Genomic DNA, 57,671 nt, shown 5'->3' with positions numbered 1-57,671 from the left:
CATGTTCGTATTATTGCTTGGTGCGTGTTCAGATGAAAAAGTAGCCGTAAGTGGAGATGTGAAAAAAGGGGAGAGGACGGTTGTAATTGGTGGACTTTATGATATCACAGGGGGAACTGGTGATGTAGGAACACCTTATGCAGAAGGGGAGCAAGCGTATTTTAAGTATTTAAAAAGTAAAGGCGGAGTAGAGGGACTAAACATTGAATTGACTGGAAAAGACTATGCGTATGAAATTCCTCAAGCGCAAAAAATTTATCAAGAACTTCGTGATAAGGAGAAGGTATCTGCTGTACTAGGTTGGGGGACTGGTGATACGGAAGCTTTGCGTCAACAAGTAGCTAGCGATAAACTTCCATACTTTTCTGCTTCTTATTCAGAAAACTTAAAAAGTCTAGAGGAAAGTCCATATAATTTCTTAGCGGCTGCATCTTACTCGGATCAAGGACGTTCCGTTTTGAAATGGATTAAAGATAATCATAAAGGATCTGATCCGACGGTAGCGTTATTATACAATGATACAGCATTTGGACGCTCACCTATTGAAGATATTAAAGCATATGGTGAGGAGATAGGCGTGAAAATTGTGGATGAGCAAATCGTAGACGTACAAGCTACTGAAGCACAATCTCAATTGTTAAATATGCAAAAGAAAAATCCTGACTATGCCATTATTCAAGAAACATGGGGAGCAACAGCGACTATTTTAAGAGATGCTAATACGCTTGGTATTAAGACTCAGTTTATCGGGTTGAACTGGGCATCTGGTGAAGGAGTAATTGATATAGTTGGTAATGACGTTGCAGAAGGTTATATAGGAATTCTTTCGCATGCGATGCCATCGGAAGATCTTCCAGGTATGGCTGATATAAAAGAGTATTTGGATGGAGAAGGAAAGACGTTAGATGACATAAATCAGAAATTCATTCAAGGATGGACTACTGCTAAAATTTTAGTAGCAGGAATTCAAGAAGCTGCTAAAAATCATCCAGATGGTGATCTAACTGGGACAGAAATCCGTTCTGGTTTGGAATCATTAAAGGATTTAGATCTAGGTGGTTTAGGAGCTCCTGTTAGCTTTAGCGCAGATAGCCACACTGGTACTGAAAAAACACGTCTTGGTATTGTAAAAGATGGTAAATGGGAGCCATTGACTGACTATTTCAGCCACAACGATTAAGGAATGGATATAAATAAATGATTTTGCTAGAGAGGAGAATACAATGCTCCATGTAAATAATATTGAAGCGGTCTATTCGAAAATCATTTTAGCCTTGAAAGGGATGTCACTCCATGTACCAGAAGGAAAGATTGTAGCACTTTTAGGTAGCAATGGAGCAGGAAAATCAACGACGTTGAAATCCATTTCTGGACTACTTACTGGTGACGGCGGGCACATTACAGATGGTTCCATCGAGTTTCAAGGGAAAAATTTAAACAATATGACACCTGATGTAATTGTGAAGAATGGTATATTCCTTTGCATGGAGGGCAGGCATGTATTTAGAGATTTAACCGTCGAAGAAAACTTAATGGCGGGGGCATATTGTCGTAAGGATCGTGCCAATATTAAAGAAGATATGGATAAGATATTCGTCTATTTTCCAAAACTAAAAGCTTTGCGGTCAAGAAAAGCCGGTTTCTTGTCAGGGGGAGAACAGCAAATGCTTGCAATAGGAAGGGGGATTATGGCAAAACCAAAGCTGCTATTATTGGATGAGCCATCTTTGGGAATTGCTCCGCTACTTGTAAAAGAGATTTTCCAAATCATTAAGCAAATTAACCAAGATGAGGGGACTTCCATGCTAGTAGTGGAGCAAAATGCCAATGTTGCGCTATCTATTGCTGACTATGGATATATTATGGAAAATGGTAGAGTCGTCATGCAAGGGAATGCAGACTTTCTATTGTCAAACGAAGAAGTTCGTGAACATTATTTAGGGATTGGAAAAGAAGAAAAGAACTACAAAGAGAATAAAGTATATAGACGCCGGCAACGGGTAGTGTGGTAATATCTTACATTCTGTAATACATGTAGTTACTCAATCAATGTTCGTGATTACAAATATTACAATTATATCAAGCAGATGAATTTTGTCATTTAATTGAAACCTCCTTCTCATAATTCTGCAATGGTACTGACATCTTAGAATGTTAAACTAAGTGGCGTTAGTGAAAAGGAGGAAATTCATTTTATGAAAAAACACATGGTTGCGCTAACGGTAATTACAGCATTATCAGTAGGAGCGGCGGGACAAGCATCCGCATCAAGCGTTCATACGGTAAAAACAGGAGACACACTTTGGTCTATTTCCCAAGAGAATAATGTAACAGTACAAGACTTGCAAACATGGAATGGGCTTGAATCAACTATTATCTACCCATCTCAAGAGTTAAAAATAGAAGATGTGTCGGAAACACATGTCGTTGTTTTGGGGGATACGCTTTTTGATATTGCCAAACTACATAATATTTCTGTGGATGAGTTGATGGAGCGTAATCAACTTACTAGTGATTTAATACAACCTGGAGATGAATTAATAATTGAAGGAACTAAAAAGGTTGAACGTAAAGTAAGTGCGGCTGCTTTACCAGTCGCAAATGTATCGAATGCGCCAGCTAAAACTTCGGCACCAGCTACTAAACCATCAGCTCCTGTAGCATCAACAGCGAAAGAATTGACTGTCACTTCAACTGCATATACAGCAAGTTGTGAAGGATGCTCAGGTATAACAGCGACTGGTATTGACTTAATTGCAAATCCACAACAAAAAGTTATCTCTGTAGATCCATCCGTAATTCCACTAGGTTCCAAAGTTTGGGTAGAAGGATACGGTGAAGCAATTGCCGGAGATACCGGTGGGTCGATTAAAGGAAATAAAATAGACATATTCATTCCATCAAAAGCGGAAGCAATTAATTGGGGAAAGAAAACTGTTAAAGTAAAAATTTTAGATTAAGAGATTATGTTAAAAGATGGGGGCCTTGCACTCATCTTTTTTGCGTTTGTGGGGATAATTAAAAATAAGGTATGTGGATATCTTTTCTTAAGAGAAAGACGGGTCGCTTTTTAGAGAAAATGTGTCGTAGCGACCGCTGTGATTTTCGCTGCAGGACGGACGCTTTCCGTGGGGTGAGTGATGAGCCTTCACCGCCGCGCCTACGCGCGTACGTTGTGAAGTCTCATCTTACTCACTTGATCCCTTCGGAGTCGCCGCCCTGCAGCGAAAATCAATGGTAAAAACTTACTTATCGTGGTCTCGTATTAACAATAAATGGTTGAAAGAGCCCATTTCCACAGTGTGCGTGACAATCACAACTCCCAACGTTACAATGCACACCCCAAAAGAGAAAACATGGCAGCTGAACCACGACAACCCCAGTCTATCCGATACTAGCTTGCGTGCTCAGATGGCTTTATTACGTATTGTTCCAATAATATATAGAAATTATAGTCGCCTCACCCTAAGTAAAGAGCTGATTTAAGAATTTAGTTGCTTTCATCGCTATTTGATTGCTTTCAGACTGGAATTGGTTGCTTTCCATGAATGGTTGGTTGCTCTAAGCCATTTACTGGATAAAATAGGCCCATAAAATGTAGGAAGATTTGTTATTAGCAAGCAAATATTGAATAAGCAAGTGATTTTCCTTGATTTTCGCTGCAAGCGTCGACTCCAGCCGGATAAGTGAGCAAAATGGGACATCCCAACGTACGCCTAAGCGGCGGGGATGGCTCATCGCTTACCCGGCGGAAAGCGTACGATTGCAGCGAAAATCCTAGCGGCCACTTAATAAGGCTTTACGGCGCACTTTCCCTATAATGAACAATATATCCTCAAGAGGCTGCTCTAGTAAACAAGCTACACGCATTGCCCCCTCCCACTTTCCTTGTGAGAACAATATTCTCGCTTCTCCATTCATTGAAGAAACGAGAGACAAACTATATAATAACTGGATAGGCTTTAACGGTAAGTATACGAATGATTGCGAAGGCGTGAAGTGAGATTATGGATGTTTCAATAAAAAAATCACGAATGACGTTATTGACCCAAATGACGTTACTAATAATAGTTGTTGTATTAATAAGCACATTGCTTGTAAGCATCCTTTTTTCTACGATGCTCGATGATATTGTGGAAAATAATATGGGAAAACAAGCGATGACTGTCGCAAAGTTAACTGCACAGAATCCTACTATTATTGAAGCATTTGAAGACGAAGATCCATCCAAGCGCATTCAACTAATCTCCGAAACAATACGTAAAACAACTGGAGCAGACTACGTCACAGTTGCGAATGATCAAGGTATACGTTATTCCCACCCCAATCCCGAGAATATTGGAAAGCCAACACTTACAAGTAATGAGGCACCGCTTCGTGAGCACAAATCACTCATTTACCGTGGCAATGGAATATCAGGACCGGCCATAAAAGCAAAAACGCCAATTTGGAACGATAACGGAGAAGTGATCGGTGTCTCCTCTGTTGGGTTTTTAGTAAATAGCATAGAACAACAAGTACTCAATTATAGAAAACATGTGATTCAACTAGCTATTATTCCGCTTCTAATAGGAATAAGTGGTGCAATATTAATAGCGAGAAGGTTAAAAAAACTGACGTATGGCCTAGAACCAGCGGAAATTTCATTTCTTTTTACAGAAAAAGAAGCAACTCTCGAATCCATTCGTGATGCAACGATTACCGTGAACATCGAAAAGAAAATTACATCGATGAATCGTCGAGCACGTGAATTGTTCCATGACGAGCAACTTATTGTAGGTTCGATTATTGCGGACAACCAACTAGAAAAGTATATTAACGAAGCCATTGCAACGAAAGGAAGCTATACGAGTAGGAAGTTATTGCTGAACGAACAACTTTATGTGCTAGATGCATCTCCAATATTAATTGAAGAAGAGATTTTAGGGGTTGTTTTAACGATACGAACTGTGTCGGAAATTGAACAATTGACCGAAGAATTCTCGAAAATAAAAACCTTTTCGGAAAATATGAGAGCCCAAAATCATGAGTTTTTGAACAAATTAAATACCATTTATGGATTACTTGTTTTGAAAGAATATGATCGTGCCATTAACATTGTCTCCTCTGAAGTGAGTGAACGACAAAATATTGTTTCTTTCCTTATGGAGTCAGTTAAAGATCCATTAATTGCGGCTTGTTTACTTGGTAAAATGAATCGTTCAAAGGAATTACAAGTCACTTTGGAAATTGATCCAGATAGCCGATTAGATAGCATTTTAGACAATGTAAAATCGAATCATTTTGTCCCGATAATCGGCAATATTATTGATAACGCAATGGAAGCAGCAAGGAAAAAAAATGAACATAAAGGTGTAGTCAAAGTCTCCTTTACCGATTTAGGTAAAGAAATTATTTTCGATATAGAAGATAGTGGACCCGGTGTACCTATAATGATGGAAGATATTATTTTCGAAGATGGATATACGACTAAAAGCGGAGAAAACCATGGGATTGGCTTGGCCATTGTAAAAAATTCCATTGGGTTATTGAATGGTCAGATTTATATGGATAAAAGTGAATTAGGAGGAGCTAGATTTACTATTATTATTCCACAAAATAGTAGGGATAAAAAGGATGTGTGAAGATGTCGAAAGAGATGATAAGTGTCGTTATTGTAGAAGACGATGAAGATGCCGTAAATATTTATAAACAGTTTACCAATCAACTCGAATATTATAATGTTATTGCAACAGCTAGTTCTGGGAGTCAAACATTACAATTATTAAAAGTTATTCAACCCCAGTTAATACTGCTCGATGTATATTTGCCGGATATGAATGGAATTGAGCTACTTCGGGAAATCCGGAAAGAATATCGTGGCATCGACGTTATTATGATTACCGCTGCAAATGATACCAATACTGTTAGCGAGGCGATACGAGGCGGAGCGTTTGGTTATCTCATAAAACCTATCATTATCGATAAGTTTATCGCCACATTAAAGCAGTATGATGTAGTAAGAGAACAGCTGCATCTAAACCCATTAGTTAATCAGGAAAATATAGATGATTTATTCCGTTCGAACAATAAAGTTAAGTCAGTAACTGGAATTAAACAAGTTACTTACCCAAAAGGGATCGATAAGCACACATTGAAATTAGTTCGAAGTAAAATTTTGCTTATGAATAATAGTTTAAGTGCAGATGAATTTAGTCAACTAGTTGGAATCAGTTATTCAACAATGCGCCGCTATTTGGAGTATCTAGTCTCATTAGATGAAATGGAAGTAGAAGTAGTGTATGGCAGTGTTGGAAGACCAGAAAGAAAATATAAAAGACTAATCCAATAAACCCCTGTTAATGAATCGTTTTAAGCGTTTCTTAACAGGGGTTTTTCATATAAAAGCTGTGAAAAATATGAAAACAATAATAACAATAAAAAAAATACCCATTATTATTTTATTGTATTTTAAATATTTTAAAGCTGATAAGATTATAAAAATTAAGAAAAGGTGAAGAAAGCGCTATCATTTAGTTCGGACGATGGGGATATGAAATGACAGCGAGCACGTTTTCAAAGTAATGGGGGGTAAAGTATATGTTATCACTATTAGGTTTTTCAATGGTCGCAGTATTTATGTATTTAATCATGTCTAAGCGACTTTCAGCTTTAGTAGCTATTATGATTGTACCGATTATCTTTGGTATTATCGGTGGATTCCTAACAGATTTAGGACCAATGATGGCAGCAGGTGTAGAAAAAGTGGCCATGACGGCTATTATGATTTTATTTGCTATTTTATATTTTGGAATCATGATTGATACGGGCTTATTTGATCCTTTAATCGCTAAAATATTGCAGTTAGTAAAAGGAGATCCTTTAAAAATAGTTATAGGAACTGCTGTACTTTCTATGATGGTAGCATTAGACGGAGATGGGACAACTACTTACATCATCACCGTATCTTCCTTGTTGCCTCTGTATAAACGACTTGGTATGAATCGTTTAGTGTTAGCGACAGTAGCGATGTTATCCATGGGAGTTATGAATATGACGCCATGGGGTGGAGCATCCGCGATGGCGATGGCGTCATTAGGACTAGATTCTTCTGAATTATTCATCCCAATGATCCCAGTAATGGGAATTGGACTTGTTTGGGTCGTTGTAGCAGCTTTTATGTTAGGAAAAATGGAACGAAAAAGAGTTGGCGTTATTGAACTTGAGCCAATTCAAAAATCGGAGGCCAATCAGTTTGGTACGAATCCTGAGCTAGCGGCAACAGCTGAAGTTCCAGATTATAAACGACCAAAACTTGTTTGGTTCAACTTAGGATTAACAATTTTACTGATGGTTTGCCTAATCTTGGACTTTATGTCATTAGCTATTTTGTTTATGATTGCATTCGGAATTGCATTATTAGTAAACTATCCAGAATTGAAATTGCAACAAGAGCGTATTGCGGTGCATTCTAAAAATGCGTTAGCGGTTGTATCTATTGTTATTGCAGCAGGTATTTTCACTGGTATTATGAGTGGTACTGAAATGATCGATGCTATGGCAAATACGTTAGTTGCGATTATTCCTGATGCACTAGGACCGTATTTGACGGTGATTGTTGCATTCTTGAGTGCTCCATTTACTTTCTTCATGTCGAATAATGCATTTTACTTTGGCGTGTTACCAATCATTTCACAAGCAGCTGAAGCTTATGGAGTGAGTGCAGTAGAAATAGGACGTGCATCACTACTTGGTCAACCAATTCACGTACTGAGTCCTTTAGTTGCAGCAGCACATTTATTAATCGGCTTAGTTGAAACGGAATTCGGTGATTTACAAAGATTTGCATTGAAATGGGCTTTTGGAACGGTTGTTGTGATGACAGTAGCGGCATTGGTAATAGGTGTTATTACAATAGGATAATAAAAAGTGAAACTTCAATCAGTGGGAGTCTCACTGCCCGATAATGCGGGATAAAAAATGACGATGAATCGAAAAGGTTCGTCGTCATTTTTTTTAGGTGGATTTTAATAAAATGGTAGATGTCGTTTTTGCGAGTTTCATTACTGTATCTAGTCTTGTACTATTTAATGAGTTTACTGGATAATCAGGATCTAAATAATTTACAATTCCTTTTAGATGATAGTTACCTACTGCTGGCAATAGGTTATGGATAGCATCTCCTGGCGTGAGTGGGCCATCTTTTAAAATAATGGACCCAATTTGGTGACCATCCCCTAAACAGGCATCTACACTGAAAATAATAGGATTGTGGAATTGATGATGAATTTTTTCGAGTATGACTTTCAAGTTTAATGCATGAACAGGTTCCGCGATTGTTCCAAAAATAGGGAAAGGGAAATGTTGTTCTTTTAACATCGTTCCAACAAAAGGACCATAAGAATCCCCAGTCGAGCGATCTGATCCAATACATAAAAAGACGATATCATTACTAGATGCCTTACATAATGTTCTTAGAAGTAGAGACATCTCATACATATCTTCTTCCGTCGATGATTCTGCTGAATAACGGAAATACAATGTATTATTTTGTATGTTGATTCTTTTTCTATTTTTAAAAGGAAACAACCCGTCACGCTCCTCTCATCTGAAAGTTCGTTTAAGCATGTTCTACCAGTGTAATTGTACATATTAGTTGTAGTATAAGTCTGAATTGTTAGAATTTCAAGTGTCGTTTCCTTGCTTCGTGGGAGGGGTATTATGTTTTTAATATAAGGCGCATAGAGTATGAGTAGGAACAATATGAAAGGAGCAATTTGATGTATTTTTCGAATGTACCACATCCTCCAATGAGAGTCATAACAGTGACAGGGAATGGAAGAGTTGATGCACAGCCGAACTATGTACAACTCCAGCTAGAAGTGAGTACTGAGGGAGAGGACTTAAGTAGGGCACAACAAGAAAATGCGAACAAAATGAACCAAGTCATTCAATCTATTTTAGCATTAGGCATTCCTAGAGAAGATATTCAAACCTCTGCTTATAACATAACTCCAAATTATGATTTTGTAGACGGAAGACAGGTCTTTCGGGGATATGAAGTGAGGAATGCGATTACTGTAAAAGTAACAGACACAGCTCAAGTTGGCACCGTTATTGATACAGCTGTACAAAACGGTGCTAATCGTGTTTCATCTGTACAGTTTAAAATCGATGATATATCTCCATATTACCAACAAGCATTACGCCTAGCTCTCCAAGATGCACAAACAAAAGCGAAAACAATAGCCGAAACGATGCAGTTGCCTTTACATCCACATCCGATAGAGATTGTGGAAGAGAGCCATAGTCAACCTGTGGCATTTAAATCGGTTGCCATGGCGGACCAAAGTTTTTCAACTCCAATTGAAGAAGGGCAAATCACGATTAACGCGACTGTAAGAGTTAAGTTTCAATACTGATTAGTAAACAAAATAGTATAACAAATAGAAATCTAGCAGAAGTTAATCCTGCTAGATTTCTATTTGTCTAATTTTATTGCTTGTCAAAGTGGATTTCATAAACTTTTTTTGGACGTCCTCGTAGTTTTTTCTGCAGCTGAGTAGATACAGTGGCCGCGCCGTGCTCCTCTAATTTCTTTAATATTCGGTTTGCCGCTCGTGTTGTTATACCTAAATGGATGCTTAAATCTTCTGATGCTAAAGTATTAGATTGTAGTTTATCCATTACGGCGATAATTTTTTGAATTTGTAAAGGAGAAGTGTTCAGTTTTACACTTAATTTCTCAATTTCCAAATCATATTGGGTATCTACTTTTATCCAGTCTTTGTCACCTAATGGTCCGATTAATGTCTCTTCTTTGGATAAAATATAGGCCTGTGTTTCTAAGGCTGCACACATTTGTGCGGCTTTTTCTGCATTCAGTTGGGCTTCCTGAATGGAGTGCCCAACCCCCCATCCTATATGCACAGGGAATTGTAACTCCTGTGTTAGAAAGGATGCCAATTGACAGTTTTTCATTTCATTTGTGATCAATTTGAAGTCACTATAATTTGTAATGATTTCATAATAGAAAGCATTTCGATGAATGATAAAAGACATTTGATTGTTTTTACTAAAGTCGAGAATAGCCTTATGCAATGACATTTGTCGATACTCTAAATCCGCTACGTTATCTCGATTAATAGCCATCTCTAAATGAGCAATAACGACTTGATTTTCAATCAATTGAATGAGCTGTATTTCTTTTAATAATGACTCTATTATATTAATCATACTTTGTTCAGAAGGAACAACTAATACAGGCTTAATACCATACGGCTCTAACATTTCTTGCAAATTACCTAGTCGTGTCATACTCACATCTACTTTGTTTTGTTTCCACATCTCTACGTGAAAATCACGCATTTTATTATATACATCCATATCTGCGTATGCTTGCATGCTAAGATCAAATATATACGGGGCATCATCTTTTTCAACCCAGTCATATATGCCTAAGTAATTGTTTTCTTCATATAAAAAATCGACTAAGCATCTATTCATTTGAAAGTCTTTATGCTTATAAATATATTCAGATAAAGTTCTATAAAAATCTTCTTGGGTAACGTCAAAATGTAGCATCGGAATATGTATATCCGAAAAATGTTGCTGAATATAAAAGTAGGGAATCTGTCCACTGAACAATATACCATCGACTTGGTGAATATTTTCTATAAATATTTCTTTTAAATGTGCTAGTGAATCATAAATAGTAAATTCAAAATTACATGGTTCAATGCTTAATAACTCTACTTTCTTAATCCATTTTAATGAATTCTTTGTAGAGAAAATACGTATCCTTGGCATTTTTTAACTTTTCTCCTTTTTCTAAAAAAATATTGATATTTTATTTGTGTTAGTTTACTCTGTTATTTAAAGACATTGCACAAAGGGGTCTTTTAATCAAAAAAGGGGTGGTTTTTATTGCAACAGGTATTTACTAAAGTTGAAAAGAAAGATGAAAATAAATTTTCAAAATTCTTGTCTATCATTGAAAAAGTAGGAAACAAGCTACCTCATCCGTTTATCTTGTTTTTCTATCTTACAGTTGTTCTCGTTATTCTATCATGGATATTAAGTTTATTTAAAGCGGCCGTTATTCATCCTAATACACAGGAAATAGTAGCGGTTAAAAGCATTTTATCAAGTGAAGGTATACAGTTTATATTATCTGATACGCTTAAGAACTTCACAGGTTTTGCTCCTTTAGGTTTAGTACTAACTATTATGCTAGGTATTGGTTTAGCTGAAAAAGTCGGATTATTAGAAATGCTCATGAAAAGGGCCATTTTAAGTACACCAAAAAAGATTATCACGTTTGCAGTATTCTTCATTGGGATTTTAGGAAATGTTGCATCTGATGCCGCTTTCGTAGTCATACCACCTTTAGCAGCGCTAGTTTTCTTATCTGTTGGTCGTCACCCAATAGCTGGTTTAGCTGTCGGTTTAGCAAGTACAGGGATCGGATTCTCAGCAAATGTATTGATTGCAGGTACAGATGCACTTTTGTCAGGTATTTCTACTGAAATTTCGCAAGGGATTAATCCAGATGTTATGGTCACGCCACTGGATAACTGGTTTTTCATGAGTGTTTCCACATTTGTTCTAGCTGCACTAGGTACTTTGATCACTGAGAAATATGTCGAACCACGTTTAGGAGTTTACAAAGGTGAACAACAAACGATTTCCAAAGATATCAGTGTGGAAGAAAGAAAAGGATTGCGTAATGCATTAATATCTGCAATCGCTTTCATTGCAGTCATTGCTGTAGGCATGCTAGTTCCTAATTCTCCGCTTTTGAATGAGGATGGTACTATATTACGTTCCCCATTTTTATCTGGTATTGTGCCAGTTCTGTTTTTGTTCTTTTTAGTTGTTGGTATTGCTTATGGTGTTGGTGCGAAAAAAATTCAATCTTCAGCTGATATTCCGAAACTGATGACTGAAGCGATCGGAAGCTTATCTGGTTATATTGTATTAATCTTTATGATTGCTCAATTTGTTGCTTATTTTAACTGGAGTAATATTGCTATTTGGTTTGCTGTTCATAGTGCAGATTTATTGACTACTCTCAATATGACAAATGTATTTGTTATTGTGTTGTTTGTTTTATTAACAGCATTTTTAAGCTTATTCATCATTAGTGGTTCCGCATTATGGTCATTAGTTGGTCCGGTGTTTATCCCACTATTTATGGTTCTTGGCTATCATCCAGCATTTATTCAATTGGCGTATCGTATTGGTGAGTCATCTACTAACATGGTAACTCCTTTAAATCCTTACTTTGCAATTATTCTATCATTCATGCATGTGTATGATAAAAAAGCAGGTATAGGTACGCTTATGTCACTTATGATTCCATATACTATAGCGTTTCTAATTGTCTGGATTATTTTGATGTTAATTTTTGCATTGTTTGGAATTCCGATTGGACCAGGTGTTTCATTGCATCTGTAATATACTCAATCTAAGGAGTGGTAAGGGTGACCGTTTTTACAATGAATTCTAATTTGACCGATCAAATGCTTACATGGAGAAGAGATTTTCATCAACATCCCGAAGTAGGTTGGACAGAATTTCGCACTGCTTCCATTATCGCACATGAATTAAGTCAATTAGGTTTTCAAGTTCAGGTAGGAAAAGAAGTAGTTTCAAAAAGTAGGATGGGTGTACCTTCAGAGGAGTACTTAGGATTATATTATGAGAAAGCTAAGGAAAATGGCGGCCACTTGAAGTATATGGAAAAAATGGTCGGTGGATATACAGGAGTAGTAGGTACGATTAAAGGGAAGAAACCAGGACCTACTATCGCCTTCCGTTTTGATATGGATGCATTAGAAATAGAAGAATCTCCTGACTCTTCTCATGTTCCACAGCAATCTGGTTTCCGTTCGCAGTATGAAGGAAATATGCACGCTTGTGGTCATGATGCCCATTGCGCAATTGGTTTGGGCTTAGCGACTGTACTTGCACATAATACTGATCATATTGAGGGAACTATTAAGATTATTTTTCAGCCTGCAGAAGAAGGAGTTCGCGGTGCAAAATCGATGGTTGATGCTGGAGTAGTAGACGGTGTAGATTACTTTTTGGCTATGCATGTAGGAGCAGGTTCGCCGCTAGGTACAGTGATTGCAGGGACAAATGGATTTTTAGCAACAACAAAAATAAATGCAAAATTTCTCGGAAAAGCTGCACACGCAGGGGCAGAGCCCGAAAAGGGCAAAAATGCTTTACTTGCAGCAGCTTCGGCAATCTTAGGACTTCATGCAATCCCACATCATAGTGGTGGGGCATCACGTATAAATGTTGGTACTTGTATAGCAGGAGATGGACGTAATATAGTGCCAGCGCATGCTTCTTTACAGCTTGAAACGCGCGGAGAAAATAGCGACGTACATATGTATGTTCATGAACAAGCATTATCTGTCTTACAGGGAGCATCAAACATGTATGGGACAGAACTTTCCTATGAAATAGTGGGGGCAGCAAAAACCTGTTCGTCTTCTGAAAAACTAATAGAATTAGTTACCCATGCAGCAAGTACTGTTGACGGTTTAGAAGAAATAGTACCGAGCTCGAAGTTTGCTGCTGGATCAGAAGACGCAACCTATATGATGGATCAAGTCCAAAGACAAGGTGGACTTGCTACATATGCTGTCTTTGGGACAACTTTAGCAGCTGGACATCATCATGAGAAATTTGACATCGATGAAGCGGTACTATCTATTGCTTTACATACATGGTTAGCTACGATTGAACAAGTTTATCAAAATGAAAGTAGGTAATACAAAATGGTTGAAGTAATAGATTTAATCGATTCTTTAATAGAGGAAAAAAGTAAGGAAATCACAACGTTAAGTGATCAAATCTGGGAAACACCAGAAACGCGTTTTCAAGAATACCAATCTGCCAAAATATTAAGCGACTTTTTGGAGGAAAATGGTTTTTCTGTAGAACGTGGAGTCGGAGGAATTGCAACAGCCTTTACAGCAACATTCGGACAAGATAAACCAGTAATTGGAGTACTTGGCGAATTTGATGCACTTTCAGGTCTTAGCCAAAAGGAAGCTTCAGATGTAAGAGAGGCCATTGAGGAAAATGGAAATGGGCATGGATGCGGTCATAACTTATTAGGTACTGCAGGAATTGCCGCAGTTATTGCATTAAAACAATTGATAGCGGAAAAGAAAATCACTGGTTCTATTAAATACTTTGGATGTCCTGGAGAAGAAGGCGGATCAGGAAAAACTTATATGGTTCGTGAAGGTGTATTTAACGATATTGACGTTGCGCTGACATGGCATCCAAATTCATACTCTGGTGTGTTTTCATTTTCCTCTCTAGCAAATTATCAAGTATATTTTTCTTTTGAGGGAAAAGCATCTCATGCTGCGAATTCACCTCATCTTGGGCGAAGTGCCTTAGATGCCGTTGAGCTGATGAATGTTGGGGTAAATTACTTACGTGAACATATTATATCCGAAGCAAAAGTGCATTATGCTGTTACAAACACTGGTGGTTCTTCTCCAAACGTTGTGCAATCGGATGCGGAAGTACTATATTTAATACGTGCTCCACATATTAAAGAAGTAGAGGATATTTATCAACGTATTATTAAGATTGCAGAAGGAGCAGCTATGATGACCGAAACTAAGGTTACGGTACGTTTTGATAAGGCCTGCTCTAATTATATTCCTAATGATACATTAAATATTGTTTTACAAGATAAGTTGGAAGCTTTCGGATTGCCAAATTACGACGACAAAGAACTGACTTATGCACGCAAAATGGCTAGTACTATTACAACTGAGGAAGTAGATAGTGCTATTTTAGATGCGGAAAAACTATCGAATTATCAAATAACAGACAAATTTTATACACCAGATTATCCATTTTTCAATGAGGTCATTCCCTATGCTAAAACACGTGAAGTAATGCAAGGGTCCACTGATGTAGGAGATGTTAGTTGGATTGTACCGACAGCACAATTTTTTACGACTTGTTTTGTAGCAGGTACTCCACTTCATACATGGCAACTTGTTTCACAAGGGAAAACATCGTTGGCTCATAAAGGACTATTATATGCTGGAAAGGTTCTTGCTGCTAGCGCAGTAGAGATATTTGAAAATCCTGAGTTAATCGAGAAAGCGAAAAAAGAACTTGTTAGACAAACGAAAAATGCTTATCGAAATCCATTGCCAGAAGGCCTCCAACCAAGCATCAATTAGAATTTAACAAAGATAAAAGGTACCAGACAATTTTTATTGAATAGTCTGGTACCTTTATTGGTTTTCAATTTAGTCGTTATCGATATCTAACTCCAACACTTCACCGGTTGTCGCGTCGATTGTAATGTCTGCTTCCCCTTTATTTGTGCGAATTTCAATTTCATATTCAAATCTATTATCGTCTTCGTCTAATTCAATTTCAGTAACTTTTCCGTCCACTTGTTTTTTTGCGATCGCAATGGCTTCTTTTTCAGTAATAAGTGATTTTGTAGATGTTGCCTTAACATAATCCTTATCGTCATCGTCATCCAAATCTAGTTCCAGCACTTTACCGGTAGTAGCATCGATTGTAATGTCATAATATCCTTTGTCATCTCTAAGATCTAAGTCATATTCATATCTTCCATCGTCGGAATCTAGCTCAATTTTAATCACTTCGCCGTTTACTTGTTTTTTAGCGATAGCAATTGCTTCTTTTTCAGAGATAAACGTTTTTGTAACATCGTCTAGTGGTTTGCTTACTAATTTACCATCGTTTTCTTGTGCATAGGCATGAATTCCGACAGCACCGCTTATTAAAAGAGTAGTTGCTAATGAACCAATTATAAATTTTTTCATCATTTATTTCCTCCTAAGTTTGTTTTGTCTTACAGTTAATACTATAAACCGACAAAACTAAAGGACGGGGAAAGGAAGGTTAAAATTTGGAGAGAAAAATAATTCATTTTTTAAACTAAATAAACACCAGATTCGCTCCTAAATTAGGTCAACCTGGTGTTTATATGTTATCAGTCATCCCAATCCACTGATTTTACTTCCCCAGTGTAAGCATCCACTTGAACAACCGCCTCACGATCATCATCATCGTTCTCGATTTCCACTTCTACTAGGTAATAAGGAGTTTGACCAGGTATTTGGTGAAACTCTGTATCATCACTATTTGCTGTTCCTTTAAGATGATTGGCTGCTATCACTATTGCTTCTTGTTCTGTTATTAAGATGATTTCAGTAGGTTCTTGCGTTGGAACTTTCTCTTCTTTTTCTGGCTGTTCTGGTGCTTCTTGGACCGGGATATCTGCTTTTTCCGTTTGTTCTAAAGACTTTACATCACCGTTTTTTGCATCTATTTTAATGACGTATATACCAGTTTCGAGCTTCAATTCTATTTGATATTCGTTGTCGATCTTTGTTGTATTTATAATATCTCCAGGATACTTTTCAAGTACAACTGAATTCGCTTCTTCTTCTGTTAGGTCTTTTGCTGAGATAGAAGGGGCTAACCATAAGACAAAGCAAACAACAAGTAGAATAACTCCTGCAGGCCATATCCATTTCTTTTTCATTCTATAACACTCCCTGCAACTATTTGTTAGCCATAGTATATAACCTGAAAGTAAGAATATGGTGAGAAAGGCGATGATTTTTTAGTTTTTTAGTGTTTTGAAAAAAAGTGTAATAGTCGTCCCAAGGTTTTCCGAGCTTTCTATTTCAATTCGTATCCCGATTGCATCAGCTATTTGCTTTGCAATCGTAAGCCCTAAACCAGTCCCGCCTTGTTTTCTGCTTCTTGCTTGGTCGACACGGTAAAAACGATCAAATACATGAGGTAAATCTTGCTCAGGAATTCCCATTCCTTTATCTCTGATTTGGATATACGTTTCATCAGATGCTTGACCGATATGAATGGAAATTTGGTCCTCACTATATTTTCGAGCATTATCTAAAAAGATATAAAGTAATTGTTTCAGTTTTTGTGCATCTGTGTAACCGGTCGTTATTGGGTTACTTGTAACTAATATGGTTCGTTGATAGGTATTTTGAAACGTGTTTGCAGTTTCTTCTACAAATTCTGTTACGTTTATTTGTTCCAACTGTATATTCCATTGCTCCTGTTGCCTTGCTAGTTGTAATAGCTGCTCTGTCATTTCTCTCATCCGTACAGCTTCTGAATGAATGGCTTCAATCGATTCTTCAAATAGGTCAGGCCTTTCCAACCCCCTACGTTTTAACAGGTCAGCGTAATTTTCAATAATTGTTAGCGGAGTTCTTAACTCATGGGAAGCATTGGAGACGAATTGTTCTTGTTTTTCAAAGTTTGTTTGGAGTATATCAATCATATGATTAAATGTTTCTCCCATTTCCACTAGTTCACTTTCCGAAGTTTTTTCCAGCTCTAGTCTTTTAAATTGAGCACTTTTTTGAATATCTTTCATCGTATCAATCATAGATCTAATTGGTTGGATTATTAAGTTACTCAAAACTCTACTAGATAGAAAAACAGGAATCATAGCGGTAATTGTCACTACAATTAGCACGATTCGAAGTGTGTTGATCATGTTGTCAGTTGTCTGTATACTGCTTGTTACTTGTAGGTTTACTACACTACCATCATTCCAAACGAATGGGTAGGAGGTGAACACATAACGTTTTTTCTCAATAGTGATTACTTCACTTATTTCACCCGCTATAAAACGAGCAGGCTGTGATTTTAATGCTGCCTCTTCTTCGGAAGGGGGAGTAATTTTCTTGTTAATTGTTAATTTACTATTTAATACTCGAATCATTCCATCAACGGGAACATAGGCACGAAGAAGTTCATCGGGCGGAATGCGATCCATAGTGCTTCCGATATCCGTTATGATCTTTTCGACATTAGCTTCTGCTCGATTGAGTTCGTTGGTCATCATTAAGTGACTGAAAAGAATATAAATAGAAGCATTCATGACTATTAACAGAGCAATAAATAACACAGAAGTATATAAATTAATCTTATTTCGAAGTTTCATGTTGCATCCTTTATGACATATCCAACGCCTCTTACCGTATGGATGAGCGGTTGATCATAATTTGCATCTACTTTTTTTCGAAGATAACGGATATATACATCGACTATTTTTGTCTCTCCATCATAGTCATAGCCCCAAACCGCTTCGAGAATTTGATCGCGGTCTAAAACTTGCCGCTTATTTTTTAACAAATATAAAAGTAAGTCATATTCTTTTGGGGTTAAGTCAATGTCACTTTCTTGTCGAACAATTTCTCGCGTTTTTTCATTTACCTTTAAATCGCCGACGTGTAACCATTCATCATCTTCAAGTGTGATTGAATTTGTAGCCTGGCTCATTCGTAGAACAGCTCGAACTCTTGCAAGTAGTTCTTCCATCCGAAAAGGTTTAGTAATGTAATCATTGGCACCAAGATCAAGACCAGATACTTTGTCTTCAATGGAATCTTTTGCTGTTAATAAAATAACAGGGATTAAGGAATCTTTTAAACGAATGCGACGAAGTAACTCAATTCCACTCATCCCAGGTAGCATGACATCTAATAATATTAAGTCCCATTTTTTAGAAAGGTATGCTTCTAGCGCATCAATTCCATTTGTAGCCTTCCCTAATTCATATCCTTCAAATTCTAACTCGATTTCCAGAAGTCTTAAAATCTTCTCTTCATCTTCAACAATTAGTATGGATTCTTTGGACAAAAGTTTTTCCACTCCTTGTTCTAAATCAATGTCTATATTCTACATTATTCCAGCAAATAATAAAAAGAAGTTCATTTAAATTATGTAAATAGCTCAATTGGTTGACCACGGACCAATTGAGCTATGCTTACTGCTATATTTTAGACATAAATCTACATGGTGTGACGATAGGAGGTGGTAGTTTTTTGTGGCCAATTTACAGGGTTCAATTTAGTTAAAACTTATGCAACCTGCTATTTACATTCACCTCCGACTTATAACTTTTCTCTCCTGCCTGAGGAGATTATTATACTGTATTAAATCTATTCGTTAATGATTAGGTTCCTATCTTAAATAGAAAAAACTTTTTTGAACAATAAACTAAAGAAAGAGAATATGAGTAATAAAAAAGTGTGCTGACCATTAATTGAACGATTGGATAGTATGGAGATGAAAAGAAGTGTACTTAAGCTTCCTTGGTATGTAATACGTTTGAAAAAAGTCTATATTTTGGAAGGGATTTAGCGTTTTGTGTCGAAAGAAGTACCGGAGCGATAAATAAAGTTGGTTGCACTGGCATATTTTAAAAGAGAAAGAAATTTTCGAAGGGGGATTAAATTGAAAGAGGAAGAGATTGAAAGAATTAATCCGTTTTTTTCTATTTGGCTTTCTACAAGAGAAACGGTTCGTTATGTGCTGGATCATAAGGAGTTGAAATATTCTCTTGTGATAGCAGCTATTGCTGGCATACCTAGTGCAATAAGTGGTGCAGGTGAGCTACGGAAGAGTTTTGACATTCCATTATTGTTAGTTTTAATCGGTATTATTTTACTTGGTCCTTTACTTAATTTAGTTTGGGTGTATATTGGGGCGGCAGTTTATACATGGGTAGGAAAATGGTTTGGGGGTACAGGAAAGTACAAAGAGATGCTGCAGGCGATTGGAGTAGTAATGGTTACACAATTTTGGATGGCTCCGATTTGGATTTTATCAACGATTTTTATTTATAATGGATTCCTAGTATTTGATGTGGTTTCAGGAATTAATCCAGGTGCAATTATATGGTTTTTAGTCTTAAATTTAATTACGTTAACATTTTCAATTTGGGTGATTATTATTCAAAGTAAAGCTATTGGCGAAGTCCACCAGTTTTCTAGTTGGAAAGGATTTTGGACGCTAATCATTCCAAGCATTGTTATTGGGATTATTGTGTTCATTGTTACGTTTATCATTGTCTCTTCTATTATGACTGGATAATAATGGAGTTAGTTCGGGAGCAGAAAATATTTGCTAAATGAAGTTTAATTTTCTGAGGATTTGAACTAATCTTAGTTCAAGTCCTTCTTCATGTTATTATTAAAGAAAGCGTGACATAGGAGGATAAAGAAATGAGACAAATTATTGCAATGGGGGGCGGAGGCTTCTCGATGGAACCGGAAAATCCGTTACTGGATCGATATATTTTGGAGCAATCATCCCAAAAAAGACCGAAAATTTGTTTTATCGGAACTGCTAGCGGGGATGCAGATAGTTATATTGAGAAGTTTTATCATTTTTTTCAGCAAGAAGAATGTGAACCGACACATTTTTCTTTATTTAAACCTTCTACACGTGATATTAAGAAATTCATCATGGAGCAGGATATCATATATGTAGGTGGAGGCAACACTAAAAACTTAATGGTTCTTTGGAAAGAATGGGAACTAGACGTTGCTATTCGACAAGCTTATAACAATGGAACAATTTTAGCAGGTATTAGTGCAGGGTCGCTTTGCTGGTTTGAAGAAGGTGTGACGGATTCTTACGGTGACAAACTGGAGCCCATATCCTGTCTCGGTTTAATAAGTGGGAGCAATTGTCCGCATTATGATGGAGAAGAAGATAGACAACCTGTTTATCAAAAGCTTATCAAAGAAGGTATTATAGGGGCGGGATATGCGGCGGATGATGGAGTTGCCTTCCATTTTGTAAATGAAGAATTAAAAGATGTAGTAAGTTCTCGTCCACAAGCACAGGGATATTATGTGGATAAGAGCTTAGAAACAAAGTTATCCACAACGTATTTAGGTGCTAAAGATTAAAAGAAAGATGTTTTTAAACATACACTGAAATACTTAAAGAAAATTAAGCGTAATTTAGAGTTTTAATAAAGAGGCGACTTATAAAAATGGATTACATACAAAAAGGAACAAAAGATTTTAGAAAAACGAATTTGGCATTATTTGCTGCGGGCTTTATAACGTTTGCTAATTTGTACAGTACGCAGGCAGTGCTACCAGAATTTACGAAGGAATTTCACATTTCTCCGGCTTTAGCCAGTTTGTCTTTGTCCTTTGCAACTTTTGCTTTAGCCATTAGTCTTGTCATATTCGGATCTCTTTCGGAAGCCTGGGGACGTAAACAATTAATGACGCTTTCCATTGTTTCTGCATCTATTTTAACACTCGCTATTGCTTTTTCTCCGAGCTTTGAACTGTTACTTATTTTACGCGTTATTCAAGGGATTGCATTTGCGGGTCTTCCGGCTATTGCTATGGCATACTTGGGTGAAGAAGTGGATGCAAAGAGTCTCGGTGTCGCTATGGGGCTTTATATTAGTGGGAACTCGGTTGGTGGATTAGCTGGTCGCATTATTATGGGAACAATGACCGACTTGTTTAGCTGGAAAGTTGGCATGATTTTTCTTGGACTCCTTAGCATTGTGATTAGTGTTTATTTTATTGTAGCTTTGCCAAAATCCAAACATTTTGAACCCCGAAAATTACAGTTTAAATCACTAGTAAGTTCGCTATTAGCCCATTTAAAAAATCCAGGAATGTTATGTCTTTTTGGAATTGGTTTTACACTTATGGCGAGCTTTGTCTCTTTATATAATTACATTAGTTTTAAGTTACTTGATCCACCGTATTCATTGAGTACAACAATTGTTGGTTGGATTTTTATTATATATTTGGTTGGGACGTTCAGCTCTACGTGGTTCGGTAGCCTTGCCGATCGATATGGACGCCCGAGAGTCTTGATAGCAGGGATTATTATCATGTTTGCAGGTGGTCTTATTACACTTGATGTTCATTTGGTCCTAAAAATTGCTGGTATTACAATATTTACGTTTGGCTTTTTTGGCGCACATTCCATTGCAAGCGGTTGGGTTAGTCATCGAGCAACGCATGATAAGGCGCAAGCTTCTTCCCTTTATTTATTTTTTTATTATTTTGGTTCTAGTATCGGTGGAACAGCTGCTGGAGTTTTTTGGTCGAAGTTTGGCTGGGGTGGCGTGATCGGCTTAATCGCTTTTTTCCTTTTAGGTGCTATTGTTCTTTCGTACAGTCTTCGTCATTTTTTTGTGCGTGAATGAAAACGGCTTTACTAGCCATATTAAAAATGTACTACTAGAGAGGAAAGGGTGGTTTTAATATGTCTAGTGAAAATTATAAAAAAGCGAGTAAATACACGAATTCATTAAATCCGAATGCTAAAAACAAAAACGTCAAGGAAGAAACTTCAATTGAGCTAGCCGAATTTGACAGCTTGCTACCAAAGCAAGAACCGATGACACCGAACCAACGTAAAGAAGGTATAGCGGATAAAATGTACAAAGACAAGGGTTAATATAGGGTTTAAAAGAAAGGGGCTATCCACAAATCATTATTGACATGTGGATAGCCTTAATTCATTGTAGTTTTAGTTTAGTCCAAATTCGTTAATTAATGCAGCCAATCCGCCTTGGAAACCGCTACCGATTGCATTGAACTTCCATTCGTTGTTATGTCGGTAAATTTCTCCGACTACAAGTGCTGTTTCAATGGAGAAGTCCTCGCCTAAATCATAACGAACGATTTCTTCATTTGTATCTTCATTCACAATTCGAATAAAAGCGTTGGAAACTTGCCCAAAGTTTTGTTTACGCTCGTCTGCATCATGAATAGTAACTGTGAATACAACTTTTTGAACTACACTTGGTACAAGTGGTAACTTAACAAGTAATTGCTCATCATCTCCATCACCGTCACCAGTGCGGTTATCCCCAGTGTGGATAACTGAGCCTTCTTCACTTTGTAAATTATTATAGAAGATAAAGCTTTTTTCATTAAATGCCTTTCCGTTACCGTCTACGATGAAAGCAGATGCATCTAAGTCAAAATCATCTCCTCCACTGTATCTATTGGTATCCCAGCCTAATCCAACTAGAACATTTTTTAAACCTGGATTTGTTTTCGTTAAATCAATTTTTTGTCCTTTTGAAAGGTTAATAACTGACATTCTGTTTCCTCCTCATCCATTGTAATCGTTTCTTTTATTTTCGTTGACCGTCTTCGTATTTCTTTTGGAGCTCTTCTAGTCGAAGGCGACCTTGTTCTCTCATTTTGCGGTTTTCTTCTTCGATTGCTTTTGTTTCGTTCATCCCACGCATAATCGTATCCCATGTTTGTTCAATTGTTTCGATTTTAATGCTTGGTTGACCGGACATTCTAGCGATATCTACACTTTGTTTCGAAATGTCATTGGCATTTCGAAGGAGCATTTCATTTGTTCTACGATCCAATTCATTCATTGATTGTGCAACAAGATTTTGTCTTTTTGCAGAAATGGCATTGATAAGACCTGTTTTGAATATTGGAATAGTCGTTACAAAAGCAGAGTTGATCTTCCCAATCAGTTTTGTGTTACCGCGTTGGAGCATTCTAATTTGTGGTGCAGACTGATACGAAACTTGTTTAGCCATTTCTAAATCGTAAATTCGTTGGTCGAGTAGTTCAATTGCATTTTGTAGGCTATTTAACTCCATTAGGACTAGCTGATCGCCTGATTCTGCTTTTTGTTGTAAATTAGGAACGAGTTGTCTAAGCTGATTTACTTTTAGTTCACCAGCTACAATATACTTTTCTAATTCCATAAAGTAGTTAAAGTTTTTGTCGTAAAGTTCTTCGAGTGTAGCAGTGGAGTTTTTCATTTCTTTTTCGTATTTTGTTATTTCAACGTATACTTTATCGATTTCACTACCCATTGTTTGGTATTTATTGAATAGCTTTTCGATAATTTTTTCACCTTGTTTGAAAATCTTGCCTAAGAAAGAAGGTTTTTCAACAAAATCTTTCTTGTCGAATTTATCCATAATTTTACCCAGCTGTTTTAATAGTTCGCTTGATTCTTCCATGCTACTCGACTTAATCGTGCTTAAAATTTTGCCTGTAAATGTGGATATTTCATTTGCAGGTTCACGTCCAAACTCTAATAGTTCGATTTGGTTTTTAGGGTCAATTCTAGCTACAAGCTGTAATACTTGAGGGTCTCTTTTCAGTTGTGCTTTTAAATCGGTACTTTCCTCTAATAGCTGTTCTTGTTGGTCTATTTCTAACTTTTGTAGTTCCATTCTTTTTCCCCCTTATATTAGCGAAATTTTTTAAAGATTTTTTGTACAACGCTTGGATTTTTAAATGGTTCATTAAAACTTCGATCATCCATCCAGTGTAAGTCAAATGTGCCTTCTTGAACCCATTTTTCGATGTCCAGATGTCCTTTTGGATTAATGATGATAACGTCTAGTCCTAGTAAATGCATCATACATAATGCGTTAGCGTCCGCTCGGCTTAACTCGGGACCATTTTCCTCATTATAAAGAAAGATGGTAGGAACGAATTGTGGATAGTCAAAAGTTTGCAACAGACGGATAACAAAGTCTGGTAGGACCATCGATTGTGCAAATGCATATAACTGAAGATCCTCCATTGTTTCACTTCCTTGGCGAAGTAAAATTGGATCCTCTACATGTTTTGCAATTGCTTCTCCAATTACAGTTTGGGTTCCTATAGGCAATTTGCCATAAGTCCACCAATTAGCAGATTTCATTTTTTCGGGATTTAGCATTCCGTTTGCCCCTAATGCGTCTCGATAATGAAATAACTGATTTGTTTTTTGCTCGTTTGTAAATGGAAAATGTCGGATTACTTGTGTATCATCGCGTTCTGTTAAAGAGTGCACATTATTCCAAAAACGTTTGCGGTTTTTATCAATTCCCATCATTTTAGCAAAGACGACAGGGATGGTAACTTGCTTGTTGCTTACTTCAAAATAAGGACGAATCATCGCTCTTTCTTTTGCGATTAAAAATACTTCATCTTCCGTTGTTTTTAAACGGATAGAGTTTGTGGAAAAAGATTTAAATTGGAATGGCTTATATAATCCTGAGTTTTCATGATGTAATAGTTCATTGATCTCTTGCGTTGCTTTAAATGCAACAGTTCCTGCAATTTTTGGCATTTCATCTGGTAATGGTTTTAATTCGGTTTCAACTTTTGGAAAGCGATGGCTAAGTTCTGCGCTAATTCCTAGCATTTGTTTTGGCCAAGGATCATCAGAAGGATTAAAAAGAACAACATGAAAACCGAAACTAGCTAAATATGTAAGGAACCATTTTTCACTTGGAGTTGCAGAACCGTACCAAAGATATCCTGGAAGTCCTTTTTTAAAGTCTACTTTTTCGATAGCAGGCTCTACATGATTGAAAATCCATTTTATAAGATCGGTTGTAATACGCCGGTATTCATGGTGGAGGGTTCCTTCTGCATAAGTAGCTTGAAGTCTCTTTAAAATATCTATTAAAGTTGTTCTAATTCTTCTATTTAGACCAGCATCTTTTATGGTAGGTAATAATGCATATCCATCTAAAAAAGCAACCATCCGATTTGGGGATAATCCTTTTTCTTTTCGATGCATATCGAAGAGCTGATTGATAGAACGTAACCTTTCTGCAGTAATTTCCTTATTAAGTGCATCAGAAAGAATCGTTAACATACCAGAAGATTCGTTTACTTGTGTATGCAGGAAAGAGAAATATTCATCTTCATCTAAGGACATACCAACGTATTGGCACACTAATTGAGGGTAGGCCAGATGTTCCCCATCAATAGAAACTTGTGTTGGATCTCCTAAAGAATCTTTTAACCAATTTCCAATATTGGATGAATCCCACGAGTTCATCCTTTTTGGATTTAAATTCACCATGGGTTCTCCCCCTATTCATACCTATTATAACAAATATTCACACACTTTTTTTACAATTTCTTCACCTGCAAGTACTCCACTATTGTTTGTAACAAATATATGTGGGGGTAGTAATTCTCTTTGTTTAACTGCTTCACCATGAGAGGGGATATAGCCTTGATCTGCACTCATCACCATATCAAAATCAAGCATGGAATCTCCTGCAGCAATAACTGTTGTTGCCCCAATTCGTTCTTTCACAAATTGAAGTGCCGTTGATTTATTAATACAATTTGGCATAATATATAATTTTCTGCCTTGATGGGAAAGGGTAAAACCTTGTTCATGAAAAATTTGCGAAAGATTTTCGAGTTCTTCTACTGAGAACATTTTTTCATCTATAATCATATAGACAAACCACGATTCTGCATGTAAAACGCGAAGGACAAACTCTTTTTTAGCATATGCCTCTAATTGAGGCATTACGTGTTCGATCGATGTGGAATCTAACTGGAGTTGTTTTTTCACTTTGTCTGACCACTCGGTAAGAGGACGTCCATTTTCTAAAATAACAGCACCATTGGAAACGATGGCATAAGTTGGTTTTTCCGCTGTACCATACATTCCTGTAATACGATTGTATTGATCCGCAGTTCTAGTAGTGACAGGTACAAATTGAATTGTTGGTAATAGATTATGAAAATATTCTACTTCCTTCTTAGTCATAAAAGCAGTTGCTTTTTCATCAATCCATTCAACTTCAGTGAGATCCTGTTCGCGGACTTCGGTACCTCTAGATTTTTTGCTGTAAATAAGTGTTCGATCTAAATCACTTGCAAATAGGATGGTCATAACAAATCCTCCGATTCGATCAGTCCAATAGCAAGATAAAATAATTCTGGAATAACTTCTATGGGAATATTTTTTTCTTTGCTTAACTGTAGGATATGTCGAACTGATTCATGGTTAGTGTCTCGTATTAATATTTTATAAGGCTTTCTTCTTAACAGTACCCTTGTTGTTTCTCCGACACTTGGTTTTACTTTATTAATATTTACTGTTTTGTAGTACCGTTTTGCGATTGTTTCTACTTCCCGCATGCCTCTCCATGTTCTTTCATTGGTGATGGGGAAGTCAGCTGCTAATTTGTTAATAGTCTCTTCTTGGGAAGAAAATTGACTTGAAATATTGTCTATAAAATCATTGGAGACGTCTTCTGTTTCAAGTTCTGCATAATATTTGGCACCGTGAAAGTCACCGGGGTGTTGAAATTGTTCATTTAACACAGTGCGACTAACAAGACCAGATACGGTAGAGTTTAAACAAGCATTTGGAATAAGGAAATCTTCTCTTGTACCAAAAAGTGTTGCACATTCTCCAGGATCTGATAGTACAGCTAAATCATCATTTAACTGATATTGGTAAGTTTTATTTAATTGCTGCACCGATTTTGTCAGTTCTCTTTGAATAGCTCCTTTTCCTGTCCATCCGTCTACAAACTGTATATGGCTATTCGGATAAAGGGCTCTAATCGTTTTAACTGCCCCGACGTCGATTCCTTTTCCTCTTAGTATAGATATACTAAAATGAGACCAATTAAGTTTCAAAAACTTTTGAGCATATCTTTTCATTAATATGCCAATTGGGCTTCCTGCTCGTGCAAGGGAAACAAGAACAACGTCATCCGTGTCTGCGAATTTTCTCACTCGTCTTGTTAATATGCCAACTAGTTGTGCGACATACTCGGCAGAATCCTCTAATGCTTGATCATAAACTTTCGTGTATTCAGAAGTAGGGCGGTATTCAATAGGCAAAGATTCGGCATAATGAGCACCATTTTGAAAAGACCTTTCCCGCGTTTCAATAGAGGACTCGATTTGTACATTTGATAAATCCTTCAATAAAAATGTAATATCATCCGGAGAATAGCTTGTTTTTACTAACTCATTCGTCTGTAATTTCATGTTATTCTCCTCCTTCAAATGGCTTTGTTAGGGATATCCAAGTAACAGGCGCACAAGTTTCCAAATGCGTTAATAGTGGAAACCAGGTAATTTTGTCTTTCACGGATTCTGCTATTACAATGATTTGTTCGGCTTCTACATGCGCTAAGTTATATACATATTGATCGATTCCGTTTGCGTCCGGTAATGCAAACTTACATTTTTGTTTAATAGGATATGATTTTTCATTTTTGGCGAGAATAGGACTTCTTGTAGTTGTTTGCACTTTTGTCATTTCACCAAAAGCTAACGCGAATCTTAGCGGAATATATATGTTTTCCCCGACGCCGATTATAAGTGTAGATTTCTTTCTATCAATAGAAGGCAGCTTTTGTATTAGTTGTTGAATCCATTCTTCTATTTTCTCATGATGATTATCAGACACACCAAATCGACCTGTGAATTTGTTGTATGACGCGTGAGCACTATAGTAAGTAGATGTAGTTGGTGCCACTAGCTCTTCATCTATAAGTACGTCAAATTCTTTAGAGTCGTTTAGGTAAGTTAGTTCATTTTCTTCCATTGTTGCCTCATTACTCAATGTAAATTGCCCAGAAAGTATAGAAATAACTTCCGCAGAAATGTCACGAGCTTTCATGACGTGATTGAATTCACTTTTTTGATCGTCGTTACGCCAATCTAGAATAGACAATACTTTATACCGTTTTTTAGGAAATGAATTATTTAACGCAGCGATTAAATTGGATGCTGTAAGACCAGTCGTGATTTCATCATCTACTAGGACAATCGTTTCTGCATCCATTAGTATTTCTTCAGGCGCATAAACACGATGTGACGTGGCGTGTGAATGCTCTTCTTCAAAATAAAAAGAAGGCTTTAGGTTAAGTATCTCTTCTCTCGTTGTGTGTATATAGGTTGCATCGTGAAAGTGGTTGAAAACCGCATGTCCTAACCCGGTTGCTGTTTCTGCAAAACCAATAAAAACGGTTTTCGTCGGTAACTTTGCTTTGTATGCTAAAGATTTAGCGCTTAATGTTCGATCGGGAATTCCTGTATTCACCATTTTTACAATTTCACTTAACTGAGGATGAGGTTCTTCTCCTTCATTTTCCAAAAGCATGGACGCTAAAATAGAGCCGGTTCCAAGTGCGATAGCAGGATCTACTGCCAAATGCTTCCCAAGTAAACGACTGACAAATAAAAAACTCCTTTTTTTGTTTATTCTTACGCCCATTTCAAAAAGGGAGTCAGGTGAAAAATTATTTGGATTGTTGTTTACTTCAATTGTTAATTTCAAGTCTCCGTGTAGATTGTACGTTTTTAATGTGTTGGAGGAAGTCGAGTGATGTAACATTTTCTTTAAGCACCCCATATATTTCTGCTTGTATTAGTATTTTTAAAGCCCAATTATAATGTGGCTTTACTTCATTCATTTTATTTCTAGCCGAACTTCGTAAAACTCCGTTCGTTGCTTCTTTACTACCGACGATTAAGTATGCATCATCATATACTTCTTTTGGTACTATGTATGCTGCATTTACAATTTCAATTTGGGAAGGATGAATACAGGTTTTTCCTGTAAATCCGTTGTCGATATCTAGTTGTACTTCTTTCCACAAAATTTCTTCAAAATCAGTTAAGGTATGCGAAAATTCATAGTGATTCGGGGCATTAAAATAGTCGTAGACAGGACCAGAAATGATAAAATGATCTTCCTGTCGCAGAAACTTATTTAAAATGGCAGTTAAACAATCTGCAATGAGTTTTATATCATATACAGTCCGATTGCCTGGACGTCTTAAACTGAAAAGGCTTGTAAAATCGGTTGCACCAACACGAATCGTTAAGATAATGTCTTCAAATTGCTTGAAAAGCATATACAGATGGGCAAGTTCTTGTTCTCTAGTTTCTGCATAAATAATTTCTTTTGTTTCTAAAATGGGTAGGGCATATAAACTTGTCGAATAATGCAGATTAATCGTTTGTAAGCAGGATAAAAAACTTTCTGCATTAGAAGCGGTGCACTTTGGAAACACAATACCGGTAAATAGGCCAATGGTGTGTCCTAATTGTTCTACTAGTTTTTGAAGTTGCTCTACGTTTCTAATACGAAGGAATAGAAGGGGGAGGTCATGTTCCGCAATATCCCCTATTTTAAAGCCTTGGTCTATTAGTCGGAGCGTATGGATCACGTTATTTTCTGCCTCAATGAGTTCAAAATCGGCAATTGAATCTTCTAAGCAAATGATTGCATTTGTTAAATTTTTCAAGTGGAGATTCGTTAATTTGGTTGTAATATTGGGCATGGAACCTGGAATATACAAGGTAGCTCCTAGTGCGATGCCTAATTTTTCTCTGTCTATGTTTCTAGAGAATTCTCTAGGTGGTACATGAAAGAAATGGTGTAAATCTTCTTCATGCACTCCTCTAAAATGCTTCATAAATGTCACTCCTAAAAAATGAAGAAGGCGCTGTTAGGTCCACCCAGATTCCACTTTTAATTTACTTTTTGTAAAATAAAAAGCAAGGAAAAGTACCCTTGCTTTTTGTTCGTAATGTTTTAGTTTAGGCCAAAGTCGTTAACTAGAGCTCCTAAACCACCTTGGTATCCACTACCAATTGCGTTGAACTTCCATTCACCGTTATGACGATATAATTCACCTACAACAACTGCAGTTTCAATAGAGAAATCTTCCCCAAGGTCGTAGCGGATTAGTTCTTCTCCGGAATCTGCATTTAAAATACGTACATATGAATTATTTACTTGGCCGAAGTTTTGCCCACGTGCTTCCGCATCGTGAATTGTTATGCTGAATGCAATTTTTTCAATGGAAGCTGGGACAGTTGATAAGTTGATATTTACTTGCTCATCATCACCGTCACCGTCTCCAGTACGGTTATCGCCAGTATGAACAACGGCACCACCAGCACCTGTTGTATTATTATAAAATACGAAGTCGCTTTCAGAAGAACATTTGCCATTACTTCCAAGTAAGAATACAGAAGAATCTAAGTCGAAATCATTACCACCATCGTATTTATTAGTATCCCAACCTAATCCTACTGTTACATTCACCAAACCTGGGTTTGTTTTTGTTAAATCTACCTTTTGTCCTTTTGATAAGTTAATGCCCATTCATAAACAGCTCCTTATAAATATTTGTTTGCAATTGAACCAATGTCTAAATCGGATGTACCTTCACCGACAGCGGAGAATTTCCACTCAGATCCGTGGCGATATAACTCACCTGGGAATAGAGATGTTTTTCCAGCGTAGTTCTCGGATAGATTGTAATGTACTAATTCTTCTTTTGTACTATTATCTACTAGTCGGATGAAGGCATTTTGGATAAGACCGAAATCTTGTTTTCTTTGTTTTGCTTGATAAATATTTACGACGAATACCAACTTATGTACAGAAGGTGAAATCGCGTTTAAGTTTACATTGATTACCTCATCATCGCCATCACCGGCTCCAGTTAAGTTGTCTCCAGAGTGAACAACACTACCGTCTTGACTTGCTTTGTTGCCAAAATACACGAGATTTTTTTTAGCTTGCAGTTTACCATTCTCGTCTAATAATAGTACCGAAGCATCGCAATCTACTTCAGCTCCGCCACCACCGCCGCCTAGTAATCCTCCTAGAAAACCGCCGCTTTTTTTCTTTTCAACTGGATCCCAGCCTAAACCAACCATAACGCTTGATAAAGAAGATCTTCCTTTTGTTAAATCTATTTTTTGACCTTTTACCAAATTAATGCCCATTCATATCCCTCCATTTAAAAGTAGCCTTATAAATGATACGTTTTTACATTCAAAAAGTTTCAAAAAATAGAACTAATATTACATTCTGATTTTTGTTGAATTAGCTCAAGAAGGCATATCAGAATTTTTTACCTATTACTATTATTAACACAAAATCCGTTGAACTTCACTTAATATGAAGCTGTGCTGACATCGTTTTTGATTTTCCTTTTATAACACTTACTCCATAACCGATTATGGTACCGATGAGTGCTGGAACAATCCATCCTAAGCCAAGTGCAGCAAATGGCAAATGACTCATATAAGTATCAACGATTCCAAAGGTGAATCCAAATGCTTTAAACCCATCATACAACGCGACTACTCCCGTAAAAATCATTGCAACAATGTAAACGGATGATGAGCCACCAAATAACGGATGAAATAAAGAAATTACGATTAATACAATTGTTAAAGAGTAAGTGGCTACTAAAAATGGAACACTAACAGTTAAAATGGTATTTAGACCAAAGTTAGCTAATCCAAAGCTGATTAGTGTAAAAAATAGCGCAATTTTTTTGTAACTAACTTTTGGAATTAGGGAGTGGAAGTAGTTACCGCAAGCAGACACTAATCCTACACAAGTCGTGAAGCAAGCTAATACAAAAATTATACCAAGCAATAAATTACCCCATTGTCCGAAAAGCAATAAAGAAGCCGACGACAGTAGAACACTCCCGTTCTCAAATGTCCCTAATCCACCCATTTTCACGCCGATATAACCTAAAGAACAGTAAACAATAGTAAGTAATAACCCTGCTAGGAGACCCGCCTTTAGCATTTCCCTCCGCATCATTTTTCTTTCCGAAACGCCTTGTTGTTTCAGTGTAGTTAAAATGACAATCCCGAAGGCAAGAGCGGCAAGCGCGTCCATTGTGTTATAGCCTTCTAAAAATCCTTTTAGGAAAGGGGAATGTACATATTCGGGAGTTGTAGGTTCCAATGCTCCGTTTTTTAGTTGAATAAAGCCCATCGCAACTAATGCAAACATACTTAGTAATAACAGAGGTGTTATTATTTTTCCCATAAGATCTAACATCTTACTTTGGTTTAAGCTAACTAAAAAGACTAAAAAGAAAAACACTGCTACAAATCCAGCTAAAGCATAAGGCGAGTCATTAATAAAAGGTTTTAACCCCATTTCATATGCAAGAGAGGCATTACGTGGGATAGCTAAAAATGGTCCGAGCGACAAATAAACAATAAGTGTAAAAGCTATTCCAAAAATAGGATGGACTCTACTAGCTAGCGTACGAACCCCACCTTCTACAAAAGACAAAGCTGTTAGTACAAGTAGCGGAAGTCCAACTGCAGTCACGATGAAGCCAATAATAGCAAGGGAAAAGTTTGTCCCTGCATTGGCACCTAAAATTGGAGGGAAGATTAGATTTCCAGCTCCAAAAAACATTGAAAATAACATTAATCCAACAAAAAGCGTTTTAGATTTACTCATTTTAATCACTCCTCTAACAAAATAATCCATATTCAGCCGAAAAATAGGCACAAAAAAACTCGCCCCTATAAAAGGGACGAGATTACTCGCGATACCACCCTAATTCCAGAAATCTGTTTATCACAAAAACTCTGGCACTCAGTCAACGTACGAACATACGTGATCCCATGATAACGGGGGATAAACCGGCAAAATCTACTAATAGTTCAACTTTGCTTCTCCGAGACTACTTCCGAAATAGGCTTAAACATCGACTTTCAGCAAGCGTCGACTCTCTTTGGATTAAGTGGCCATTCGTACTTATTCTCTTCAACGAATTTGGATTTGAGTAATAGCTTATCAAGCGAATATTAAACTGTCAATAAAACATGGGAAGTTGTATTATTCTGATATTTTGTGTGGGCGGGATGAAATAATATAGGTTGCGTAATATACTTCTCTATTAGTAAGATGACGATAAAAGGTTTAGGAGGTGGCTTTAATGGATGAGCGATTAAAGGATTTTCATCTAAGGATACAGAAAATTGGTTCAGTTGAACGGGAAGTGAATCGTGGAATCGAATTTGTTTTAGTAATCGAAGGTAAACTTACGATTGAAACGAGTAATAGAATTTATCAAATGAAAGAAAAGGATTTACTTGTTATAAATCGAAATGAGCTTTTTGAAATGCATGGAAACAAAGAGAACAGTATTCTACGTTTTACTATCTCTGATACGTATATGGAACAATCCTATAAAGAGTATCGACATCAACGGTTTGAATGCTTCTCACAAGATGTTGATATCGGACGAGAAACATTAATAGACCAGCTCCGTACATTTTTTGGTGAAATGGTCATTACATACTTCCGTAAAGATGATATTTACACAATTGAAATGCAACGACTTGTAAGTGAAATACTTCTCATACTAATTCGTCGTTTCAAAGAGGAAGGAAATGCATTAGGACAGTTAGACACAGAAGATGATAGACTGATACAGCTCATCGACTATATGGAGAGGCATTATCAAGAACAAATTACGCTAGAACAGATGGCTCATAAGTTATATATGTCTCCTGGTTATTTATCGCGTTATTTCAAGAAGAAAATGGGTGTAGGATTTAGTCGTTTTTTAATGGATATTCGATTGAAGCATAGTGTAAAAGACTTGCTTTATACATCAGATTCTATTGCTTCTATTGCCATGAACAACGGTTTCCCAAACGCAAAGTCCTTTACGATCCTTTTTAAAGAAATTTACGAGGAAACACCGAAAGTATATCGAGACCGTCATATTAAAGAGAAAGTAAACATCCATCATACAACTAATATAAAAGGCGTTGAGACGCTTACTAATTCTTCCTCTATTTTTCTTCAGTTAGGTTCCATGCTCGCTGAAACAAATAAAACATATAGCAATACAGAAACTCGTTATGAGGAGTTGCATATTGATGCATCTGTTCCATCAAAAGACAAAATTACTTATCCAGATCATGTTTTAATTATTCGGGAATTAAAAGAGCTATTAAAAGAAGAGATACGTGAACAAGTATTAGTAGTGAAAGATGAATTACGACTTAGTTATATAGGTATTCAAAATTTAGTCAGCAGTGCTTCCTTTCTTCCCACTGTTGAAACAGATGAAGCAATCGCTACTTCCTCTCCTTATTTTAAAGCAGATATGGCGATTAACTTTTTGAAAAAGCATGATTTAGCCATATTTAGCCGCGTCAGCTACCAAGATATCTCGATGGATGAAGCATCGTATTTTAAGAAATTAGATGGTTTTCTACGCCATTGTCTCCAAGTGTATGGGGAATCTTATGTAAGTAAATGGCGTATTCTCTATTATGAATCGCAGTTTACCGCAGTTGATAGTAAAGAACTGCGTCGCATGTATACGAAATTATATAGTAGTATTAAAAAAATTGTACCCGGAATCCATATCGGTGCATATTTGCCCTATTCTTATAAAGAAGAAGACATAAGTGAACGTCATAGGTGGATATTAGAAGAAGACGAACGCATCGATTTTATCGGTTTCCATGCCAATCAAAATGAAGTGATCGATTTTGAAGATACGAGCAATGATCCATTCTTACTTGTTAAGGATTATATTAAAGAGAAAACGAATAAAGTGAAATATTTCTTAAAGCAGCACCATATCGACAAACCGCTTCATCTGCTGACATGGAATACGCTATCTGGAAATACACGTTATACAAACGGTACTTTTTTCCGAGGGGCATTAGTGTTGAAAAGTGCGTGGGATATTTCAAATGATGTCGAATCTCTTGCTTTTTGGATAAACACTGAATTGCATGAAGTGGATGATCAGCATCACCGTATTCAATTGGAAGGGATGGAATTGTTTCATTTTTTTAACGGGAAACGTCCAGCTTTTTATGCCATGTTGTTTGCAGAAAAACTATCGGGAAGTATCATTGCGCAAGGACCAGATTTCATTATGACGGAGTATGAAAGAGGCTACCAGTTAATATTGATGAATTGCATTAATGTTAACCCGTATTACTCTATCGAAGATGCATTTTTGAAAAAGTTGAATAAAGATATTCGTGTCATCATTTCAGGTTTGAAGCATGGCGAATATCAAATTCGTAAGTATACGTATGATAAAGATAATGGAGCCCTTTATACAAACTGGTGGAATTTAGGTAGCAAACATGGAGTAGATAGTGAGATTGCTGACTATATTAATCGACTAAGTCATCCATCTTTACAAATTTTTGATGAAACATTAGATGGAGACTGGTCTTTCTATTCATATTTAACGATTAACGCCATCCACTTTTTTGATATTCGTAAGTCTTATATGAAATAAAACATGTGTTGGTTATTCAAAAATATCTAGTGTATTAGTTGTTAAAAGTATGATAAAACACAAAGCACCTTATGTATAGGTTTTTTAGGATTACACTTAATATTATTAAAAGTTAATTTAACACCGGTGGATGCTAGTAAAGCTAGTGTTCACTGGTGTTTTTTATTGTCTAGGAAACTAAAAAAAATTTGGCATGTTGAAATTTATAGTTTTGAGCGTGGTATATGGAAAGTGCCTCGTAGCGTTCACTACGAGGCACTTTCCCTATTATGCGTTTCATTCCAATCAAAATTCAGATTTACTATATCGTAAAAGGAGCTCAAGCTCTTTTATTCTGGTAGGTAAAAAAATAACCGTCTTTTTTGTACCTCTAAATTCTCTTATCAAAATAATATCCAATTTTATAAAGGAACTAATCGAAAAAAGCATGATGGTAAAATAGTTTTTCTTTTAGAATATAGCTATAGGAAAGCTTACCTAATTAATTAATAAAAGGCCTTTAATTAAATTCTTATGTACTTTGCATGAAATTGCACTTTTAACAAATAATCAAATAAAATGAAGGAGTGAGTATTTTGGAAACAACCTATAAAGGTACAAATAAAATGATTACAGGTATTGTATTTGGAGTTTTAACATTTTGGTTATTTGCGCAAGCGATGGTTAACGTCGTTCCGGCTATACAACAAGATTTAGGAGTCTCGATGGGAACTCTAAACATAGCGATAAGCTTAACGGCATTATTCTCAGGTATTTTTATCGTAGCAGCAGGTGGTCTTGCTGATAAAATGGGACGTAAGAAAATCACTAATTTTGGATTGATTTTAAGTATTATCGGTTCACTTTGTATAGTATTAGCAAACGGTGCGACTTTACTTATTATTGGTCGTATTATTCAAGGGATTTCGGCAGCATGTATTATGCCTTCCACAATCGCGTTAATGAAAGCTTACTTTGAAGGAGCGGATCGTCAACGTGCACTAAGCTTTTGGTCAATTGGTTCTTGGGGCGGTTCTGGTTTTTGTTCATTATTTGGCGGTGCGATTGCAACTTATATGGGATGGAAATGGATTTTCATTTTCTCTATTATCTTCGCTATTCTTGCATTGTGGTTAATAAAAGATACACCAGAAAGTAAAGCAAAAGACACAGGTAATTCAAAATTTGATATTAAAGGATTAATTATTTTCATTATTACGATGTTGGCGTTAAATATTTTCATTACACAAGGTGCTGAAATTGGTTGGACAAACTGGATTACAATCGTTCTAGTAGTGGTGACAATTATTGGTGCAATTATCTTTGTAAAAGTTGAAAATGGTAGATCAAATGCTTTAATTGATTTTGGATTATTTAAAAATGCACCATATACAGGTGCAACAGTTTCCAACTTCTTGCTTAATGCGGTCGCAGGGACATTAGTTGTTGCAAATACGTATGTGCAAGAAGGAAGAGGATTCACATCTTTCCAATCGGGTATGTTATCAATAGGTTATCTCATTGCTGTTCTAGGTATGATTCGCGTAGGTGAAAAAATTCTTCAAAAAATTGGTGCAAAAAAACCAATGCTTTGGGGTGCGGTACTGACCCTAATTGGTGTTGGTGTAATGGGCTTAACATTCTTACCAGATGTAGCATATACAATCGTCGTGTTTATCGGTTTTGCATTGTTTGGTTTAGGTTTAGGGCTATATGCAACACCTTCTACAGATACAGCTGTATCTAATGCTCCAGATGATAAAATAGGAGCAGCTTCTGGTATTTATAAAATGGCTAGTTCACTTGGTTCAGCCTTTGGGGTTGCGATTTCTGCAACTGTCTATGCAATGATTGCAGACAAAAGCGGAGTGGATGCAGCAGCAACTGGCGGTATTATAGCAAATGTCATTTTCGCGATTATTGCATTGTTATCAATTCTCTTCATGGTTCCTAATAATGCTGGTAAAAGTGAAGTTAAATAAGGGAGAGTGCAAATGATGAAAGAAAAATTAATGAAAATGTTAGAAGAGCGAGAAGAAGAAATTATTCAAATACGTCGCTATTTACACGAAAATCCTGAACTGTCATTTAAAGAAGAAAAAACAGCTAAATATATTGAAGACTTTTATAAAGGAAAAGACGTGAAAGTTCAAACCAATGTTGGGAATGGATACGGGATTATTGTAACGATCAAAGGGGCTAAACCTGGTAAAACAATTGGGCTTCGTGCAGATTTCGATGCACTCCCAATTGTAGAGGAAACACCAGTCCCATTTAAATCAAAAGTCGAAGGTGTTATGCATGCGTGTGGTCATGATGGTCATACAGCTTATTTATTAGTATTAGCAGATTGTTTAATTCAATTGAAATCAGAGTTGTCTGGAACGATTAAAATTATCCATCAACATGCAGAAGAGGTTCCACCAGGTGGGGCAAAAAGTATTGTAGAATCTGGATTAATTGATGATTTGGATGAAGTGTATGGCATTCATTTGCTACCAATGGGTCCGGCAGGATTAGTCGGCTATCACGCAGGGTTCGCCTTCAATGGAAGAGCCTATATGAAATTAAAAATTCAAGGAAGAGGCGGGCATGGTTCCTCTCCACATTTAGCGAATGATGCAATTGTTGCAGGTGCTCATTTTGTTACAGCAGTTCAAACGATTATTAGTCGCAGATTAAGCCCTTTTGAAATTGGTGTTATTACAATTGGCTCTTTTGATGGGAAAGGCACATTCAATGTCATTAAAGACAGCGTAGAGCTAGAAGGTGACATTCGTTATATGACTGTTGAAACGAAAGGAAAAATAGAAAAAGAAGTAAAACGTCTCGTGAAAGGGTTAGAAGAAGAGTTTGGTGTTACTTGTGAATTAACGTATGAAATGGATTATCCACCCGTATACAATAATCCAGAGTTAACAGCGAAAGTAGCTGAGACGCTTAAAAATGCAAATGACCCACATATTAAAGAGGTAAGAGAATTCCCAGCGTTAGCACCATCGGAAGATTTTGCTTACTATGCAGAAAAGTTCCCAGCATGTTTCTTCTATATTGCTTGTACACCTGAAGGAGTGGAAGATCCATATTTTAATCACCATCCAAAATTCGACATAGACGAAGCATCCTTGTTAGTCGCTGCAAAAGCAGTAGGACAAGTAGTGTGCAGTTTGCAGGAATAAATTGAGCAAGGCTATCTCAAAGTCAAATTTGAGATAGCCTTATTTTTTTATCGCTTAGAAAATAATAAAGTAATTGGGGTACTGATAGTTTTTTCAATAAGAATAAAGTATGCGGTTTTTTTGTTAAGCGCAATTATAGGGATAATGCGTCTTAGCGACCGCTGTGATTTTCACTGCAGTCGTACGCTTTCCGCCGGGTGAGTGATGAGCCATCCCTGCCGCCTTTAGGCGTACGTTGGGATGTCTCATTAGCCACTCATCCGGCAGGAGTCGACGTCTGCAGCGAAAATCAATGGAAAATACTAACTTATCAATCTCTGGAATTAACAATAAATGGTTGGATGAGACAATATCGGCTGTGAATGCGACAATCTGGACGCTGAATACGACAAACTAGTCGAGCAGATGCGGCCAGGAGAAATCGACGTTTTTTTAGGCATATTATTCCTATAATACGTCGAAATCGAAATCGTCTCAATCCAAGTTAACTTGATATTGTAAGAATTAGTTGCTTTCATTGGCAATTTAGTTGCTCTCATGCTGATTTTAATTGCTTTCGTACTGAAATTAGTTGCTTTCAATAGTTTTTTGATTGCCCTTAGCCATTCTTTGGAATTTTGCACGACGGTGTGAGGCCCTGCAAGTGCGTTAGCGACGTAGGGTCTCGTCACTTGCCCAGTGGAAATACAGCGGTCACCCAATTGAGCTTGCTAAGACGCACAATCCCATACTATGTTGCATAACTCGGTGTATGCTTACATCGTAAACTTGGAAACTATATGTTGTAATTCTTCCGCAAGATTTGATAAAGAAACGGCAGCAGCAGTTACTTCTTCTTCCATAGAAGCTAATTGTTCTTCGGATGCAGCTGCTTTAGAATCAATCTATTTACAAGTTGGGCATTCTATTTTGGGACATAATAAAAGAGACTTTTTGCAAAGTCTCCAGTTTTACTGTTACTGTTCTTTTATAAATTCAACTAGATCCGCATGATTTTCCGGTGTTACGCCGTGCCCATCACCGTAAGTTTTAAACGTCACATTTGCCCCGATCGCTTCGAAATAATCTTTGCTTTCGGCACCCCACTGCGAGGGAATAACGTAATCATAATCCCCGTGCGAAATAAAGATGTTCAAATGATCGACTGTTCGCTTACTATATTCTTCTTTCACAAAACCTGGTATATAGCCGCTTAATGCAACAACTTTGTTAATAATATTGCCCATCGTTAATGCTAAAGTTTGTGAAAGAATTGCCCCTTGGCTAAAACCTAATAACGTAATATTGTTTGGATCAAGGTCGTATTCCTCTATTGCTTCGTTAATAAATGATTGGATAAATGTAACTACTTTATCAAACACATCCCGATCAGGTTTTCCTACCTCCGCAATTGTAAAAAAGGCATAACCTGGATTATAAACAATAGGACCACGTAAACTGAAAATATGGTGGGTTTCTTCAAAATCTTTGACTAGCTGTGGTAAATCTTCCTCATTGCTTCCCATACCATGCAGTAAGAAGAGGGCAGGCATTTTTCCGGATGTCAGTGTCACTTTTGGAGCTGAATATTTAAATGTAAAAGGAGATTTCATTTTTTTCTTCCCTTCAAGCTAAAGTATATCTATTTTAGCATAAGCGGCTGACTCTTTCGTATATATAAGGTAATAGAGTCGTAGAATAGAACAAGTAAAGGGGGGATATGGGTGCGGCAATACGTTAGGGAAGAACTGCAATTATTATTCCAAGTTTTGTTAGGATTGTTTTTAGTATTTGGTTTCAGTTATTTTTTGCGTGCAACTACCGATCAATTTCCTTGGCTATCTCTCATAGGGTCAGCGGTTGGCCTATCGATAATTATATTCTTTTTGTCGAGGAAAAAGTACAGCGCATTTTTAATTTCATTACTAGTTTTTTCGGTCATCATGAGCGTGATCTTTAATTGGTATTCTATTTTCAATGTTCATTAAAGATGAACTTTAATGAAAAATTAGCTTAAAATATTCTATATGGGACATAATGGGTAAAGGTATTATCATATCAGGAGATGAAAAATGTGAAAGAATTCAAAGTAACTTATTTTTTTGATGAAGAACATTATATACGTAGATTTATCCATATAGAATCTCAGGAAAAGGCAGTAGAGATGATTCAAAAGGAACGAGACAGTTATATTTCATTTACAGATAGTAGAGGAATTTACCATGAATTGAATACCAGCAATGTTCGAGTAGTACAAATATCCGAATATCATAGAATCGATAAAACGAAAAAAGTATTGGCCTCTAAATGAAGCCAAATACTTTTTTCATTTAATTTTAAATTTCCTTTTTAGATACTGATCTTCGTTTTCCCCCATACAAATGTACGACTAGCACGCCTAATATTGCGATGAATCCCCCAATAATAGAAAGAATAGCTGGAAGTTCACCTAACCATAACCAGGCGACTACTATTGCGATAACAGGTTCGGCATAGAGTAGGCTGGATATGGAACTAGCCTTACTTAGTGATAGGGCGATAGCCCAAGTTAAATAAGCGATCGTAGTGGGAAATATCCCGATATAAATTGCGGACAAATTTGCTTCTAGTGTTGCATGCCCGATGTCTTCTAAGAGACCAGGAGTGAATATAAGAAATGGGATAGTGCCAGCCCAAGTAAAATAAGCCGTTAATTCGATCGGATTATATTTTAACAATAAGGATTTTTGATAAACAAAAAATATTGACGTAGCGATAGCAGCAATGATAACTAAAAATACACCAGGAGAAATGTTGAATATCGAATCTCCAGTACCTATTCCGATTAATAAAATACCAACGAATCCAAATGCCAGACCAAGCCATCCAATTGTTCCGAGACGTTCCTTTAACACAAGCACAGCAATAATTGTCGTAAAAATAGGTGCTGAACCTATTAGCATTCCTGCCGTCCCTGCTGTAATCGTCAATTGCCCAAATGTTACACATATATGATAGATGCTAATTCCAATCCATCCAAGCACCGTTATTTTGAGTAAATCTTCTTTCTTTGGTAATTGAAAACTAATCCCAGGTAAAAAAGCAATTATAGCAAAGATAAAGGAAGCAATGATAAAACGGAATAATATCAAATGCCCCGCTGAATAACCCTCGTGTAAGCTAGCGCTAATAGATGCAAAACTAGATCCCCAGATGAAGACAGTAATCGCTGCTAAAACAAAAGCTTTCTTATTCAATTGATTCCACCAAACTTTCTACTAGTAAATAGAACAACAAACACTTACCGTTACTAGGGTTACATGTAAAAGTAAACAACTAATATTACAATAAAATCCATTATAAAACAACCTATCGAAGAGGAATATGGTATTATATTTGACCCCAAATGTTGATTAACTCAAAAGTATCCAATAACTTGATTGTTAAGAACGTGATTGAACACAAGGTACTGTATATATTGGTGCTTTTGTATTCCTTTAAACTGAACTAATTCTACACCATCATTGAAACTTCTTGATGTTCAGGAGAACTGTAAAAAATGGAATGCGGATAACTTTTAATAAAACATAAGGTGGAGATTTATAGTTTTGAGCGTGGAATAAAGAAAATGCATCGCAAGGAAACTCAATAAGGTGTCTGTTAAATTTCCGCAGGACGAGTGACGAGCCACTACGTCGCTAACGCTCTTGCATGGCTTACACCTTCAAGCGAAGTTCCAAAAAATATCTAAGGGCAACCAAAAATCTATTGAAGGCAATTAATTTCAGTACGAAAGCAACTAAAATCAGCATGAAAGCAACTAAATTGCTGATGAGAGCAACTAATTTATTACAATAGCAAGTTTACTTAGATTGAGACGACTATGATTTAGACATATTATAGGAATAATATGCCTAAAAGCCCATCGAACTCGACTATTTTGTCGAGTTCGCAGTCTACATTGTCTTAATCAACCATTTATTGTTAATTCCGGACACTGATAAGTTAGTATTTTCCATTGATTTTCGCTGCAGGGCGGCGACTCCGAAGGGAATAAGTGAGTAAGATGAGACTTCACAACGTACGCCTAAGCGGCGGTGAAGGCTCATCACTCCCCCCCCGGAAAGCGTCCGTCCTGCAGCGAAAATCACAGCGGTCACTACGACGCAATATCCCTATTATGCATTTCATTCTATTCAAAATTCCGATTTACCGTATTTGGGAAAGGGTTTCAAGATCTTTTGATAGAAATTTGTTAATCAACAGACGTGATATTTTACCTTTGCATGGGCAAACGTTGTGGCTAAATCGTGTTCCATACATATTTTAAAGAGACAAATGTGTATAAACGAATGGGTGGCTATTCCTATGAAAACAATTGTATTTATTGGGAGTTACAAATCAGGAACAAGTAAAGAAGCCTTAATGATAGCAAAAGAAATGGGCTATTATGTGGTTTTATGCACGGACAAGGCTAAGTATATGACAAGCCATCCTGATTTCTTGGAAGTTGATCAGTTTGTGTTTATTGAAGACTTACTAAACGAACAACAAATGGTGAAAGAAATAACCAAGCTTATGGAAAAAGGGAAACAAATTTGCGCATGCCTTAGTTTTATTGATCCATATGTTTCTTATGCAGCAAGGCTTTCTAAGCATTTCGAGATAGCCAAAATTTCTGTGGATTCCTTAGGAGTGATGGAAAACAAAATAGCGATCAGGGAAAAACTAAAAGATCTTCCGATGACCCCCTTCTATACAATTTTTCACCCAGATGATTCCATCAAAAAGTTTGGAAAAGAAAATAAATCCCTCTTTCCTTTTATCATTAAACCCCCAATTTCGAATGGTTCAAAGGATGTATTATTTGTTGAAACAATAGAAAAGCTTGTAAGTGCTTTAACATTTCTGCAAGAAAAACATCCAAATAATCCATTGTTAATAGAAGAATTTTTACATGGACCACAGTATCTAGTTGAAATATTAGTTTATAACAAGGAAATAAAATTCCTAGCTCTAGTAGAGCAAGAAGTACTATATAACGGAAGATTTATCGTCACTGGTTATAAATTTCCAGGAGAAGTGGGAGAGGATGAATATCGTAGTCTAAAGGGGTGTATTTCAAGCATTCTAGAACAAACAGGTCTTTCCAATGGCTCGTGTCATATGGAGATGAAGCTTGTCCAAGGGAAGTGGAAATTAATAGAAGTGAATCCGAGAATGGCTGGAGGAGCGATGAACAGAATTATAGAAGAAGGAACTGGGATAAATCTGTTAAAAGAAATATTAAAAGTACATTTAGGAGAAGAACCTATTTTACCAGAAAAGAAGAAAAACTATGTGTACGCCCGATATTTAACAATAAATTCTCGGGGGAAGCTACTCAAAATTACCGGGAAAGAACTTGCTTTAAAGCATGACGGAGTGAAGTACGTTCATATTAAACCGCATGCAGGAAGATTAATAACGGCCCCCTATTCAATGGGGAATCGATATGCATGCGTCATTGCCGTTTCGGAAGCAGCGGAACAAGCAAAAGCCATTGCATTAAAAGCTACGAAGGAAATAAAGTTTTATCTAGAACCTTTTTAAAAGCAACATTTCAATTTGGTGATTTTTACCCGTATAACCTTCTCAAACCACAATATTATAAGTATTAAGAGTAAGAAGGGAGTTGAAAAATCAATTGAGCACCGAAGTTAAAAGTAACCAATGTCTATGTGATGCGCTAATTGAATTGAAATTGCTTCAGGATCTAATAAATAATTCCCAAACAAAATTTTTTGGCAGCTTACTATCTAAAATAGTCGGTACCGATACGATTCCCTTCCTCTTGATAACTACAAAAGGGGATCCATTAAGTTTTTGGAGTACTGAAGAGTGTTTTGAAACAAGTTATTTTCGGATTGAGTCCATAGATATAGAAACATGCTGTATCAAAGTTTCGTTACTACGTCCGCTTGATATTGAAGGTAATTACTCTAACTCGTTTTGTGATTTGGTTAGATTAGAAAAAACGTCTATATGTAAGAACATTGATTTGTCATGTTTTTGTGCCATACAACTATTGGAGACCGAATTGTTGAAAAGGAAAATTATAATTGAGCCAAAATGGTAATGACACATCTTCACCCTACAAATCTTGGGGTGTTTTTTATTTTTACTAGAAGTTAAATAAAAATTGAACATTTGTCCGTATTCAATGCAAGGTGGATGAATTTAATACAAATATAATTACACGAATATAAAAGGAGAATATTAAATGATAACAATAGGGATGCTACATCATCGTAAAGATCCAAAAACCGTCTTGAAGTCTTATGCATATGCAGCAGTAGCTAAGGCAGAGGGGGTCAATTTCTTTTACTTTTCACCAGGTGCAGTGAATTTTGTCAATCGATCTATTCGAGGTCAAGTTTATGAAAATGGAAGCTGGAAAGAGAAAATCATGTCTTTTCCAGATGTGATTTATAACGCAGGGAGTCCTGAAAAGTTAGCTAAGTCAAAAGAAATTATAGATAAATTGAAGAAGGAAATTCCATTTACTACAAATTCTATAGGGAATAAATGGAATATAAATGAAAGGCTAATGGAAGCTAAAGAATTTTCAAGTTACTTAATTCCCTCAGAAGTTGTAAAAAATGCGGAAAACTTTTATAAATTCACTTCCTCTTTTCATAAAGTTGTCCTTAAACCGATTGATGGGAGAAAGGGAAAAGGAATCTTTTTTATCTCTGAAGTAGCAGAGGGTTATGAAGTGAGACAGAATACAGAAAATAAACTTTATACAAAAGAGCAGTTGACCGTATTTTTGAAGGATAAGTTATCATCAGGGACTTTTATAGTCCAACCGTATATCCAATCCGTCAATAAATCTGGTCAGGTGTATGATTTTAGGCTTCATGTACAAAAAAATGGGGAAGGAAAGTGGGTGATTACTACTATTTATCCACGAGTTGCTCCAAACGGATCTATCATTCCAAATATTAATAATGGTGGCTTCACCAATTATTTAGATCCATTTTTACAACAGGAATTTAAAGAAGAAGCATTTGATATTAGGCGGATGCTTGAACATTTTTCTTTGGCATTAGCTAATCATTTAGATCATATACAAATGGTGAAGTATGGAGAAGTTATTGATGAAATAGGAATCGATGTAGGACTAGACGAAAATTTAAAAATTTGGATTTATGAAGTAAACTGGCGTCCAGGCTGTCCTCCTGCTTTTTATTTGGAATTAGATGTAGTGATACATTCCATTCAATATGCAAAATTTTTAGCCGAAAATCAAACAAAAGTAAAAAATGAAATTAGCAAAATTAAGAGGAAAAAGATGGAGGAAAAAGGAGAAATACCGATTATCGCGATAACGGGAAGTGCCGGTAAAACAACTTCTAAGGCGTTCCTTGCCTCAATATTGGCTAAAAAATGGAATATTTTCGAGTCCAAAGATTACTGGAATACAACAGAGCATACAAAAAAACATGCAGCAGAAATTAATGACGCTCACGAGGCGGTTGTATTAGAGTACGGTATGGCATATCCAGGGGTCATTACAGAACATTGTAGCATTATTAAACCTAACATTAGCATAGTCACCAATATCGGACTTGCACATGTTGGAAACTTTGATAGTGATATTAAAGGAGTTGCTCATGCAAAATCTGAACTAATCCATGGAATGGATCAAGAGGGTATCCTCATTGTAAACAAAGATGATGAAAACTCTAAGTATTTGGAGACCCAACAATTCAAAGGGAAGATAATGACGGTTAGTACAAAATCACCAGCTAACTATAGAGCCTATAACATCCAATATAAAGAGAACGGAATGAGTTTCAAAATGAGACTACAGCGGCAAGAAATTGAACTATTTATCCCTATTTTAGGAGAGCATCATGTATATAATGCTTTAAATGCAATTGCTGTGGCTGATTATTTAGGATTCACTCCAATGGAGATAAAGGCGGGATTAATATTCAGAAAACCACCAAGAAGATTAACTATCTATAATTGTCGCGACAATATTACCGTAATTGATGATACGGTACACTCTCATCCACAAGGAGTACGAGCTGCACTGGATGTCCTAACGAATGTAGGTAAACATCGAAAAATAGCTATTATTGGACAAATGAGAGAGTTGGGTGAGTTAAGAGAAGAAGAGTATCGTAAAGTCGGCGATTATGTTCAAGAAAAGGGTATTGATATTTTAATCACCTATGGATTTAGAACGGAAGAAATTGGTGATCAAGCGAAAGTGAAAGGATTTCCCCCTACAAATGTATATCATTTTACAAAGAAGGAACTATTACATGAGCTATTGGAAAAGATTGTAGAAAAAGACGACACAATTTTAATCAAAGGAGCAAGTAAAACGAATATGTTTGATACAGTCAAGTTTTTAGATCAAACGTTTAAAGAATAATTTTAAAAAAGTACCTGGATAACGCACTCTTATTTAAGAGACGTTATTCAGGTTTTGCTATTCTTTAGTAATAAAAAAGAGCACCTACATAAGGTGTTCTTAGTGTCACTCCTCTTCTAAATGGAAAGTAATCTCTTTTGCTGCAGTATTCGCGAGGTTTTTGGCTTCTTCTAGACTACTACCAACAGCAATTACATAAGCATATCTATGCCCCATAGATAATGGTGGCATTAAAAGAGTTCCTTTTTTAGGCTTCACATAAACCTCTATAACTCCGGGTGATTTTTGAGCCCTCGCTTTCCCGGTTACTTTTTCTAATATACCTTTCTTTGTGGCAATAACATATTTGGTGAAAACATATTTCTTGTGCTTAGGTAATAGTGCGGGACTTTTCCCTAAATATAATTTAAGTGTCTCTTCTACTAAATTTATTCCGAATGCTGCTTGAATCATTTTGTTCATAGCACCTCCAGAAATCCTTGGATTAATCTCGATGAGTTTCCAACCAGTCTTAGCTAAACGAATTTCCAAATGTAAAGCTCCATTTTCAATCTTGAGTTCTTTAATAATGGACTGAAGCATCTTTTCGATCCCTGTTCTAATCGTTAAAGGAACGTTTGCAAGTACACCATAACCTGTAATGATAAATCGCTTGTTCTTTGTGATTTCCTGTTCGATTATACCTACAATACGTGCTTTAGCTTTATGAACGAGTACCTCAACCAAATATTGATCACCATCTATATATTCTTCTACCATAATTGTGTTATCCGGATTTTTATTCTGAAGATTTTCAAAATGTCGTTTTAGTTGTTCTTTCCCTTTGGCTAAAAGTACGTCTTTAGATCCTGTTGACTTGGGAGATTTAATAATAATTGGAAAATCAAACTGTTCGCATATTTTTTCTATAGGGATTTTTTCGCCTGGCTTTATTAAGAAAAACTTAGGGGTATAAGGTTGATCTTTTAAAGTTGACCTTGTTTCCTCCTTATTTTCCATTATTTCAATGGCTCTAGACAGTACATAGTTATGACAGAACTCATCGCAAAGTATGGATGCGGTATGAACAAATGGATCAACAAAACTGACGATGGTTTGTATATCGGCACCTGTTGCTTGTAACTTAAAAATTTCTTCTCTCATACTGTCTAGGTTGTACGTGTTTACATAAACCATTTTATGGACTTCTGCATACTCTTTTCTTTGCTGAATTTGCTTCTCATTGTTGGTGAAAAGAATGGTGAAGTACCCTAAACTCTCTGCAGCTTTAATCGCTTCCCTGCTTGATCCGGATTTGTTAGTACTTACAAAAATAATGGTTTTCAAACGGATCACCCCCTCCTATTAATTTCGATTAATACGGTTCTTTCTATATTTATGAAATGTTCTAGCTTTGGCATAGTTATGTATCACGCAATTAAGTCCCATTTATCCAGTCAACTTCAGTTTAAAAACATATTATATATATGAAAGGAGTGTGAAAAAAATAATGAAACCCCATACAGTCAGCAGTATAAGAACAATCATTTCTGGTGTGTTGGTCCAAGGGTCCGATGAAGTGTTAGTCCATTACGGAGCATATCGTTTAAAACAAATAAAAAATCAAAACACGATTCTTTTTACTAACATGAGAATTATTGACTGGAGAAGCCTAAAGAAATTTTTCCCATTAGTGCTTGCAACAGAGTGGAAATATAGTAAAGATGAAATTCCTGAGAATGTAACTGTCATCCAAGTAACTAATGCCGATGAAGCATATTGGAAATTTGTTCGCTACTACCGTAGCTTATTTCAAATCCCCGTAGTAGCCATTACAGGAACTTCCGGGAAAACAACAACAAAAGAAATGATCAAGCATATTCTTTCAGAAGATAGAATAGTGACAGCTACAAGCCTTACTAGTAACTCTAGAACGGCGAATTTGCAATATCTTTTGAGCATAGATGAGGAAACCGAAGCAGCTATCTTTGAAACGGCTGTTGGTTCACCAGGGGATGTATTAAAAGCAGGTGAATATTTCAAACCTACAATAGGAATCATTACAAACATCGGAGCACACCACCTCAATTATTGCAAAACGCTAGAAGGTTATATTGAGGCAAAAGGAGAAATGGCTAAAATTGTTAATTCATCAGGTATACTAATTATTAATTCGGAGGATAGCAATACAAGTAAGATTGATCTGAAAAACTTTCAAGGGAAAATCGTAAAAGTTGGAACTCATAGGACTTGCCATTTTCGAGCACAAAATATTCGTTACAGTCAAGATGGCATGGAATTTAGTATTAAACATAAGAAGAGAAATTATCAAATATTTGTACCAGGCTTAGGAGTTCATCAGGTCTATAATGCTCTTGCTGCTATAGCAGCTGTTTATGAAATGGGAGTGTCTATCCCGGAGGCTGCTTTTCGCTTGAAAAGATTTAGGAAGTTCAATAAGCAACTTCAATTGGTGGATGGTATAAACGATTCTATGATTATAGATGATACATGGAGTATTACAACAACTTCATTAGAAGCAGCATTAAAAGTATTAAATGAAATTGGAAAAGAGAAGAAAAAAGTAGCAATCATAGGCACAATTACTGATTTAGGTTCATGGGGCTATATTATTCATGAACAGGCAGGAGATTTAATTTACCAAAATGGAGTGGATGTACTCATTACGATAGGAGAGCATGCGAGCATAATAGCAGACCATGCGGTAAAAAGAGGTTTAACTTCACCGGTCTATACATTTAGGAATGAAGTCCTTGTTTTTAATCTATTAGAGAAAATTGTAGACTCCAATACCATTGTTCTGATCAAGGGAGATATGTATAGCAAACCTATAATCGAACTAGCATCAAAATTGCGGAAGAAAAAATAAGATAAATTATTTTAAAAAGATGGACAAACACTGTGCACAATCTATACCTAATCATCAAACAGTAGCGTTCATACTATAAAGAGGGGAGGAGTACTATTGAAACCTTTACGCGTGAAAGAAATTCGAAATTTACTACAAGGGGAACTAATAAGTGGCAACGAGCTTTGGAATGTAAATAATGCTATTTATTATAATCGGCATGATCTAACCAAAAGTAATACGCTAATGTTTGTGAGCAGAATTGATGCTATTAACTGGCATGAAATTAACAATAAGGGACCTTCTCTTGTGATTTCAGATAAGCCTTCCTCAGAATTGAAAAATGCACTCCCGAATACAACGGTCATTAAAGTAAAAAGTCTTGTACAATCCTATTGGAAATTCATGGATTACTACAGGAATCTTTTTCAAATACCAGTAGTTGCAATAACGGGAACATGTGGTAAAACTACTACAAAAGAAATGATCAAACATATTTTAAGTAAAGATTGGAATATCCAAGCATCCGTTAGTAGTAAAAATGAACCGCGCCAATCTTTACCTTATTTGATGGGCATTGATGAAAAAACTAAAGCCGCTGTATTTGAGCTTGGGCTAGGTAATATCGGAAATATAAAACACCAGTGCAATATTTATCAGCCTACAATAGGTATTATTACGAATATTGGTGTTCATCATTTAGACGGTTGTGGAAATCTGGAAGGATATATAAAAGCGAAGTCTGAAATAGTGGAGGGTATAAAGAAAGACGGCATATTAATATTAAATGCCGATGATTCTAATACTAAAAAAGTTCCTCTACATTCATTTAAAGGAAAGATCCTTTATTTTGGAGTAAGTGAGAAGTCACATTTTAGAGCTTCTAATATTAGATTTATAAATAGAGGAATGAAATTTCAAATTCATTTCTCAAACCAAACATACGATGCTTTTATACCAGGCTATGGAGAGCACCAAGTATATAATGCGCTTGCTGCAATAGCAGCTGTAAATGAAATGGGGATGGATGTAAAGGAAGCTATTTCGCGTATAGCGACCTATAAAAATATGACAAGACACCTAGAGTTTTCAAATGGAATAGGTGAAAGTACTATTATAGATGATACTTGGACAAATAATCCTACATCTGTCGAAGCTGCGTTAAAGGTGTTGGATTCCATTGGACAGGGAAAGAAAATTATCCTTGTACTCGGAGATATTAAGCGATTAGGGAATTTTGAAAAGAAATACCATCGAGAAATAGGAAGTTTGGTTGCAAAAAGAAATATTCATACACTGATCACAATAGGGAGCAAGGCAGAAGAAATCGCAAAACAAGCAATGGAAGAAGGAATAGAGGCTACAGTCCATGTGTTTCCAAATGTAACTGGAGTCATCGATGTTTTAAAACCCATACTTGATAGAAATACCATTTTATTGATAAAGGGTCCAATGTCGAGCCGATCAATGATAGATTTTGCAAATAGTTTAAAACAAAAATAATAAATAAAAAAGAAGCATTTACGCCTTATGCGTTGAATGCTTCTTTTTGCAAGGTCTTATATTAAAGAACTCGACGAGCTGTTTTGTAGTTTTTATTGGCCCAAGTAGAATTCAAACTTTCTTTCACAACACTACCGTTTGTTTTCAGACGAATATATTGATTGGCTCCAATATAAATTGCACTTTCCGTAATTTTGGAACCACCGTTAGTGAAGAAAATTAAATCCCCTTTTTGTAAATTACTCTTTTGAACTGCATTTCCTACTAAAGCTTGTTGACTAGCTATTTTACTTTTCAGATTAACTCCCTGTTTATTAAACACATAGTATGTAAATCCAGCGCTAGTAAATGATAAAGATTTTTCGTCGTACCCGTATCCAAACGTTGCCTTGCCCATTAAATTAGAGGCAAGACTGACAATCTTATCAGCTGGTGTGGAACTTGTTGTAGGCGGTACTGCTACCGATGGTGATGCACTTCCAGTAACTACACGTTTTGCGGTAATATAATGCTGTTCATAATAATCTACAAGTAGAACTCTCGTTAATACTCCATCAGAATTTGGAATAATGATTCGATGATCCCCTGCGTATATTGCTACCGTAGACGGTGTTTTAGATCCTTTCGTACTGTTAAAGAAAACTAAGTCCCCTTTTTTAAGATTAGCTTTGGAAACAGTTGTCCCTTTATTCATTAAATCTTTAATATTTGTCGTACCTAATTTGATATTATTTGTTTTATACACATAGTCGATGAATCCAGTAGCAGTAAAACGTAAGGATGACTCATTATTAACGCTACCCATTGTTACTTTATCTTTTAAACTATAAGCTTTTTCTACAATCTTATCGCCTGTAGTTGCTGGATTAGATGACATAATTGTTGGTAAAACTCTTCTTGCTGTTATATAGCTATCTTTATAATATGGCTTGCTATCTAAGTCTGTGATGACAATTTTTTGTGTTGGATCTGCCATTTGAATGATCTTATTGTCGCCAATGTACATAGCCACATGGTTAGGAACATTCCCGCCTCTACTATCAAAGAATAGTAAATCCCCTTTTTGCAGTTGGTTTCTAGCTACAGCAGTTCCTTGTTTCATCATATAATCTTCATTATAAGTTGCAAGATCTACGCCATTTTGCTCGAAAATGTACATAAGGAAGGTTGCACATGAAAATTTATAGGGATAAGTGGATTTGTACTCTGTATTGCTGTAAGTAGCTTTTCCAATTAAACTTTTTCCTGTTTGAATTAATTGATCTGCCTTTGCAGCTACTGCCTGTTGATTGTTTTGGGCGTTAGTTGTTGCAGCAGATACTTTTATAGGATGAATAGCGTCAGGGGCAACACCTAGGGCGCTTAAACCGATGACAACTGATAGAGTTGTTGAGATAAAACGTTTCTTCGTCATAAATACCTCCATAGTTTTTTTTGACTTGCTCCGATTTTAGCATGCAAAAGAATGGATACTTTAAGGGAATATATGCCACAAACTATGAGAGGACGTCTAAAACCCTTAATGCAAAAGGGTTTTCTGAAGAAGTTTACAGTTTGATTACAAATGTTTCAAACGTGTAAAAAAGCTAAAGAAAGGATGTATAAATGCTAGATGCGAAAGGGCATCATGAGTCATTTGAGGTTTTGAAAGTGATGAAGGGGTCGGGAGAAACAAAGGACAACCGGGAGCGGTAAAACTTGGATCATAGGCAGTCTATGAAGCAATTACTTGCTTTTTATATTAATACGCCACATCTCCCAATTTCTCTGCATATGATGTTGGGAAGGGGTGTATGATGAACGATTATATAAATATGTTTAAGCGATTTTTACCGCAAACTGCAACGGTTTTGGAATTGCAACAGTCTAATAAGAAGCCCGCAGTTATAGTGGCGGATATTGACGGTGACCATGTGGATGAGTTAATAGGTGCATTTCGGTATCAGGAGAAAAACTATATTTTGATATTGAAAAACAGAAACAACCAGTGGCAGCCGCTAATTATGATAAGCGGAAGTGGTTATGGTATCTCAGATTTGTTAGCTGTACCACTCACAGACACTGGTGTAAATACGCTAATCATCGGGTGGCAACAAGGTAGTATGTGGTCACAATTGAATTTATTGCAATGGATGGATAATGCTTTTGTTTGGTTACCTACAAACGATATCATTTACAGTAAGCTAGAAGCAGAAGATATGGACAAAGACGATAAGTATGAACTTGCTATTTGGACTCATGATACTGGAGAAGCGTATAAAGTAGAAGTTTATCGTTGGGATAAAACAGGTCTTGTGCAAGCGAAAGATGTCTATCCTTATTACTTTAAAAAAGTAGCAGCCTACTATGAAAATCTATTGAAAACAAATGATTTCTCTTATTATTGGTACTACTTAGCAGATGCACAAATGAAAGCGGGGGATTTTGACCAGGCTTTAGTTTCTATTGATAAAGCTTTAACATTTTCGTCTCCTTATCCATCAAAAGAAGTGCTAAATAAAAAAAGGCAAGAAATTTTAAACCATCAAGGGACAACGAATCCGAATGACCAAGTGGTAATTACTTGGGCAATAGGGGATGTAACTGGCGATGGTTTTCAAGATACTGTCTATCTTACCGGAGAAAAAACGGAGGGAAGTCCGTTTTGGAAAAACATTACGCTCGTTATTTTGAATGGAAAAACGAATATGTATGAAAGAATCCCTTTAAAAGAAAATATGGGATATAACCCAACTATTTTTCTTGGTGATTTTACAGGGAATCATGTAGATGATATACAAATAGTAATAGATACCGGCGGAAGCGGAGGTACGATTTATGCATATGTTTTCGCTTTTTTGGACGAAAAAATGAAGCAAATATTTGATACGGACGTATATAACGATTATTCCAAGTATGAGGTGCATTATCAAGACCATTATAAAGTACTGGTAACTAGCTCGAATCCTGCGATGCAATACACATTGGATTTAACATACAAAGGGGAAGAGTACTTATCGGAAATTTATAATCCGGATGGTACGCTGAAAGAACCGATAGAAGGATGGGTAGATCCAATAAGCGGCTTGTATCCGATTGACTATGCTAGAGACGGCACGTATGAGCTTCTTTCTTATCAAGAAGTTGCGGGCAGATATCACGCGGATGCATTGGGGTATGTTCAAAATGAATGGAAATGGAATGGACGAGAATTTGTCACTAATCGACAAAGTGTCGCTATTTTTGGTAAGGATTTAAAGGATAAATGAATACATTTTTAGTAATTAGCCCCTTTCTTGGTTGGAGGGGTTTTTTTCGATTGTGATAAAAATTTCGTTTGAAGGAACGATAATGGGGGACAATAAGCTTATTATCTTAACAGAAAGGAAATACAGTATGTGGAAAAAAATGTGGATTATGACACAGGAATGGCATCATGTATTGTTTCTTCATTGGCCCGTTTCACCTGAACATGTTCGTGAACATATCCCTCCTGAGCTAGAACTCGATTTATATGAAGGCAAAGCTTGGATTGGTTTTGTATTTTTTCGAGTGAAAGGAAATCGACCTAGATTTATCCCTCCATTACCAGGAATGCGAACATTTTTAGAACTTAATGTACGTACATATGTTACTTACAAAGGAAAAGCAGGTGTCCATTTCTTCAGTTTAGATGCGAATCATCCATTCATTGTACAAATGGCGTCTTTTGGTGATTTTTTACCATATCGAGACGCAGAAATATATTTTAAAAAGGATAAAAAGTCACTTTCAATAGATAGCAAATGCTATTATCAAAATGAAAGTTTCCTCACTACATTTGAACCAATTGCAAATTTTATCCAAAGCACTCGGCTTAGTACATGGCTTACAGAACGATATTACTTATGGACGAAAACGAAAGGACGACTATTTCGTGTGGAAATAAGCCATTCACCTTGGCGTTTGCAAAATGTAACTGGCGTAGTTTATCAAAATACAATGGCTTCTTTTATGAAGGGAAATTACAAGATAGAACGGCCACTTGCTCATTACTCCAGACTAAAAAAAGCAAAATTTTATCCTCCCGTTTTAGAAAACTAAAATGAATAAATAATAAAAAACAAACGCATACTACGTCCGAGTAGTTAGATTTTAAAGGAGGATTTAAGATGAATAAATTATTACAAATTTCTATGATCATGCTTCTTGTCGGGTCATTAGCGGCGTGTGGAACAAATAAAAAAGACGATAATGTGGCTGACAATAGCGCAACTACTACGGATAATGCAGCGGATACAAACATCAATACGGACACTGATACAGTTGAAACGAACACTGACGACGCAAATGGTAACGAAGGTCATAAGGTTGAATTAGCAGATGATGTTGCTGACAAAATCACAGCAATGGAAGAAGTAGAAAGTGCAAATGTATTCGTAACTGATAACAATGCATATGTTGCAGTTGAGCTGAAAGAAGGAGTAGACGCGAGCGAAGATTTGGAAACTAAAGTTGCGGATGAAGCTAGAGCAACAAACGCAAACTTTAACAATGTATACGTGACAACGAATCCGGACTTCACAAAACAGTTCAATGAATACGGCGAAAAAATCAGAGCAAATGAACCGGTAGAAGGTTTCTTCCAGGAGTTTTCGGATACTGTAAAAAGAGTATTCCCAGATGCACATTAATTAAATATCCAAAATCTGTGGCAATCATTTCCGTTGATTTTAGTGAGGAATAGGTTTATTATATAAATACAAGCTGCATTGTACGTATGGATATTAAGTTTTAACCTTTATGCTGTAACAGGGAGTTTTATATAGAAGCTGGAATGACAAGCCTTATTCTCTTTTGACAATAAGGACATGCAAGATAGCTTTTGCGAACACCCACTTTGAGGAGTGGTGGTTTAAAACTTTCTAATAAAATACGGCAAAGGCGGCTTATCTAAAAGTTTATAATAGCAATGTTTATAGAGCACTCCTTCCAGAAATGGTTGGGGTGTTTTTTTATGGATTTTTGGTTTGTCGCAATAAAAATGAGAGAAAAAATATGCACCAAATCTTCCTGGCGAAGGATTTGGTCAAAATAGAAATAACTTGCATAGTGTTTTTGATGTTGAAAAGGGGAAAAATTAAAAACAATTACCAAAATTCTATTGTCTTTTTTGATAAACACCTACCCGGTACTCTAGAAATCATTGACCAAGAAATATTTGAATTAACTAAAGAGGAGCATGAAGAACACCAACGAGATATGGAAGACTACTATCATGAAGTAGCTATGAGTAAAATAACTTAAAAACTCTATTTAACCACCGTTTTATAGACAAAATACTAAGCCCCTTTAAATTAACGTTTAAGGGGGCTTAAAATACTTATTTTTGTCTATTTACTCGTCTACGATCAAAATTATAAAGGAGTGGGATTACCCTCTCTTCCGTCGAAAAAAGCAATGAAAGATCAAGTTTTAGATCTGCCTGTGCCGCTTAAACTAAAGAATGGATAGGCACCGTTTGATGAAGGACTAGAACTTGAAAATATCATAGAGTGAAAAATAAAAGAAATTCAAATCTTAAATTTTGAAGATGTACTTATAACTATCAGGGTCTTAGGGGATCTTAAACTCTTTTGTTACTGTAACATTTGGTCGGCCTCTTCTTAGTGAGAGGAAATACGTGAAATGAGTTTCTTCTATAATATATAATTTTCGGTAACTCGATTGTTCGACATTATTTTAAGAAATTTCGAGAAAGAACTTGCTATAATATTTAGAAGGTGGTATGATAAAAACCTGTCGTTTTAGTTACTAATTTTTAAAAACGATATTAAAAGTTGTTGACAACGACAACTGAACTTGTTATGATATAAAAGTTACCACGAAAAATCGGTGACGAAAAATGAACGTTGAAAACTGAACATGCAAAACGTTAAGACATACAGCTTGAAAGACTAACCTCGGTTAGCTTGATAGCAATACATTTTTTGACATCATTTAATGATGATGCCAGCAGAACAACATGAGCTTTTTAAGTTCTCTATTATGGAGAGTTTGATCCTGGCTCAGGACGAACGCTGGCGGCGTGCCTAATACATGCAAGTCGAGCGA

Annotated in this window: 47 protein-coding genes, 1 rRNA gene, 1 other RNA gene and 1 other annotated feature (1 of these 50 running past the window's edge); of the genes, 29 read left to right on the top strand and 20 right to left on the bottom strand. The window is 36.3% G+C overall.

The window, feature by feature from the left end; translation table 11 throughout:
* The 6 genes from ACIQ38_RS21995 to ACIQ38_RS21970 all read left to right on the top strand — a co-directional run.
* A protein-coding gene (locus ACIQ38_RS21995; protein WP_402828466.1) for an ABC transporter substrate-binding protein crosses the window boundary here: on the top strand, positions 1-1,180 show its 3' portion. Its footprint begins 44 nt before the window's first position; only the last 1,180 of its 1,224 coding nucleotides appear in the window; its start codon lies off the left edge, out of view; it ends in the stop codon at positions 1,178-1,180.
* A 43-nt stretch (positions 1,181-1,223) separates the two neighbouring features.
* Entirely contained in the window at positions 1,224-2,012 is a 789-nt protein-coding gene (locus ACIQ38_RS21990) for an ABC transporter ATP-binding protein (RefSeq protein WP_402828463.1), read from the top strand.
* Positions 2,013-2,195: 183 nt separating this feature from the next.
* Positions 2,196-2,960 (top strand): LysM peptidoglycan-binding domain-containing protein, encoded by a 765-nt coding sequence (locus tag ACIQ38_RS21985; protein WP_402828460.1) that lies wholly within the window; start codon positions 2,196-2,198, stop codon positions 2,958-2,960.
* Positions 2,961-4,007: 1,047 nt separating this feature from the next.
* Positions 4,008-5,624: an ATP-binding protein gene (locus tag ACIQ38_RS21980; protein ID WP_402828457.1), complete on the top strand. Its 1,617-nt coding sequence runs from the start codon at positions 4,008-4,010 to the stop codon at positions 5,622-5,624.
* Between the two features lie 2 nt (positions 5,625-5,626).
* On the top strand, positions 5,627-6,331 hold the full coding sequence (locus ACIQ38_RS21975; protein ID WP_402828454.1) for a response regulator: 705 nt from the start codon (positions 5,627-5,629) through the stop codon (positions 6,329-6,331).
* 248 nt (positions 6,332-6,579) lie between these two features.
* Positions 6,580-7,902: a CitMHS family transporter gene (locus ACIQ38_RS21970; protein WP_402828451.1), complete on the top strand. Its 1,323-nt coding sequence runs from the start codon at positions 6,580-6,582 to the stop codon at positions 7,900-7,902.
* A 93-nt stretch (positions 7,903-7,995) separates the two neighbouring features.
* Here the strand turns inward: ACIQ38_RS21970 and yyaC are convergent, their stop codons facing one another.
* Entirely contained in the window at positions 7,996-8,568 is a 573-nt protein-coding gene (gene yyaC, locus ACIQ38_RS21965; protein ID WP_402828448.1) for a spore protease YyaC, read from the bottom strand.
* Between the two features lie 191 nt (positions 8,569-8,759).
* Here yyaC and ACIQ38_RS21960 point away from each other — a divergent pair, with 191 nt between their 5' ends.
* The gene (locus tag ACIQ38_RS21960; protein ID WP_402828445.1) at positions 8,760-9,401 is read left to right on the top strand and encodes an SIMPL domain-containing protein; all 642 of its coding nucleotides are present in this window, start codon (positions 8,760-8,762) and stop codon (positions 9,399-9,401) included.
* Positions 9,402-9,474: 73 nt separating this feature from the next.
* On the opposite strand, the gene ACIQ38_RS21955 is transcribed toward ACIQ38_RS21960, so the two are convergent.
* On the bottom strand, positions 9,475-10,788 hold the full coding sequence (locus ACIQ38_RS21955) for a helix-turn-helix domain-containing protein (RefSeq protein ID WP_402828442.1): 1,314 nt from the start codon (positions 10,786-10,788) through the stop codon (positions 9,475-9,477).
* Positions 10,789-10,905: 117 nt separating this feature from the next.
* Here ACIQ38_RS21955 and ACIQ38_RS21950 point away from each other — a divergent pair, with 117 nt between their 5' ends.
* The 3 genes from ACIQ38_RS21950 to ACIQ38_RS21940 are packed head-to-tail and all read left to right on the top strand — an operon-like array spanning position 10,906 to position 15,212.
* The gene (locus ACIQ38_RS21950; protein ID WP_402828439.1) at positions 10,906-12,438 is read left to right on the top strand and encodes an AbgT family transporter; all 1,533 of its coding nucleotides are present in this window, start codon (positions 10,906-10,908) and stop codon (positions 12,436-12,438) included.
* Between the two features lie 26 nt (positions 12,439-12,464).
* On the top strand, positions 12,465-13,769 hold the full coding sequence (locus tag ACIQ38_RS21945) for an amidohydrolase (RefSeq protein WP_402828436.1): 1,305 nt from the start codon (positions 12,465-12,467) through the stop codon (positions 13,767-13,769).
* A 6-nt stretch (positions 13,770-13,775) separates the two neighbouring features.
* Positions 13,776-15,212, top strand: a complete 1,437-nt coding sequence (locus ACIQ38_RS21940) for a M20 family metallopeptidase (RefSeq protein ID WP_402828433.1) — start codon at positions 13,776-13,778, stop codon at positions 15,210-15,212.
* 69 nt (positions 15,213-15,281) lie between these two features.
* On the opposite strand, the gene ACIQ38_RS21935 is transcribed toward ACIQ38_RS21940, so the two are convergent.
* The 4 genes from ACIQ38_RS21935 to ACIQ38_RS21920 form a co-directional block, all read right to left on the bottom strand.
* Entirely contained in the window at positions 15,282-15,833 is a 552-nt protein-coding gene (locus ACIQ38_RS21935; RefSeq protein WP_402828430.1) for a PepSY domain-containing protein, read from the bottom strand.
* A 167-nt stretch (positions 15,834-16,000) separates the two neighbouring features.
* Positions 16,001-16,555, bottom strand: a complete 555-nt coding sequence (locus ACIQ38_RS21930; protein WP_402828427.1) for a PepSY domain-containing protein — start codon at positions 16,553-16,555, stop codon at positions 16,001-16,003.
* Between the two features lie 81 nt (positions 16,556-16,636).
* On the bottom strand, positions 16,637-17,998 hold the full coding sequence (locus ACIQ38_RS21925) for a sensor histidine kinase (protein WP_402828425.1): 1,362 nt from the start codon (positions 17,996-17,998) through the stop codon (positions 16,637-16,639).
* Positions 17,995-18,696, bottom strand: coding sequence for a response regulator transcription factor (locus ACIQ38_RS21920; protein WP_402828422.1), 702 nt, complete (start codon positions 18,694-18,696; stop codon positions 17,995-17,997). The genes ACIQ38_RS21925 and ACIQ38_RS21920 overlap by 4 nt, the downstream gene beginning before the upstream one ends.
* 597 nt (positions 18,697-19,293) lie before the next feature.
* On the opposite strand from ACIQ38_RS21920, the gene ACIQ38_RS21915 reads away from it, so the two are divergent.
* From ACIQ38_RS21915 to ACIQ38_RS21900, 4 genes are all read left to right on the top strand, one after another.
* Positions 19,294-19,932 (top strand): Yip1 family protein, encoded by a 639-nt coding sequence (locus ACIQ38_RS21915; protein ID WP_402828419.1) that lies wholly within the window; start codon positions 19,294-19,296, stop codon positions 19,930-19,932.
* 131 nt (positions 19,933-20,063) lie between these two features.
* The gene (locus ACIQ38_RS21910; protein ID WP_402828416.1) at positions 20,064-20,756 is read left to right on the top strand and encodes a Type 1 glutamine amidotransferase-like domain-containing protein; all 693 of its coding nucleotides are present in this window, start codon (positions 20,064-20,066) and stop codon (positions 20,754-20,756) included.
* A gap of 86 nt (positions 20,757-20,842) precedes the next feature.
* A complete protein-coding gene (locus tag ACIQ38_RS21905) occupies positions 20,843-22,030 on the top strand; it encodes an MFS transporter (protein WP_402828413.1) in 1,188 nt (395 codons plus the stop codon).
* 59 nt (positions 22,031-22,089) lie between these two features.
* Positions 22,090-22,284 carry a hypothetical protein gene (locus ACIQ38_RS21900; RefSeq protein WP_402828410.1) on the top strand — a complete coding sequence of 65 codons (195 nt, stop codon included), beginning with the start codon at positions 22,090-22,092 and terminating at the stop codon, positions 22,282-22,284.
* Positions 22,285-22,356: 72 nt separating this feature from the next.
* Here ACIQ38_RS21900 and ACIQ38_RS21895 read toward each other — a convergent pair whose 3' ends face one another.
* The 10 genes from ACIQ38_RS21895 to brnQ form a co-directional block, all read right to left on the bottom strand.
* Complete coding sequence (locus tag ACIQ38_RS21895; RefSeq protein WP_402828407.1) at positions 22,357-22,935, bottom strand: TerD family protein; 579 nt, start codon at positions 22,933-22,935, stop codon at positions 22,357-22,359.
* A 34-nt stretch (positions 22,936-22,969) separates the two neighbouring features.
* Positions 22,970-24,046, bottom strand: a complete 1,077-nt coding sequence (locus ACIQ38_RS21890; RefSeq protein ID WP_402828404.1) for a toxic anion resistance protein — start codon at positions 24,044-24,046, stop codon at positions 22,970-22,972.
* A 17-nt stretch (positions 24,047-24,063) separates the two neighbouring features.
* The gene (locus ACIQ38_RS21885; protein ID WP_402828401.1) at positions 24,064-25,677 is read right to left on the bottom strand and encodes a YceG family protein; all 1,614 of its coding nucleotides are present in this window, start codon (positions 25,675-25,677) and stop codon (positions 24,064-24,066) included.
* 24 nt (positions 25,678-25,701) lie between these two features.
* Positions 25,702-26,508 carry an HAD family hydrolase gene (locus tag ACIQ38_RS21880; protein WP_402828398.1) on the bottom strand — a complete coding sequence of 269 codons (807 nt, stop codon included), beginning with the start codon at positions 26,506-26,508 and terminating at the stop codon, positions 25,702-25,704.
* On the bottom strand, positions 26,505-27,620 hold the full coding sequence (locus tag ACIQ38_RS21875) for a cysteine protease StiP family protein (protein WP_402828395.1): 1,116 nt from the start codon (positions 27,618-27,620) through the stop codon (positions 26,505-26,507). Before ACIQ38_RS21875 ends, ACIQ38_RS21880 begins: the two co-directional genes overlap by 4 nt.
* A gap of 1 nt (position 27,621) precedes the next feature.
* The gene (locus ACIQ38_RS21870) at positions 27,622-28,974 is read right to left on the bottom strand and encodes a phosphoribosyltransferase domain-containing protein (RefSeq protein WP_402828392.1); all 1,353 of its coding nucleotides are present in this window, start codon (positions 28,972-28,974) and stop codon (positions 27,622-27,624) included.
* Positions 28,901-30,061: an HpcH/HpaI aldolase/citrate lyase family protein gene (locus tag ACIQ38_RS21865; RefSeq protein WP_402828389.1), complete on the bottom strand. Its 1,161-nt coding sequence runs from the start codon at positions 30,059-30,061 to the stop codon at positions 28,901-28,903. Before ACIQ38_RS21865 ends, ACIQ38_RS21870 begins: the two co-directional genes overlap by 74 nt.
* Before the next feature lie 119 nt (positions 30,062-30,180).
* Positions 30,181-30,756, bottom strand: a complete 576-nt coding sequence (locus ACIQ38_RS21860) for a TerD family protein (RefSeq protein WP_402828386.1) — start codon at positions 30,754-30,756, stop codon at positions 30,181-30,183.
* A 14-nt stretch (positions 30,757-30,770) separates the two neighbouring features.
* Entirely contained in the window at positions 30,771-31,385 is a 615-nt protein-coding gene (locus ACIQ38_RS21855; RefSeq protein WP_402828383.1) for a TerD family protein, read from the bottom strand.
* Between the two features lie 166 nt (positions 31,386-31,551).
* On the bottom strand, positions 31,552-32,877 hold the full coding sequence (gene brnQ / locus ACIQ38_RS21850; RefSeq protein WP_402828381.1) for a branched-chain amino acid transport system II carrier protein: 1,326 nt from the start codon (positions 32,875-32,877) through the stop codon (positions 31,552-31,554).
* A gap of 69 nt (positions 32,878-32,946) precedes the next feature.
* Positions 32,947-33,199 (bottom strand) — a binding site (T-box leader).
* A 159-nt stretch (positions 33,200-33,358) separates the two neighbouring features.
* Here brnQ and ACIQ38_RS21845 point away from each other — a divergent pair.
* The 3 genes from ACIQ38_RS21845 (at position 33,359) to ACIQ38_RS21835 (ending at position 38,859) form a co-directional block, all read left to right on the top strand.
* Entirely contained in the window at positions 33,359-35,701 is a 2,343-nt protein-coding gene (locus ACIQ38_RS21845; protein WP_402828378.1) for a helix-turn-helix domain-containing protein, read from the top strand.
* A 572-nt stretch (positions 35,702-36,273) separates the two neighbouring features.
* Positions 36,274-37,662 (top strand): MFS transporter, encoded by a 1,389-nt coding sequence (locus ACIQ38_RS21840; protein WP_402828499.1) that lies wholly within the window; start codon positions 36,274-36,276, stop codon positions 37,660-37,662.
* Between the two features lie 15 nt (positions 37,663-37,677).
* Positions 37,678-38,859 (top strand): amidohydrolase, encoded by a 1,182-nt coding sequence (locus tag ACIQ38_RS21835; protein ID WP_402828496.1) that lies wholly within the window; start codon positions 37,678-37,680, stop codon positions 38,857-38,859.
* 956 nt (positions 38,860-39,815) lie between these two features.
* Here the strand turns inward: ACIQ38_RS21835 and ACIQ38_RS21830 are convergent.
* Positions 39,816-40,451: an alpha/beta hydrolase gene (locus ACIQ38_RS21830; RefSeq protein WP_402828375.1), complete on the bottom strand. Its 636-nt coding sequence runs from the start codon at positions 40,449-40,451 to the stop codon at positions 39,816-39,818.
* Positions 40,452-40,912: 461 nt separating this feature from the next.
* Here ACIQ38_RS21830 and ACIQ38_RS21825 point away from each other — a divergent pair, with 461 nt between their 5' ends.
* Positions 40,913-41,149, top strand: coding sequence for a hypothetical protein (locus tag ACIQ38_RS21825; RefSeq protein WP_402828372.1), 237 nt, complete (start codon positions 40,913-40,915; stop codon positions 41,147-41,149).
* Between the two features lie 25 nt (positions 41,150-41,174).
* On the opposite strand, the gene ACIQ38_RS21820 is transcribed toward ACIQ38_RS21825, so the two are convergent.
* Complete coding sequence (locus ACIQ38_RS21820; RefSeq protein WP_402828369.1) at positions 41,175-42,074, bottom strand: DMT family transporter; 900 nt, start codon at positions 42,072-42,074, stop codon at positions 41,175-41,177.
* Positions 42,075-43,185: 1,111 nt separating this feature from the next.
* Here ACIQ38_RS21820 and ACIQ38_RS21815 point away from each other — a divergent pair.
* The 3 genes from ACIQ38_RS21815 (at position 43,186) to ACIQ38_RS21805 (ending at position 47,248) form a co-directional block, all read left to right on the top strand.
* Positions 43,186-44,409 (top strand): ATP-grasp domain-containing protein, encoded by a 1,224-nt coding sequence (locus ACIQ38_RS21815; RefSeq protein WP_402828367.1) that lies wholly within the window; start codon positions 43,186-43,188, stop codon positions 44,407-44,409.
* 82 nt (positions 44,410-44,491) lie between these two features.
* The gene (locus ACIQ38_RS21810) at positions 44,492-44,935 is read left to right on the top strand and encodes a CotY/CotZ family spore coat protein (RefSeq protein WP_402828364.1); all 444 of its coding nucleotides are present in this window, start codon (positions 44,492-44,494) and stop codon (positions 44,933-44,935) included.
* A gap of 144 nt (positions 44,936-45,079) precedes the next feature.
* The gene (locus ACIQ38_RS21805) at positions 45,080-47,248 is read left to right on the top strand and encodes a YheC/YheD family protein (RefSeq protein ID WP_402828361.1); all 2,169 of its coding nucleotides are present in this window, start codon (positions 45,080-45,082) and stop codon (positions 47,246-47,248) included.
* Between the two features lie 105 nt (positions 47,249-47,353).
* On the opposite strand, the gene ACIQ38_RS21800 is transcribed toward ACIQ38_RS21805, so the two are convergent.
* Entirely contained in the window at positions 47,354-48,574 is a 1,221-nt protein-coding gene (locus tag ACIQ38_RS21800; protein ID WP_402828358.1) for an ATP-grasp domain-containing protein, read from the bottom strand.
* 163 nt (positions 48,575-48,737) lie between these two features.
* Here ACIQ38_RS21800 and ACIQ38_RS21795 point away from each other — a divergent pair, with 163 nt between their 5' ends.
* Both ACIQ38_RS21795 and ACIQ38_RS21790 read left to right on the top strand, forming a co-directional pair.
* Complete coding sequence (locus ACIQ38_RS21795; protein WP_402828355.1) at positions 48,738-50,117, top strand: Mur ligase family protein; 1,380 nt, start codon at positions 48,738-48,740, stop codon at positions 50,115-50,117.
* Between the two features lie 96 nt (positions 50,118-50,213).
* Positions 50,214-51,599 (top strand): UDP-N-acetylmuramoyl-tripeptide--D-alanyl-D-alanine ligase, encoded by a 1,386-nt coding sequence (locus ACIQ38_RS21790; protein WP_402828353.1) that lies wholly within the window; start codon positions 50,214-50,216, stop codon positions 51,597-51,599.
* A 61-nt stretch (positions 51,600-51,660) separates the two neighbouring features.
* On the opposite strand, the gene ACIQ38_RS21785 is transcribed toward ACIQ38_RS21790, so the two are convergent.
* Positions 51,661-53,013 carry a C40 family peptidase gene (locus tag ACIQ38_RS21785; protein WP_402828350.1) on the bottom strand — a complete coding sequence of 451 codons (1,353 nt, stop codon included), beginning with the start codon at positions 53,011-53,013 and terminating at the stop codon, positions 51,661-51,663.
* 382 nt (positions 53,014-53,395) lie between these two features.
* Between ACIQ38_RS21785 and ACIQ38_RS21780 the strand changes: the two genes are divergently transcribed.
* The 6 genes from ACIQ38_RS21780 to ACIQ38_RS21755 form a co-directional block, all read left to right on the top strand.
* Positions 53,396-54,847 (top strand): hypothetical protein, encoded by a 1,452-nt coding sequence (locus tag ACIQ38_RS21780; protein WP_402828347.1) that lies wholly within the window; start codon positions 53,396-53,398, stop codon positions 54,845-54,847.
* Between the two features lie 52 nt (positions 54,848-54,899).
* On the top strand, positions 54,900-55,661 hold the full coding sequence (locus tag ACIQ38_RS21775) for a YqjF family protein (RefSeq protein ID WP_402828344.1): 762 nt from the start codon (positions 54,900-54,902) through the stop codon (positions 55,659-55,661).
* 68 nt (positions 55,662-55,729) lie between these two features.
* Positions 55,730-56,251 (top strand): YhcN/YlaJ family sporulation lipoprotein, encoded by a 522-nt coding sequence (locus tag ACIQ38_RS21770; protein WP_402828342.1) that lies wholly within the window; start codon positions 55,730-55,732, stop codon positions 56,249-56,251.
* Positions 56,252-56,318: 67 nt separating this feature from the next.
* Positions 56,319-56,512, top strand: a non-coding RNA gene (gene ssrS / locus ACIQ38_RS21765) — 6S RNA.
* A gap of 103 nt (positions 56,513-56,615) precedes the next feature.
* Positions 56,616-56,864, top strand: coding sequence for a hypothetical protein (locus tag ACIQ38_RS21760; protein ID WP_402828339.1), 249 nt, complete (start codon positions 56,616-56,618; stop codon positions 56,862-56,864).
* A gap of 738 nt (positions 56,865-57,602) precedes the next feature.
* Positions 57,603-57,671 (top strand): 16S ribosomal RNA (locus tag ACIQ38_RS21755); the annotation flags it as partial.

Origin of the sequence: Psychrobacillus sp. NPDC096389 (assembly GCF_044762855.1) — a bacterium.
Taxonomy (GTDB): Bacteria; Bacillota; Bacilli; order Bacillales_A; family Planococcaceae; genus Psychrobacillus.
Note: the sequence above shows the minus strand (reverse complement) of the source record. Positions and strands in the feature narration are given on the sequence as shown.

Bases quoted from the DNA above. Each gene is read 5' to 3' on its own strand.
- ACIQ38_RS21935 (WP_402828430.1), bottom strand. From the start codon at position 15,833: ATGATGAAAAAATTTATAATTGGTTCATTAGCAACTACTCTTTTAATA.
- ACIQ38_RS21905 (WP_402828413.1), top strand. From the start codon at position 20,843: ATGGATTACATACAAAAAGGAACAAAAGATTTTAGAAAAACGAATTTG.
- ACIQ38_RS21835 (WP_402828496.1), top strand. From the start codon at position 37,678: ATGAAAGAAAAATTAATGAAAATGTTAGAAGAGCGAGAAGAAGAAATT.
- ACIQ38_RS21955 (WP_402828442.1), bottom strand. From the start codon at position 10,788: ATGCCAAGGATACGTATTTTCTCTACAAAGAATTCATTAAAATGGATT.
- brnQ (WP_402828381.1), bottom strand. From the start codon at position 32,877: ATGAGTAAATCTAAAACGCTTTTTGTTGGATTAATGTTATTTTCAATG.
- ACIQ38_RS21815 (WP_402828367.1), top strand. From the start codon at position 43,186: ATGAAAACAATTGTATTTATTGGGAGTTACAAATCAGGAACAAGTAAA.
- ACIQ38_RS21805 (WP_402828361.1), top strand. From the start codon at position 45,080: ATGATAACAATAGGGATGCTACATCATCGTAAAGATCCAAAAACCGTC.
- ACIQ38_RS21770 (WP_402828342.1), top strand. From the start codon at position 55,730: ATGAATAAATTATTACAAATTTCTATGATCATGCTTCTTGTCGGGTCA.
- ACIQ38_RS21975 (WP_402828454.1), top strand. From the start codon at position 5,627: ATGTCGAAAGAGATGATAAGTGTCGTTATTGTAGAAGACGATGAAGAT.
- ACIQ38_RS21865 (WP_402828389.1), bottom strand. From the start codon at position 30,061: ATGAAGCATTTTAGAGGAGTGCATGAAGAAGATTTACACCATTTCTTT.
- ACIQ38_RS21925 (WP_402828425.1), bottom strand. From the start codon at position 17,998: ATGAAACTTCGAAATAAGATTAATTTATATACTTCTGTGTTATTTATT.
- ACIQ38_RS21940 (WP_402828433.1), top strand. From the start codon at position 13,776: ATGGTTGAAGTAATAGATTTAATCGATTCTTTAATAGAGGAAAAAAGT.
- ACIQ38_RS21855 (WP_402828383.1), bottom strand. From the start codon at position 31,385: ATGGGCATTAATTTGGTAAAAGGTCAAAAAATAGATTTAACAAAAGGA.
- ACIQ38_RS21895 (WP_402828407.1), bottom strand. From the start codon at position 22,935: ATGTCAGTTATTAACCTTTCAAAAGGACAAAAAATTGATTTAACGAAA.
- ACIQ38_RS21795 (WP_402828355.1), top strand. From the start codon at position 48,738: ATGAAACCCCATACAGTCAGCAGTATAAGAACAATCATTTCTGGTGTG.
- ACIQ38_RS21990 (WP_402828463.1), top strand. From the start codon at position 1,224: ATGCTCCATGTAAATAATATTGAAGCGGTCTATTCGAAAATCATTTTA.
- ACIQ38_RS21970 (WP_402828451.1), top strand. From the start codon at position 6,580: ATGTTATCACTATTAGGTTTTTCAATGGTCGCAGTATTTATGTATTTA.
- ACIQ38_RS21900 (WP_402828410.1), top strand. From the start codon at position 22,090: ATGTCTAGTGAAAATTATAAAAAAGCGAGTAAATACACGAATTCATTA.
- ACIQ38_RS21780 (WP_402828347.1), top strand. From the start codon at position 53,396: ATGAACGATTATATAAATATGTTTAAGCGATTTTTACCGCAAACTGCA.
- ACIQ38_RS21785 (WP_402828350.1), bottom strand. From the start codon at position 53,013: ATGACGAAGAAACGTTTTATCTCAACAACTCTATCAGTTGTCATCGGT.
- ACIQ38_RS21930 (WP_402828427.1), bottom strand. From the start codon at position 16,555: ATGAAAAAGAAATGGATATGGCCTGCAGGAGTTATTCTACTTGTTGTT.
- ACIQ38_RS21760 (WP_402828339.1), top strand. From the start codon at position 56,616: ATGCACCAAATCTTCCTGGCGAAGGATTTGGTCAAAATAGAAATAACT.
- ACIQ38_RS21980 (WP_402828457.1), top strand. From the start codon at position 4,008: ATGGATGTTTCAATAAAAAAATCACGAATGACGTTATTGACCCAAATG.
- ACIQ38_RS21960 (WP_402828445.1), top strand. From the start codon at position 8,760: ATGTATTTTTCGAATGTACCACATCCTCCAATGAGAGTCATAACAGTG.
- ACIQ38_RS21830 (WP_402828375.1), bottom strand. From the start codon at position 40,451: ATGAAATCTCCTTTTACATTTAAATATTCAGCTCCAAAAGTGACACTG.
- ACIQ38_RS21860 (WP_402828386.1), bottom strand. From the start codon at position 30,756: ATGGGCATTAACTTATCAAAAGGACAAAAGGTAGATTTAACAAAAACA.
- ACIQ38_RS21845 (WP_402828378.1), top strand. From the start codon at position 33,359: ATGGATGAGCGATTAAAGGATTTTCATCTAAGGATACAGAAAATTGGT.
- ACIQ38_RS21890 (WP_402828404.1), bottom strand. From the start codon at position 24,046: ATGGAACTACAAAAGTTAGAAATAGACCAACAAGAACAGCTATTAGAG.
- ACIQ38_RS21875 (WP_402828395.1), bottom strand. From the start codon at position 27,620: ATGAAATTACAGACGAATGAGTTAGTAAAAACAAGCTATTCTCCGGAT.
- ACIQ38_RS21885 (WP_402828401.1), bottom strand. From the start codon at position 25,677: ATGGTGAATTTAAATCCAAAAAGGATGAACTCGTGGGATTCATCCAAT.
- ACIQ38_RS21985 (WP_402828460.1), top strand. From the start codon at position 2,196: ATGAAAAAACACATGGTTGCGCTAACGGTAATTACAGCATTATCAGTA.
- ACIQ38_RS21910 (WP_402828416.1), top strand. From the start codon at position 20,064: ATGAGACAAATTATTGCAATGGGGGGCGGAGGCTTCTCGATGGAACCG.
- ACIQ38_RS21880 (WP_402828398.1), bottom strand. From the start codon at position 26,508: ATGACCATCCTATTTGCAAGTGATTTAGATCGAACACTTATTTACAGC.
- ACIQ38_RS21870 (WP_402828392.1), bottom strand. From the start codon at position 28,974: ATGTTACATCACTCGACTTCCTCCAACACATTAAAAACGTACAATCTA.